The 57472-nt window shown below is 65.4% G+C and carries 51 protein-coding genes and 1 riboswitch (2 of these 52 only partly in view); of the genes, 27 read left to right on the forward strand and 24 right to left on the reverse strand.

Annotation, left to right across the window (positions count from 1 at the left end; all coding sequences use genetic code 11):
* Positions 1 to 592, reverse strand: the 5' portion of a protein-coding gene (locus tag ACTXG5_RS04900; RefSeq protein ID WP_445162616.1) for a ferredoxin reductase. The gene continues 503 nt to the left of window position 1, outside the view; only the first 592 of its 1095 coding nucleotides appear in the window; its start codon is at positions 590 to 592; its stop codon lies beyond the left edge, outside the window.
* Between the two features lie 69 nt (positions 593 to 661).
* On the opposite strand from ACTXG5_RS04900, the gene ACTXG5_RS04905 reads away from it, so the two are divergent.
* A complete protein-coding gene (locus ACTXG5_RS04905) occupies positions 662 to 1336 on the forward strand; it encodes a TetR family transcriptional regulator (protein ID WP_445162617.1) in 675 nt (224 codons plus the stop codon).
* A gap of 137 nt (positions 1337 to 1473) precedes the next feature.
* On the forward strand, positions 1474 to 2301 hold the full coding sequence (locus tag ACTXG5_RS04910; protein ID WP_445162618.1) for an enoyl-CoA hydratase/isomerase family protein: 828 nt from the start codon (positions 1474 to 1476) through the stop codon (positions 2299 to 2301).
* A gap of 16 nt (positions 2302 to 2317) precedes the next feature.
* On the opposite strand, the gene ACTXG5_RS04915 is transcribed toward ACTXG5_RS04910, so the two are convergent.
* Positions 2318 to 2926 carry a GNAT family N-acetyltransferase gene (locus ACTXG5_RS04915; protein WP_445162619.1) on the reverse strand — a complete coding sequence of 203 codons (609 nt, stop codon included), beginning with the start codon at positions 2924 to 2926 and terminating at the stop codon, positions 2318 to 2320.
* Positions 2927 to 3008: 82 nt separating this feature from the next.
* Here ACTXG5_RS04915 and ACTXG5_RS04920 point away from each other — a divergent pair, with 82 nt between their 5' ends.
* Both ACTXG5_RS04920 and ACTXG5_RS04925 read left to right on the forward strand, forming a co-directional pair.
* Positions 3009 to 4100, forward strand: coding sequence for a F420-dependent hydroxymycolic acid dehydrogenase (locus tag ACTXG5_RS04920; RefSeq protein ID WP_445162620.1), 1092 nt, complete (start codon positions 3009 to 3011; stop codon positions 4098 to 4100).
* Positions 4101 to 4161: 61 nt separating this feature from the next.
* A complete protein-coding gene (locus ACTXG5_RS04925) occupies positions 4162 to 5496 on the forward strand; it encodes an acyl-CoA dehydrogenase family protein (protein ID WP_445162621.1) in 1335 nt (444 codons plus the stop codon).
* Between the two features lie 15 nt (positions 5497 to 5511).
* Here ACTXG5_RS04925 and ACTXG5_RS04930 read toward each other — a convergent pair whose 3' ends face one another.
* Entirely contained in the window at positions 5512 to 5967 is a 456-nt protein-coding gene (locus ACTXG5_RS04930; RefSeq protein WP_445162622.1) for a MaoC family dehydratase, read from the reverse strand.
* Positions 5968 to 6002: 35 nt separating this feature from the next.
* Between ACTXG5_RS04930 and ACTXG5_RS04935 the strand changes: the two genes are divergently transcribed.
* The 5 genes from ACTXG5_RS04935 (at position 6003) to ag85C (ending at position 9932) form a co-directional block, all read left to right on the forward strand.
* Positions 6003 to 6500 carry a metallophosphoesterase family protein gene (locus ACTXG5_RS04935; protein WP_445162623.1) on the forward strand — a complete coding sequence of 166 codons (498 nt, stop codon included), beginning with the start codon at positions 6003 to 6005 and terminating at the stop codon, positions 6498 to 6500.
* A 56-nt stretch (positions 6501 to 6556) separates the two neighbouring features.
* Complete coding sequence (locus ACTXG5_RS04940) at positions 6557 to 7012, forward strand: MarR family winged helix-turn-helix transcriptional regulator (protein ID WP_445162624.1); 456 nt, start codon at positions 6557 to 6559, stop codon at positions 7010 to 7012.
* 2 nt (positions 7013 to 7014) lie between these two features.
* Positions 7015 to 7845, forward strand: coding sequence for an ATP-binding cassette domain-containing protein (locus ACTXG5_RS04945; protein WP_445162625.1), 831 nt, complete (start codon positions 7015 to 7017; stop codon positions 7843 to 7845).
* Entirely contained in the window at positions 7835 to 8662 is an 828-nt protein-coding gene (locus ACTXG5_RS04950; RefSeq protein WP_445162626.1) for an ABC transporter permease, read from the forward strand. Before ACTXG5_RS04945 ends, ACTXG5_RS04950 begins: the two co-directional genes overlap by 11 nt.
* Positions 8663 to 8909: 247 nt before the next feature.
* Positions 8910 to 9932 (forward strand): diacylglycerol acyltransferase/mycolyltransferase Ag85C, encoded by a 1023-nt coding sequence (ag85C, locus tag ACTXG5_RS04955; protein ID WP_445162627.1) that lies wholly within the window; start codon positions 8910 to 8912, stop codon positions 9930 to 9932.
* Positions 9933 to 10007: 75 nt separating this feature from the next.
* Here ag85C and ACTXG5_RS04960 read toward each other — a convergent pair whose 3' ends face one another.
* From ACTXG5_RS04960 to ACTXG5_RS04975, 4 genes are all read right to left on the reverse strand, one after another.
* The gene (locus ACTXG5_RS04960; RefSeq protein ID WP_445162628.1) at positions 10008 to 10697 is read right to left on the reverse strand and encodes a YoaK family protein; all 690 of its coding nucleotides are present in this window, start codon (positions 10695 to 10697) and stop codon (positions 10008 to 10010) included.
* A gap of 31 nt (positions 10698 to 10728) precedes the next feature.
* On the reverse strand, positions 10729 to 12078 hold the full coding sequence (locus ACTXG5_RS04965; protein ID WP_445162629.1) for a maltokinase N-terminal cap-like domain-containing protein: 1350 nt from the start codon (positions 12076 to 12078) through the stop codon (positions 10729 to 10731).
* Positions 12075 to 13847: a maltose alpha-D-glucosyltransferase gene (treS, locus tag ACTXG5_RS04970; RefSeq protein WP_445162630.1), complete on the reverse strand. Its 1773-nt coding sequence runs from the start codon at positions 13845 to 13847 to the stop codon at positions 12075 to 12077. The genes ACTXG5_RS04965 and treS overlap by 4 nt, the downstream gene beginning before the upstream one ends.
* Positions 13848 to 13956: 109 nt before the next feature.
* Entirely contained in the window at positions 13957 to 15015 is a 1059-nt protein-coding gene (locus ACTXG5_RS04975; protein ID WP_445162631.1) for a S1C family serine protease, read from the reverse strand.
* Positions 15016 to 15162: 147 nt separating this feature from the next.
* On the opposite strand from ACTXG5_RS04975, the gene ACTXG5_RS04980 reads away from it, so the two are divergent.
* The 3 genes from ACTXG5_RS04980 (at position 15163) to ACTXG5_RS04990 (ending at position 18390) form a co-directional block, all read left to right on the forward strand.
* Positions 15163 to 15588, forward strand: coding sequence for a TIGR03668 family PPOX class F420-dependent oxidoreductase (locus tag ACTXG5_RS04980; protein ID WP_445162632.1), 426 nt, complete (start codon positions 15163 to 15165; stop codon positions 15586 to 15588).
* 132 nt (positions 15589 to 15720) lie between these two features.
* Positions 15721 to 17874, forward strand: coding sequence for an elongation factor G-like protein EF-G2 (locus ACTXG5_RS04985; protein WP_445162633.1), 2154 nt, complete (start codon positions 15721 to 15723; stop codon positions 17872 to 17874).
* 42 nt (positions 17875 to 17916) lie between these two features.
* The gene (locus tag ACTXG5_RS04990; protein ID WP_445162634.1) at positions 17917 to 18390 is read left to right on the forward strand and encodes a DUF2231 domain-containing protein; all 474 of its coding nucleotides are present in this window, start codon (positions 17917 to 17919) and stop codon (positions 18388 to 18390) included.
* A 19-nt stretch (positions 18391 to 18409) separates the two neighbouring features.
* Here ACTXG5_RS04990 and ACTXG5_RS04995 read toward each other — a convergent pair whose 3' ends face one another.
* Entirely contained in the window at positions 18410 to 19999 is a 1590-nt protein-coding gene (locus ACTXG5_RS04995) for a FadD7 family fatty acid--CoA ligase (RefSeq protein ID WP_445162635.1), read from the reverse strand.
* A gap of 247 nt (positions 20000 to 20246) precedes the next feature.
* Here ACTXG5_RS04995 and oxc point away from each other — a divergent pair, with 247 nt between their 5' ends.
* Positions 20247 to 22001, forward strand: a complete 1755-nt coding sequence (oxc, locus tag ACTXG5_RS05000) for an oxalyl-CoA decarboxylase (RefSeq protein ID WP_445162636.1) — start codon at positions 20247 to 20249, stop codon at positions 21999 to 22001.
* Here oxc and ACTXG5_RS05005 read toward each other — a convergent pair.
* Positions 21985 to 22917 (reverse strand): LysR family transcriptional regulator, encoded by a 933-nt coding sequence (locus ACTXG5_RS05005; RefSeq protein ID WP_445162637.1) that lies wholly within the window; start codon positions 22915 to 22917, stop codon positions 21985 to 21987. The two genes, oxc and ACTXG5_RS05005, sit on opposite strands and share 17 nt — an antisense overlap.
* Positions 22918 to 22956: 39 nt before the next feature.
* Positions 22957 to 23364: a cysteine hydrolase family protein gene (locus tag ACTXG5_RS05010; RefSeq protein ID WP_445162638.1), complete on the reverse strand. Its 408-nt coding sequence runs from the start codon at positions 23362 to 23364 to the stop codon at positions 22957 to 22959.
* A gap of 220 nt (positions 23365 to 23584) precedes the next feature.
* Here ACTXG5_RS05010 and ACTXG5_RS05015 point away from each other — a divergent pair, with 220 nt between their 5' ends.
* Positions 23585 to 24340, forward strand: coding sequence for a L,D-transpeptidase (locus tag ACTXG5_RS05015; RefSeq protein WP_445162639.1), 756 nt, complete (start codon positions 23585 to 23587; stop codon positions 24338 to 24340).
* 163 nt (positions 24341 to 24503) lie between these two features.
* The gene (gene car, locus ACTXG5_RS05020; RefSeq protein ID WP_445162640.1) at positions 24504 to 28100 is read left to right on the forward strand and encodes a carboxylic acid reductase; all 3597 of its coding nucleotides are present in this window, start codon (positions 24504 to 24506) and stop codon (positions 28098 to 28100) included.
* Here car and ACTXG5_RS05025 read toward each other — a convergent pair.
* Positions 28097 to 28690, reverse strand: a complete 594-nt coding sequence (locus ACTXG5_RS05025; RefSeq protein WP_445162641.1) for a hypothetical protein — start codon at positions 28688 to 28690, stop codon at positions 28097 to 28099. The two genes, car and ACTXG5_RS05025, sit on opposite strands and share 4 nt — an antisense overlap.
* Before the next feature lie 136 nt (positions 28691 to 28826).
* Between ACTXG5_RS05025 and ACTXG5_RS05030 the strand changes: the two genes are divergently transcribed.
* Complete coding sequence (locus ACTXG5_RS05030) at positions 28827 to 29771, forward strand: NADP-dependent oxidoreductase (RefSeq protein WP_445162642.1); 945 nt, start codon at positions 28827 to 28829, stop codon at positions 29769 to 29771.
* A 3-nt stretch (positions 29772 to 29774) separates the two neighbouring features.
* Here the strand turns inward: ACTXG5_RS05030 and ACTXG5_RS05035 are convergent, their stop codons facing one another.
* Both ACTXG5_RS05035 and ACTXG5_RS05040 read right to left on the reverse strand, forming a co-directional pair.
* The gene (locus ACTXG5_RS05035) at positions 29775 to 31445 is read right to left on the reverse strand and encodes an NRAMP family divalent metal transporter (RefSeq protein WP_445162643.1); all 1671 of its coding nucleotides are present in this window, start codon (positions 31443 to 31445) and stop codon (positions 29775 to 29777) included.
* 106 nt (positions 31446 to 31551) lie between these two features.
* On the reverse strand, positions 31552 to 31767 hold the full coding sequence (locus ACTXG5_RS05040; protein ID WP_445162644.1) for a hypothetical protein: 216 nt from the start codon (positions 31765 to 31767) through the stop codon (positions 31552 to 31554).
* 283 nt (positions 31768 to 32050) lie between these two features.
* A riboswitch (M-box (ykoK) riboswitch) is annotated at positions 32051 to 32224 on the reverse strand.
* Positions 32225 to 32360: 136 nt separating this feature from the next.
* On the opposite strand from ACTXG5_RS05040, the gene ACTXG5_RS05045 reads away from it, so the two are divergent.
* A complete protein-coding gene (locus ACTXG5_RS05045; RefSeq protein ID WP_445162645.1) occupies positions 32361 to 33020 on the forward strand; it encodes a class I SAM-dependent methyltransferase in 660 nt (219 codons plus the stop codon).
* 3 nt (positions 33021 to 33023) lie between these two features.
* Here the strand turns inward: ACTXG5_RS05045 and ACTXG5_RS05050 are convergent, their stop codons facing one another.
* The 8 genes from ACTXG5_RS05050 to ACTXG5_RS05085 all read right to left on the reverse strand — a co-directional run bounded on the left by ACTXG5_RS05050 (position 33024) and on the right by ACTXG5_RS05085 (position 44670).
* The gene (locus ACTXG5_RS05050; protein ID WP_445162646.1) at positions 33024 to 35069 is read right to left on the reverse strand and encodes a DUF459 domain-containing protein; all 2046 of its coding nucleotides are present in this window, start codon (positions 35067 to 35069) and stop codon (positions 33024 to 33026) included.
* 198 nt (positions 35070 to 35267) lie between these two features.
* Complete coding sequence (locus tag ACTXG5_RS05055; RefSeq protein ID WP_445162647.1) at positions 35268 to 36704, reverse strand: aldehyde dehydrogenase family protein; 1437 nt, start codon at positions 36702 to 36704, stop codon at positions 35268 to 35270.
* Between the two features lie 28 nt (positions 36705 to 36732).
* Complete coding sequence (locus ACTXG5_RS05060) at positions 36733 to 38445, reverse strand: thiamine pyrophosphate-binding protein (protein WP_445162648.1); 1713 nt, start codon at positions 38443 to 38445, stop codon at positions 36733 to 36735.
* 2 nt (positions 38446 to 38447) lie between these two features.
* On the reverse strand, positions 38448 to 39641 hold the full coding sequence (locus ACTXG5_RS05065) for a CaiB/BaiF CoA transferase family protein (RefSeq protein WP_445164269.1): 1194 nt from the start codon (positions 39639 to 39641) through the stop codon (positions 38448 to 38450).
* Between the two features lie 13 nt (positions 39642 to 39654).
* Positions 39655 to 40590, reverse strand: a complete 936-nt coding sequence (locus ACTXG5_RS05070) for an SDR family NAD(P)-dependent oxidoreductase (RefSeq protein ID WP_445162649.1) — start codon at positions 40588 to 40590, stop codon at positions 39655 to 39657.
* Positions 40587 to 42443, reverse strand: coding sequence for a flavin-containing monooxygenase (locus ACTXG5_RS05075; RefSeq protein WP_445162650.1), 1857 nt, complete (start codon positions 42441 to 42443; stop codon positions 40587 to 40589). The genes ACTXG5_RS05070 and ACTXG5_RS05075 overlap by 4 nt, the downstream gene beginning before the upstream one ends.
* A 5-nt stretch (positions 42444 to 42448) precedes the next feature.
* Entirely contained in the window at positions 42449 to 43825 is a 1377-nt protein-coding gene (locus tag ACTXG5_RS05080) for an aromatic ring-hydroxylating oxygenase subunit alpha (protein ID WP_445162651.1), read from the reverse strand.
* A complete protein-coding gene (locus ACTXG5_RS05085) occupies positions 43825 to 44670 on the reverse strand; it encodes an SDR family NAD(P)-dependent oxidoreductase (RefSeq protein WP_445162652.1) in 846 nt (281 codons plus the stop codon). The genes ACTXG5_RS05080 and ACTXG5_RS05085 overlap by 1 nt, the downstream gene beginning before the upstream one ends.
* 209 nt (positions 44671 to 44879) lie before the next feature.
* Between ACTXG5_RS05085 and ACTXG5_RS05090 the strand changes: the two genes are divergently transcribed.
* Genes ACTXG5_RS05090 through ACTXG5_RS05115 form a run of 6 tightly spaced genes read left to right on the forward strand, consistent with a single transcriptional unit; the run spans position 44880 to position 52325 of the window.
* Positions 44880 to 46523, forward strand: a complete 1644-nt coding sequence (locus tag ACTXG5_RS05090; RefSeq protein WP_445162653.1) for an SMP-30/gluconolactonase/LRE family protein — start codon at positions 44880 to 44882, stop codon at positions 46521 to 46523.
* The gene (locus tag ACTXG5_RS05095) at positions 46523 to 47272 is read left to right on the forward strand and encodes a GntR family transcriptional regulator (RefSeq protein ID WP_445162654.1); all 750 of its coding nucleotides are present in this window, start codon (positions 46523 to 46525) and stop codon (positions 47270 to 47272) included. Before ACTXG5_RS05090 ends, ACTXG5_RS05095 begins: the two co-directional genes overlap by 1 nt.
* Positions 47256 to 48887 carry an AMP-binding protein gene (locus ACTXG5_RS05100; protein ID WP_445162655.1) on the forward strand — a complete coding sequence of 544 codons (1632 nt, stop codon included), beginning with the start codon at positions 47256 to 47258 and terminating at the stop codon, positions 48885 to 48887. The genes ACTXG5_RS05095 and ACTXG5_RS05100 overlap by 17 nt, the downstream gene beginning before the upstream one ends.
* Complete coding sequence (locus ACTXG5_RS05105) at positions 48880 to 49662, forward strand: SDR family NAD(P)-dependent oxidoreductase (protein ID WP_445162656.1); 783 nt, start codon at positions 48880 to 48882, stop codon at positions 49660 to 49662. Before ACTXG5_RS05100 ends, ACTXG5_RS05105 begins: the two co-directional genes overlap by 8 nt.
* Positions 49659 to 51143 carry an AMP-binding protein gene (locus tag ACTXG5_RS05110; RefSeq protein WP_445162657.1) on the forward strand — a complete coding sequence of 495 codons (1485 nt, stop codon included), beginning with the start codon at positions 49659 to 49661 and terminating at the stop codon, positions 51141 to 51143. The genes ACTXG5_RS05105 and ACTXG5_RS05110 overlap by 4 nt, the downstream gene beginning before the upstream one ends.
* Positions 51144 to 51167: 24 nt before the next feature.
* The gene (locus tag ACTXG5_RS05115) at positions 51168 to 52325 is read left to right on the forward strand and encodes an NDMA-dependent alcohol dehydrogenase (RefSeq protein WP_445162658.1); all 1158 of its coding nucleotides are present in this window, start codon (positions 51168 to 51170) and stop codon (positions 52323 to 52325) included.
* Here the strand turns inward: ACTXG5_RS05115 and ACTXG5_RS05120 are convergent.
* Positions 52322 to 52783, reverse strand: coding sequence for an SRPBCC family protein (locus ACTXG5_RS05120; RefSeq protein WP_445162659.1), 462 nt, complete (start codon positions 52781 to 52783; stop codon positions 52322 to 52324). The two genes, ACTXG5_RS05115 and ACTXG5_RS05120, sit on opposite strands and share 4 nt — an antisense overlap.
* A gap of 71 nt (positions 52784 to 52854) precedes the next feature.
* Between ACTXG5_RS05120 and ACTXG5_RS05125 the strand changes: the two genes are divergently transcribed.
* On the forward strand, positions 52855 to 53238 hold the full coding sequence (locus ACTXG5_RS05125; RefSeq protein WP_445162660.1) for a nuclear transport factor 2 family protein: 384 nt from the start codon (positions 52855 to 52857) through the stop codon (positions 53236 to 53238).
* Positions 53239 to 53291: 53 nt separating this feature from the next.
* On the forward strand, positions 53292 to 53516 hold the full coding sequence (locus ACTXG5_RS05130) for a hypothetical protein (protein ID WP_445162661.1): 225 nt from the start codon (positions 53292 to 53294) through the stop codon (positions 53514 to 53516).
* A gap of 102 nt (positions 53517 to 53618) precedes the next feature.
* On the opposite strand, the gene ACTXG5_RS05135 is transcribed toward ACTXG5_RS05130, so the two are convergent.
* On the reverse strand, positions 53619 to 54356 hold the full coding sequence (locus ACTXG5_RS05135; RefSeq protein WP_445162662.1) for a DUF899 domain-containing protein: 738 nt from the start codon (positions 54354 to 54356) through the stop codon (positions 53619 to 53621).
* Between the two features lie 41 nt (positions 54357 to 54397).
* A complete protein-coding gene (locus tag ACTXG5_RS05140; protein ID WP_445162663.1) occupies positions 54398 to 55168 on the reverse strand; it encodes an SDR family oxidoreductase in 771 nt (256 codons plus the stop codon).
* 166 nt (positions 55169 to 55334) lie between these two features.
* Here ACTXG5_RS05140 and ACTXG5_RS05145 point away from each other — a divergent pair, with 166 nt between their 5' ends.
* Both ACTXG5_RS05145 and ACTXG5_RS05150 read left to right on the forward strand, forming a co-directional pair.
* Positions 55335 to 56294 (forward strand): sigma-70 family RNA polymerase sigma factor, encoded by a 960-nt coding sequence (locus ACTXG5_RS05145; RefSeq protein ID WP_445162664.1) that lies wholly within the window; start codon positions 55335 to 55337, stop codon positions 56292 to 56294.
* A gap of 161 nt (positions 56295 to 56455) precedes the next feature.
* Positions 56456 to 57472, forward strand: the beginning of a protein-coding gene (locus ACTXG5_RS05150; protein ID WP_445162665.1) for an HAD-IC family P-type ATPase. 3831 nt of this gene lie beyond the right edge of the window; only the first 1017 of its 4848 coding nucleotides appear in the window; it begins with the start codon at positions 56456 to 56458; its stop codon lies off the right edge, out of view.

The raw sequence follows: 57472 nt of genomic DNA on the forward strand, positions 1-57472 counted from the left end.
CGGCGTTCGGCGCGTAGTGGACAAAGGCCAGTTCGCCTTGGTGGCCCTCGGCGACCAGCGTGCGCAGCATCGCCATGACGGGTGTGATGCCGCTGCCGCCGGAGACGAACAGGATCCGCTGCGGCCGTTGCGCCGGCACGACGAAGTCACCTCCGACGCCCGCCAGGCCCACCACCATGCCGCGACGGGCGTGTTCGTATAGGTAGGTCGAGACCAGCCCGCCCTCGTGGTGACCGATCGTCAGCTCGAGGTGGTTGCCGCCTTCGCTGTTGGCGGGTGAATAGCAGCGGGCGTGGCGACGACCGTCGATGTCGACCGTGAGGTTGACGTACTGGCCGGCCTTGACGGCCTGGGCGGATGTGAAGCTCAGGTTAGGAGCAAGGGTGAGAGTGACGCTGCGCGGCGTGGTGCGGCGCACATCGACGACCTTGGCGCGGGCCTCGCCCAGCGTCCAGGTCGGCGCCACCAGCTCGGTGTAGCGATCAACACCGTGCGGACCGGTAAGCAGGTCTACCAGGTCAGAACCCAGGACTCGCTTCCGAAAAGCTTGGACGAAACTCCGACTGGAAGTTTGCGTTGTTTCAGTGAACATATGTACACCGTCCTCTGAGACTGTGCAGCTAGTCAAGGCTTTCTGCTGGTCTGTGGTAGGGTTCACACAGTGAACGGTCGTACTCCTAGCTCACGGCCGCACCGGTCTAGTCGCGAGCGTTCCCGGGAAAGCCCGTCGCGTGAAGAGCGCAAGGAAGCGACCCGGCGCGCCATCATCGCCGCGGCACTCAAGCTGCTGCAGGACCGCAGCTTTTCCAGCCTGAGCCTGCGTGAGGTGACGCGCGAGGTGGGAATCGTGCCCGCGGCGTTCTATCGGCATTTCGAGTCGATGGAGGCGCTCGGGCTCGTGCTCATCGACGAGTCGTTTCGCAGCTTGCGCGACACCCTGCGCGACGCGCGCGCGGGCAAGCTCGACCCGAACCGGGTGATCGAGTCGTCCGTCGAAATCCTGATCGCCAGCGTCGCCGATCGACGCGAGCACTGGCGTCTGATCGCCCGCGAGCGCAACAGCGGGCTGAGCGTCCTGCGCTACGCGATCCGCACCGAGATCCGGCTGATCACCTCCGAGCTGGCCACCGACCTGGCGCGCTTCCCCGGGCTGCACGAGTGGAGCACCGAGGACCTCAATGTGTTGGCGACTCTGTTCGTCAACTCGATGATCGTGATCGCCGAGGCGATCGAAGACGCCCAGAGCGCCGAGACGCTGGAAGACATCCGGCGTATCGCCGTCAAACAACTGCGAATGATCGCCATCGGTATCGCCGGCTGGCGAAGCAGCCCCTGATCCGTTACCGCAGCACGATTTCGCGGGGACCGCGAGACCGAAACGCTAGTAATACGGCACATTTTCAGGTTTGCTCGACTCGAGGCAGGCATCGCGTCGACGACACTCGTCGGGGCGTGCACCCCGAAGGAGAGCACATGACCGACAATTTGGGCGACCGTCTGCGGGTCAACGAGATCTCGCCCGCGTACTGGCAAGTGACGATCGATAACCCGCCGATCAATATGTACGACCCGCGCATGTTCGCTGCGTTCAATCAGCTGATGGACAGGATGGATGGGGCCGAAGAGCTCCGTATCGTCGTGTTCGACAGTGCAAATGCGGACTATTTCATCGCTCACTACGACCTCGAGGACGAGTCGGTGCCCGACGTGCCGGGGGCGGCTGAGTTCACCCGCTGGCCGGAGTTCGTCACCCGACTGGCGCAGTCCCGGATAATTTCCGTCGCCAAGCTGCGTGGTCGCGCCCGCGGCCACGGCAGCGAGTTCGCGCTTGCCTGCGATATGCGCTTCGCCAGCAAGGAAAAAGCGATTCTCGCCCAAGTGGAAGTCGGTTGCTCGGTCGTCCCAGGGGGCGGTGCGACGGAATGGCTGAGCGCCTTGGCTGGTCGCTCCCGGACGCTGGAGATCATCGCCGGCGCGGATGACTTTGACGCCGAAACGGCCGAAAAGTACGGATGGGTGAACCGAGCCATTCCCGATGCGGAACTCGATGCTTTCGTCGATAACTTTGCCCGCCGAGTCGCCAGCTTCGACAAGAAGCCGCTGCAACTGGCCAAACAGCTGGTGAACGCCCGGGCGGGTGTCCCGCTGGAAGGTGACCGGTGGCTCTCTAACCACGCGTTCATCGGCACGACGACGTGGCCGGCCACCCAAGAGCGCATCGGAAAGCTGATGGAGGCCGGCCTACAGCAGGACGGCGACTTTGAGCGAGCGCTGGGCCACAACGTCGGCAAACGCTATTGACGCCGGCAGGCCGCCGCTAGCGCGGATCCCGCCACATCGCCCACAGTGGTGGGCCGCCGTTGGGCAGCGCGATCTCTTGGGTGACCTCAAAGCCGAAACGCAGGTAATAGGGCACGTTCTCGGGCTTGCTCGACTCGAGATACGCCGGAGCATGCTCGGCGTCGCAGCGGTCGAGCCGCGACCGCATCAACACCTGCCCATAGCCCTGGCCGCGCACCGCCGGGTCGCTGCCAATCGCGGCCAGATACCAGTGCGGCTCTTCGGGATGTTCGCGCTTCATCATTTCCTGGATGCCCCGCGCCATCCCCGTCTGCAGGCCGAACACCCGCAGGAAGGCCGGCGTCATCGCGAACTGGGCCCAGCGGGATTCCTGCCATTGATTCGGCGGATCCCACAGGGCGGCCGCACCGATGCCGGGTCCGTCGTGGGCCACCTCGACGCCGCCGCGCGGCAGATGGTGGTGTCGGGTCATCGCCGAGAACATCCGGGTCAGATGCGTGGTCCGCGTCATGCTGTTGGGAAATATCCAGGCCATTACCGGGTCGTCGAAAAAGGCCCGGCTCAGAGTGGCCGACAGCTCGTGCAAGTCGGCTTTGCGCGCCGGACGTGCCTGGGGAGGAGCCATGACGCCAGGCTAGTGGGTGACCCGCGGAATGAACACGGAATTCCTCGGGCGTGACGGTGCAGGCGATGGGTACCCTGGCTCGATGACCGGACTTTCGCGACGGACATTCGGGCGCATCGCGACAGGGGCGGGCGTGCTCGGCGCCGGCGGATTGGCCGGCGCGTGCGCCACCAATCATCGCGGCACGCCCGAAGGCCTGCCACCGCCGGCCGCCAAGGGCGTGGGAATCACGTTGTCGCACGAGCAATTTCGAACGGATCAGCTGGTGGCGCAGGCACAGGCGGCCGAACGGGCCGGCTTTCAGTATGTCTGGGCCAGCGACCACATCCAGCCTTGGCAGGACAACGAGGGCCACTCGATGTTCCCGTGGCTGACCCTGGCACTGGTAGGCAACACCACCAGTCGCATCTCCTTTGGTACCGGGGTCACCTGTCCGACCTACCGCTATCATCCGGCGACGGTGGCGCAGGCGTTCGCCTCGCTGGCGATCCTGAATCCAGGTCGGGTCTTCTTGGGGCTCGGCACCGGTGAGCGGCTCAACGAACAGGCCGCCACCAACACGTTCGGCAAATACCAGGAGCGTCACGACCGGCTGGTCGAGGCGATCGAGCTGATCCGTCAGCTGTGGAGTGGTCAGCGAATCTCTTTTGCGGGCCGCTATTTTCAGACCAACTCGCTCAAGCTCTACGACGTGCCGCCAGCGCTACCGCCGATCTTCGTCGCCGCCAGCGGACCCAAAAGCGCAAGGCTGGCAGGGCAATACGCGGATGGCTGGATCACCCAGGCCCACAATCTCACGAACTTAAAACTACGGGCCGCGCTCGATGCCGGCGCGAAGGCCGCCGGGCGCGATCCCGCGGGTCTGGGCAAGCGCGCCGAACTGTTCGCCTTCGTCGGCGAAAGCGACGAGGCTGCCCGCGCGGCGGCGTTGTGGCGCTTTACCGCCGGGGCCGTCGACCAACCCAATCCGGTCGAAATTCAGCGTGCGGCGGAGTCGAACCCGATCGAGAAGGTGCTCGCCAACTGGACGGTCGGCACCGATGCCGCCACGCACATCACTGCGGTGCAATGGGTTCTCGACGGCGGCGCCGTGCCGTTTGTGCACTTCCCGCAGGGCGACCCCATCGCCGCCATCAACTTCTATCGCGATTACGTCCTGCCCAAGCTGCATTAAGGAGTCGCCGCTCTGCTGCCCCTTGGCGACCGCATTTACGATGGGGTGGCTCCACTCAACGATGCCGGTGCGACGGTGCACCGGGGAACGGTTGGCCACGGTGTGGGACTTCGAAACGGACCCGGAATACCAGGCGAAGCTGGACTGGGTCGAAAAGTTCATGGTCGAGGAGCTGGAACCGCTCGATCTGGTAGCCCTTGATCCCTACGACAAACAGAACGCCGAGATGATGTCCATCCTGCGGCCGTTGCAGCAGCAGGTGAAGGACCAAGGTCTATGGGCCGCGCATCTGGGGCCAGAACTCGGCGGCCAGGGCTACGGCCAGGTCAAGCTCGCGCTGCTCAACGAGATCCTCGGCCGCTCGCGTTGGGCGCCGTCGGTGTTCGGCTGCCAGGCACCCGACTCCGGCAACGCCGAGATTCTCGCGTTGTTCGGCACCGACGAGCAAAAGGCGCGCTACCTGCAGCCGTTGCTCGACGGCGACATCACGTCGTGCTACTCGATGACCGAGCCGCAGGGTGGCTCCGACCCCGGCATGTTCGTGACAGAGGCAACCCGCGACGGTGACGACTGGGTCATCAACGGGGAGAAGTGGTTTTCCAGCAACGCCAAGCACGCGTCGTTCTTCATCGTGATGGCCGTCACCAACGCCGAAGCCCGTACCTACGAAAAGATGTCGCTGTTCATCGTTCCGGGCGAGACTCCGGGCATCGAGATCATCCGCAACGTCGCGGTCGGAGGCGAGTCGGGCAAGCACGGTTCGCACGGTTACGTGCGCTATAAGGACGTCCGCGTCCCCGCCGATCACGTGCTGGGCGGTGAAGGCTCGGCGTTCATGATCGCGCAGACCCGCCTCGGCGGCGGGCGCATCCATCACGCGATGCGCACAATCGCGCTGGCGCGCAAGGCTTTCGACATGATGTGCGAACGCGCGGTGTCACGCAAGACCCGACAGGGGCGACTGTCCGACTTCCAGATGACCCAGGAGAAGATCGCCGACAGCTGGATCCAGATCGAGCAGTTCCGGCTGCTGGTTCTACGCACCGCGTGGTTGATCGACAAGCACCACGACTACCAGAAGGTGCGCCGCGACATCGCGGCGGTGAAAGTCGCGATGCCCCAGGTGCTCCACGACGTCGCGCAGCGGGCCCTGCACCTGCACGGCGCGCTCGGCGTCTCCGATGAGATGCCGTTCGTCAAGATGATGGTGGCCGCCGAGTCACTGGGCATCGCCGACGGTGCTACCGAGCTGCACAAGATGACGGTGGCCAGCCGCACGCTGCGTGAATACCAGCCTGTGACAACGCCTTTCCCATCGGCACACATACCGACCCGGCGCGCCGAAGCCCAAGCCCACCTGGCGCAACGACTGGAGCACTCGATCGCCGAGTTTTAACGGCCGAGCCCGCTTTCAGGAGATGTAGCGAACGATGCTTTCGGCCACACAGGCCGGCTTCGGCGACCCGTCGATCTCGACGGTGGTCGATACCGTCGCCTGCACGGCCCCGTTGCCGACGTCTTCGACGTTGACCAGTGAACTCTGCGCACGCACCCTGGAGCCGACCGGAACCGGCGCCGGGAAGCGAACCTTGTTCAGCCCGTAGTTGATTGCGAGTTTGATGCCTTTGACGGTGTACATCTCATGTTGCAGCCGGGGCAGCAGCGCCAGGGTCATGAAGCCGTGGGCGATCGTCTTACCGAATGGGCCGGCGGCCGCCCGTTCCGGGTCGACGTGGATCCATTGATGATCGCCGGTCGCGTCGGCGAAGAGGTTGACGTCTTCCTGAGTGATGGTCACCCAATCGCTTTGCCCAATGGTCTCGCCTGTGGCGGTGGCAAGGTCGGCGACTGACTCGAAGGTGCGCATGCTTTCTCCTCTGCTCGCGGGTAAGCATAGAACTCGTGAGGCTGCTGTTGATTGCCGATACCCACGTCCCGGTACGCGCCCGCGATCTGCCCGCCCCGGTGTGGGAGGAAGTCGCGAAGGCGGACGTCGTCATCCATGCCGGCGACTGGATAACGCTCGAGTTGCTCGACGAACTGGAATCCCGAGCCGCCCGGCTGGTCGCATGCTGGGGAAACAATGACGGGCCGGCGTTGCGGGCACGAATGCCGGAGCGAGCGGACGTGACATTGGCGGGTGTGCGCTTCACCGTCGTGCACGAGACCGGCGCCGCCACCGGCCGCGAAGCCCGGATGTCACGGCTGTATCCAGACAGCGAGGTGCTGGTCTTCGGCCACAGTCACATCCCGTGGGATACGACGACCAAGACCGGGCTGCGCCTGCTCAATCCGGGATCGCCGACGGATCGCCGTCGGCAACCGTTCTGCACCTACATGACCGCCGGCGTCGACAACGGCACCGTGATGGACGTCACGCTGCACCGCCTCGACAAGTAGCCCAGATATAAGCCCTGCATAGCTTCCACACATAGATAGCTCGTAAACAGAGCTATATGCACGCAGTGAAATCACGTACCGACCCGGTCGCCGAGGTGTTCGGCGTCGTCGGCCGATTCCGCCGCCAGTTGCGCAGGTCTGTCGGCCGGGGACTCGACCCCGCGCGAGTCACCGAGTCACAGGCGGAGCTGCTATGGCTGGTCGGCCGGCGACCGGGGATCTCGGTTCGCGCCGCGGCAGCCGAACTCGGGCTGGTTCCCAATACCGCCTCGACCATGGTTTCCAAGCTGGTCGCCAACGGCTTGCTGATCCGGACCGTCGACGAGACCGACCGTCGCGCCTGCCAGCTGCGGCTCGCCGAGCCCACCCAGCAGATCGTCGACGCATCCCGGGCCGCCCGGCGCGCGCTGCTGGCCGAGGTGCTGGGCGAATTAGACGACGACCAAATCGAGTCTCTGACAAAGGGGTTGGAGGTCCTTGACACGGTGGCCCGCAGATTACAGGAGAGATGACTATGACGAAATTACTACCGATGGCAATCGACTGCCGGCACCTAACCTTCCGTTACGGCCAGTTCACCGCCGTCGATGACCTGACGTTGCAGGTGCGGCCCGGCGAAACGCTGGGACTGCTCGGACCCAACGGCGCCGGAAAGACCACCCTGGTGCGGATGCTGACGACGCTTACCCCGGTGCAGCACGGTGAGCTGCACATCTTCGGGCTGGACTCCCGGCGTCAGACCGTCGACATCCGCAGCAATATCGGATATGTGCCACAACAACTTTCGATCGAGCCAGGGTTGACCGGCCGGCAGAACGTGGAATGGTTCGCCCGGCTGTACGGCGTACCGCGGGCCGAGCGCGCCGACCGCGTCGAGCAGGCATTATTTGCCATGGAGCTACTCGAGGTGGCCGACCGGCTGGCGGGGACCTACTCCGGCGGCATGGTGCGCCGCCTGGAGGTGGCCCAGGCACTGGTCAACCGCCCGTCGCTGCTGGTGCTCGACGAGCCGACCGTCGGGCTGGACCCGATCGCCCGCGACGGCGTGTGGACACAGGTGCGCAGCATGCAGGCCCAGTTCGGCATGACCGTGCTGCTGACCACTCACTACATGGAGGAAGCCGACGCGTTGTGCGATCGAGTCGCGTTGATGCACCGTGGCGTGCTGCGGGCGGTGGGCACTCCCACCGAGTTGAAGTCGACAGTGTCGTCCGGCGCCACACTCGAGGACGTCTTCCGCCACTACTCGTCCTCGGACCTCAGCGGTGACGCGTCGTCCGAATCGGGAACATCCGAATTCCGCGAAATCCGTTCCAGCAGAAAGGTTGCCAGCCGTGCCAGTTGATCACACCTGCGAAGCCCCGGCAGCCACCCTGGTGCGCGCACCACGCGGATGGCAGCGGGTCGGTGCAACGTTCGGGCGCGTCGGCGCGTTCGCGATCGTCGAACTGCAGAAGCTGCGGCACGACCGCACCGAACTTGTCACCCGGATGGTGCAGCCGGCGCTGTGGCTGCTGATCTTCGGAACGACATTCAGCAAATTGCACGTCATCAACACCGGATCGGTGTCCTATCTGGCCTTCCTGGCGCCGGGCATCATCGCTCAGTCGGCGTTGTTCATCTCGATCTTCTATGGCATCCAGATCATTTGGGATCGAGACGCCGGTGTGCTGGCCAAACTCATGGTGACACCGGCACCCGCGTCGGCGTTGATCACCGGCAAGGCCTTCGCGGCCGGGGTGCGGTCGGTCGCCCAGGTCGTCGGCGTGCTGGCACTGGCTTATCTGATGGGCGTCGGCCTGACCATCAATCCGCTGCGAATCCTGGCGGCGATGGGCGTCGTGATGCTCGGTGCCGCGTTCTTCGCCTGCCTGTCGATGACGCTGGCCGGGCTGGTCCGCAGTCGCGATCGCCTGATGGGTATCGGGCAAGCCATCACGATGCCGTTGTTCTTCGCGTCGAACGCGCTGTACCCGGTCGACGTGATGCCCTCGTGGCTGCATGTGCTGAGCACCGTCAACCCGCTGAGTTACGAGGTCGACGCCTTGCGGGCGCTGCTGATCGGCACTCCACTGAATCCGCTGGACATCATCGTGTTGACGGTGGCGGCGCTGATTGGAATCGCAACCGCCTCAACGCTTTTGCGTCGGCTAGTTGCCTAAGCCGTCGAATGCGATGCGCTGCCAATGCAATAGCGCATGCGCTATCACATTGCAAGATGGCCGCATGATTCCGAGAGCCGATCGTGACCTGTTTGCAATGATTCCTGGCCGACGCTCAATCGTTAGCTAACCGCGATCCGCCACCCCGGCCACGACGAACGAATAACGCCCCACGTCTGTGTTTGACTCCCGGAGAACAGATTCCACCGCGTCATGCGGCAGATGAAAGTTGGGATGGGGTAGAGCTATGAGGTTCGTTCAAAGGTTCCGCGGCGCTGCGACGACCATGCCGCGCCGGCTGGCTATCGCCGGTATCGGTGCTGCCCTGTTGTCCGGCCTCGTCGGCGTAGTCGGCGGCGCGCCGACCGTGGGGGCATTCTCCAAGCCGGGTCTTCCAGTGGAAACCCTGCAGATTCCGTCACCGTCGATGGGCCGCAACATCAAGGTCCAGTTCCAGGGCGGCGGACCGCACGCGGTCTACCTGCTCGACGGTCTCCGGGCACAGGAGGACTACAACGGTTGGGACATCAACACCCCGGCCTTCGAGGAGTTCTACCAGTCCGGGCTGTCGGTGATCATGCCCGTCGGCGGCCAGTCCAGCTTCTACAGCAACTGGTACCAGCCGTCGACAAGCAATGGCCAGAACTACACCTACAAGTGGGAGACCTTCCTGACCCAGGAGATGCCCACCTGGCTGGAGGCCAACAAGCAGGTTTCGCCGTTCGGCAACGCCGCGGTGGGACTGTCGATGTCGGGTGGCTCCGCAATGATCCTGGCCGCGTACTACCCGCAGCAGTTCCCCTACGCCGCTTCGCTGTCAGGCTTCCTGAACCCGTCCGACGGCTGGTGGCCGACGCTGATCGGCTTGGCGATGAGCGACGCGGGCGGCTACAGCGCGAGCAGCATGTGGGGTCAGTCCACCGACCCGGCGTGGAAGCGCAACGACCCGATGCTCCAGATTCCGCGGCTGGTCGCCAACAACACCCGGGTCTGGGTCTACTGCGGTAACGGCACACCGAGCGACCTCGGCGGCGACAACATGCCGGCGAAGTTCCTCGAGGGCCTCACGCTGCGGACTAACGAGCAGTTCCAGAACACCTACGCGGCTTCCGGTGGACGCAACGGGGTGTTCAACTTCCCCGCCGCCGGGACGCACTCGTGGCCGTACTGGAACGCCCAGTTGGTGGCGATGAAGCCCGACATCATCCAGGTGCTCAACGCACCGCCCGCCCCGCCCGCCGCGCCTCCCGCCGCCCCTCCCGCCGGCTAGGGACGCCTGAGTCAACGAGCATCGGCAGCAGCGCACCGCTCGGCGCTGCTGCCGATGCTTTTTGTTGGACCGGGACTAACCGAGGACGCCGCGCCGGTCCATATGGAAATAGGTGATGCCGGTGGTCAACGCGCACACACCGGAGGCGACCACCAGCATCCAGGTGCCATTGACGAGCAAGCTGATGCAGCCGCCGGCCACCGCACCCAGCACGAAACTGGTGAACAACAAAAAGTAGCCGAGCCAGTCCGCCGCCGTTCCGCCGGCGATGTGTCGTTCGATGCCCTGGCCCATTTTGACCAGGGTGCCGGTCACATAGCTCAACGGCACCGACACCTCCCCGTCCTTGACGAACGACGTGTTCAACGCGCCGACACCGAAGACCACCAGCATGATCGGTGCGAAATCAAGCATGTTCTCCTCCCACCCCTCGTCGAGCACGTCGAACGCGGTGGCGGCGATCAGGCTGACGGTGGTCAGCACGGTCGGCCCATGCGGATGCGCCGACCAGAAGCGGCGACGGCACGCCGACGCGACCACCACGCCGGCGACGAAGCACAGCAGCAGCACCCCGGCGGTTATCGACAACAGCACGTCGTGCCGGAAGTACCCCAACACCGCGCGCTGGGCATTCCCGGTCATGAAGGTGACGAAGTACCCCTCGGAGTGCGTGAATGCGGTCGCTCCCAGGACACCGGCCAGCCCGGCCAGCACCCACGACAATCGGGCCTCACTGTCGAAAATCTCACGTGTCACACGGGACATGATTTCAGACGCCTGCCGGGCGGGCGGAGGCTCACTCGACCGCGGTGAGCCGCGCGATGGACCGCAGCGGGATCGGCAGCCAACCCGGCCGGTGCCGCGCCTCATAGCCGGCCTCGTAGACGGCCTTGTCGAGTTCGTAGGCGGCCAGCAGCTGCGCCGAGTCTCGTGGATCGGTTTGCGACGCGGCCGCGTAGCCGTCGCAGAAGGCGGTGCGATTGCGCTCGACCCACTCCCGGGCGCGCGCGGCCAGCTGCTTGTCGCCCTCGTGGTCCACCAGCGGCCCGTAGGCGGCGTACTCGAACGAACGCAACACGCCGGCCACGTCGCGCAACGGCGAATCCGGGGCCCGTCGCTCGTCCAGCGGCTGGCCCGGCTCGCCCTCGAAGTCGATCAGCAACCAGGTCTCCGGGGTGCGCAGCACCTGTCCCAGGTGCAGATCACCGTGCACCCGCTGAACGGTGATCGCCTCGCCGGCAAGCTTGCCGAAGCGCCGTTCGATCGTTGCCGCGTACTCCTCCAGTTCAGGGACCAGCGCCGCGGTCGCCGCCAGCCGCGCCAGCACGTTGTCCACCGGGAAGGTGGCGTGTGCCGTTCCGAGGTTTTCGGCCAGGGCGGCGTGCACGGACGCGACGGCCTCCCCGAGCCGGTAGGACTCACCGGCGAAGTCGCCCCCGACTTCGTGGGCGTACAAGTCGCCCTCCGCGAACAGGTCGCGAACGCTGGCCGTGGCCATCGCCCAGCCTTCCGCAGCGTTGGCCTCGAACTCGGTGACCATGCCCAAGGGCCAGGCCTGCGCGCCGTCGGCCGCGGCGATTTCGTAGGTGCCCAGCAATCGGGCCACGTGCGGGTTGCGGGCGCGGCCGAGCACCCGGTTCAGCTCGATGTCGGGGTTGATCCCGCTGCTGACCCGCCGGAAGACCTTGAAGATGGTCGAGCGATCGAAGATGACGCTGGTGTTGGACTGCTCGGCATCGGACACCCGCGGCATTGCCTCCAGCGGGAGCACGACGTCCGGCTCCTTGCTGAATGCGATTTCGGTGCCGGAGGAATCCCGCACGGCGGAGGCGTCGATCAGCGACAGCAGAAACTGGGGTGCCTCGGACTCGTACAGCGCGTCGTAGCCGGTCCGGTCGTCGGCCGAGCCGATCGTGGCGATGGTGTTGAACTCGGTGAACGGCTCGACGTCCCAGCCGACCAGCACCTGATAGCGCTCCGAGGGACCGCTGGTGTAGTTGGCGTCGACGAGCACCAAGTCGAGGCCGTCACGCAGTGAAACGATCACCGCGGGTGCGGCACTGGACAGCTCGCGATTGCGCCCGGCATACCAACGTTGCTGTGGCAGCCATTCAGTCCAAGGCAGCTTGGCTGACTGGGTCGTCATGCAGTCTCCTCCGATGCGCACAGCTGGAACCAGTAGAACCCATGTCCCGGCAGTGTCAGCAAATAGGGCAGGTGGCCGATACGGGGGAACTCCACCTGCCCGGTGAGCTCGATGGGCGTGTGGCCGCTCCAATGTTGCAGGTTCAACTCGATCGGCTGAGGGAACCGCGACAGGTTGTTGACGCACAGCACGATGTCGCCGTCGTCGGGTGCTTGGCGCAGAAACGCCAGCACCGACGGGTTCGATCCGCCGAGTTCCTCGAATGTGCCCACGGCGAAGGCGTCGTGCCGGCGACGCACCGCCAGCATCACGCGAGTGAAGTTGAGCAGCGACGTCGAGGTGTCCCGCTGGGCTTCCACGTTGACGGCCTGATAGCCGTAGACCGAGTCCTGGCTGGGCGGCAGGTAGAGCCGGCCGGGATTGGCCTTGGAAAAGCCGGCGTTGCGGTCCGGGGTCCACTGCATCGGGGTACGTACCCCGTCGCGGTCACCCAGCCAGATCACATCGCCCATGCCGATCTCGTCGCCGTAGTACAGCACCGGCGAGCCAGGCAGCGACATCAGCAACGCTGTGAACAGCTCGATCTGATTGCGGTCGTTGTCCAGCAGCGGAGCGAGGCGGCGACGGATCCCGACATTGGCCTTCATCCGCGGGTCCTTGGCGTACTCGGAGTACATGTAATCGCGCTCTTCGTCACTGACCATCTCCAGCGTCAGCTCGTCGTGGTTGCGCAGAAAGATCCCCCACTGGGCCATGTCCGGGATCTCGGGGGTCTGCGCGAGGATCTCCGAGATCGGGAACCGCGACTCGCGCCGCACCGCCATGAAGATGCGTGGCATCAACGGGAAGTGGAACGCCATGTGGCACTCGTCGCCGCCGGTGGTGGCATCGCCGAAGTATTCGACGACATCCGCAGGCCACTGATTGGCCTCGGCCAGCAGCACCCGGCCGGGGAACTCGTCATCGACGACCTTGCGGACGCGCTTGAGGAACGCGTGGGTCTCCGGCAGGTTCTCGCAGTTGGTGCCCTCGCGCTCGAACAGATAGGGCACCGCGTCCAGCCGAAACCCGTCGATCCCGAGATCGAGCCAGAAGCGCAGCACGTCGATCATCGCCTCTTGCACCACCGGGTTGTCGTAGTTCAGATCCGGCTGATGCGAGAAGAACCGGTGCCAGTAGAACTGCTTGCGCACCGGGTCGAAGGTCCAGTTCGACTCCTCGGTGTCGATGAAGATGATCCGGGCATCGGTGTATTTCTCGCTGGTGTCGCTCCACACGTAGAAGTCGCCGTACGGGCCGTCGGGGTCGTGCCGTGACTCCTGAAACCAGGGATGCGATTCAGATGTGTGGTTCATCACGAGGTCGGTGATGACGCGAATACCCCGCTCGTGCGCCGCATTGAGCAACGCCACGAAATCTTCGACCGTGCCGAATTCGGGGAGCACTTTGTAGAAGTCGCGGATGTCGTAGCCACCGTCTCGCAGCGGCGAGTCGTAAAAGGGCGGTAGCCAGATGCAGTCGATCCCCAGCCACTGCAGGTAGTCGAGTCGTTGTAGGAGGCCGCGCAAGTCACCGCACCCGTCCGCATTGCCATCCAGGAACGCCCGGACCAGCACCTCGTAGAAAACCGCGTGCTTGAACCAAGTCGGGTCGGCGGGTAGCGCGGCGGCGTTGTCGAAATCCTCGGCAGTGGGATGCTCGACGACACCCCCTTCGACGTGACTACCTCCCGCGGGATCGTGCTCAACGGCGTTGGTTGCGTCGTTCATCAATTCCACGATGCCACGTGTACCCGAGCGGGGCCGATCGGAATCACGCAGCTAATCTGCCGTGGCGCCAACCGAATTGGCTGCCGGCCAGGCAGTATCCGCATCGAGGTCAGGCCGGAGGCCCATCTCCCAGCACCACGTTCGCGGTCTGGTCGCCGGCCCCGGACCGCCAGTGCAGCGCGATGGTGTCACCGGGGTGATGCGGGACGAGCACGTCCGTCATCGCGGTGGGCCCGTTGATCGGCACGTTGTCGACCCCGGTGATGACGTCGCCGGCCGCGATCCCGCTCCCTGCGGCGGGACCGCCGCCGACCAGGCGTTGGACCCGCGCGCCGTTGCCGCCGTTCTCCGCAACGCCCAGGCCGAGGAAGGCTGTCGGGCCGATGTGCACGGTGTTCGAACCGGCGCCGGACCGGATCTGACCGGCGACGCCCATCGCGTTACCGATCGGAATGGCGAAGCCCTGGCCGCCGGACATCTTGTAGCTGTCGGTGGCGGCCGTGTTCACCCCGACCACCTGCCCGGCATTGTTGACCAGGGGCCCGCCCGAGTCGCCGGGCTTGATCGCGGTGTCGGCCTGGATCAGCCCGCCCAGCGTCTCATTGGCACCGGTCAGGGTGTCGCTGGCCGAGACGGTCTGGTTGAGCGCGACGACCCGTCCGGGGACCACGCCCGGCGCTCCGCCCTGGCCATGGGTGTTGCCCAGCGCGACGACCGGCTCGCCGATCGCGACGCCTCCACCGATTGCGGCAGCGGGCAGGCCGCCCGCCCCGCGAAGCTGCAGTACCGCGATATCCGCGGTACGGGAGTAGCCGATCACGTCGACGGCGTACGTCTGGCCGTTGCCGACATCGAACGCGCTGATATCGGTCGCAGCCGAGATCACGTGGTTGTTGGTCAGCACCACACCGCCCGGGTCAATGACGATGCCGGTTCCGGCACCCACTGCGGAGTTGTAGCCGAATTTGGTGCTGATGTTGACGACCTGCGGCGCGACCATCGCCGCGGGATCCAGCGGAACCATGGGCGCGTCGCTGAACCGGTCGCGTGCCAACGTTGACGGCGATGCAGCTGCCGGCACCGTGGTCAGGCCCAGTCCCAGTCCGACCACGGCCAGCACACTGACCAACCATGACCAACAGACTGAGCGATGGTGCCATTTGCTCATCCCGTACCTCCCTGCATCGGGGTGCGAACCACAAGCGGCCCAGCCTGTACGTCTGGACTGCATATTTTGTGTACCTCACCGTAATGCAGGTAGCTAGTTCAGGCGTCACCAAGCGCTGGTGAGCTATTGCGCCCCTAAGCTGGCGGGGTGGGCGAATTCGACCCGAAGGTCAGGTTCACACAGTCCCCGGTCGCGCGGCTGGCGACCAGCTCCCCCGACGGAAAACCACACCTGGTGCCGGTGGTCTTCGCGGTCAGCGGGGACTCCCCCGACCACCACGACGTGGTGTACACCGCCATCGATGCGAAACCGAAAACCACGCAGCGGCTGCGCCGGCTGGCGAACATCGCGGGCAATCAGCAGGTCAGCTTGCTGGTCGACCATTACGCCGATGATTGGACGCAGTTGTGGTGGGTCCGGGTCGACGGTGACGCGGCCATTCACACCGCCGGCGAGGCCATGGACATCGGATACCGGCTGCTGCGCGCCAAATACCCTCAGTATCAATCGGTTTCGCTCAACGGCCCAGTGATCGCGATCACGGTGCGCCGCTGGTCGAGCTGGCACGGCTGACCAGACGGGCTGCAGCACCGCGATGGTGGCTGGCCCGTGGCCTTGTGTTGGGCGGCAGTTGGGAGAAAGGTTGCTTACTACGCTCTGTGAGCTAGGACACACCGTGGCGGCCTAGTCAATTGGAGGAAGGTCATGGCGGACAAAGCGAACTCGGGCACCGGAGCCGCTCCCACCGCGAACTGTCCTGGCGATGTTCGCAACATCGTCCTGGTAGGCCCTTCCGGGGGCGGCAAGACGACCCTGGTCGAGGCTCTGCTCGTCGCGGGTGGCGTGCTGACCAGACCGGGCTCGGTCACCGAGGGCAGCACCATCTGCGACTACGACGACGCCGAGATCCGCCAACAGCGGTCGGTGGGTGTCGCGGTGGCCTCGCTGTTGCACGCTGGCATCAAGGTCAACCTGGTCGATACGCCCGGATACGCCGACTTCGTCGGCGAGCTGCGCGCCGGATTGCGCGCCGCCGATTGCGCGCTGTTCGTGATCGCGGCCAACGAGGGCGTCGACGAACCGACCAAATCGCTCTGGCAGGAATGCAGCCAGGTCGGCATGCCCCGCGCCGTGGTGATCACCAAACTCGACCACGCCCGCGCGAACTATATGGAAGCACTGCAGGCCGCGCAAAACGCGTTCGGCGACAAGGTTTTACCGCTCTACCTGCCGACCTCCCCAATGAACTGCGTCGGCCTGATCGGCCTGCTGTCGCAGACGCGCTACCAGTACGCCGGCGGTAAGCGCACCATGGCACCGCCGGATCCCTCGGATGCCGACCGGATCGAGGAAGCGCGCGGCACGCTGATCGAAGGAATCATCGAGGAATCCGAGGACGAGTCCCTGATGGACCGTTATCTCGGCGGTGAGGCGATCGACGAGGCCGTGCTCATCGAAGACCTGGAGCGGGCCGTCGCCCGGGGGGCGTTCTTCCCGGTGATCCCGGTGTGTAGCGGAACCGGCGTCGGCACCCTGGAATTGCTCGAGGTCGCCACCCGCGGTTTCCCGTCTCCGATGGAACATCCGCTACCGGAGGTGTTTACGCCGCACGGCGCTCCGCATGCGGAACTCGCCTGTGACGCCGAAGCCCCGTTGTTGGCAGAGGTGGTGAAGACGACGTCAGACCCCTACGTCGGCAGGGTCAGCCTGGTCCGGGTGTTCTCCGGGACCATCAGGCCCGACACGACGGTGCATGTGTCGGGCCATTTTTCGTCCTTCTTCGGGGAGCCCGACGGGAACGGGCATTCTCACCCCGACCATGACGAAGACGAGCGCATCGGGGTGCTGTCCTTCCCGCTCGGCAAGCAGCAACGGCCCGCACCCGAGGTGGTCGCCGGCGACATCTGCGCGATCGGCAAGCTGAGCCGCGCCGAAACCGGCGACACGCTCTCCGACAAGTCCGAGCCGCTGGTGCTGAGGCCGTGGGCCATGCCGGAGCCACTGCTGCCGATCGCCATTGCGGCCCATGCCAAGACCGACGAGGACAAACTCTCGGTCGGGCTGGGCCGGTTGGCGGCCGAGGACCCGACCCTGCGGATCGAGCAGAACCAGGAAACGCACCAGATCGTGCTGTGGTGCATGGGTGAGGCCCATGCGGGCGTCGTCCTCGACGCGCTGGCCAACCGTTACGGGGTCACCGTGGACACCGTGGAACTGCGCGTCCCGCTGCGGGAAACCTTCGGCGGCAAGGCGAAAGGCCACGGCCGCCACGTCAAGCAGTCTGGCGGGCACGGCCAGTACGCGGTGTGCGACGTCGAGGTCGAGCCGTTGCCGGAGGGCTCCGGGTTCGAGTTCGTCGACAAGGTGGTCGGCGGAGCGGTACCGCGCCAATTCATCCCAAGCGTGGAGAAGGGCGTGCGCGCGCAGATGGAAAAGGGCGTGCACGCCGGTTACCCGGTGGTCGACATCCGGGTCACCCTGCTCGACGGCAAAGCCCACAGCGTGGATTCGTCGGACTTCGCCTTCCAGATGGCGGGGTCGCTGGCATTGCGGGAGGCCGCCGCGGCGACGAAGGTGTCGTTGCTCGAGCCCATCGACGAGATTGCGGTGCTGGTGCCCGACGATTTCGTGGGCGCGGTGATGGGCGACTTGTCGGGTCGTCGCGGTCGTGTACTCGGCACCGATACCGCGGGCCAGGACCGCACGGTGGTCCGGGCCGAGGTGGCTGCGGTCGAGCTGACCCGGTACGCGATCGACCTGCGCTCACTGGCGCATGGCGCCGCGTCGTTCACCCGTTCGTTTGCCCGCTACGAACCTATGCCGGAGTCCGCCGTGACCCGGCTGAAGGCTAGTGTTTGAAAGCACCTGTGAACCAGCCAGATTGGGATCCCGGACTCGATTATGTCGACATTCAATGGACTACCTGCCCATATCCTGCTCAATCATTTCGTCGTCGTCTTAGGTCCGCTGGCAGCAATCCTGGCGATCCTGTGTGTGGTGTGGCCCGCAGCACGACGCCGGCTGATCTGGTTGGTTCTGCTGCTGGCCGTGGGCACGCTCATCTTGACCCCGTTGACGACCAGCGCGGGCGTCTGGTTGTCCGCTCGCGTCGGTACGCCGTCGCCGGTCCTGACGAACCACGAGCAACTCGGGTCAACCCTGATCTACATCGTGGCGGCGCTGGCGGCGACGATCGCGGCATTGGCCGTCCTGCACGTTCGGGAGGCGCGCGGTGTGGACATGAAACTCACACTGCATGCCGTGGTCGGGGTGCTGGTGATCATCGCAGCCGTGGCCACGCTGGTACAGACCTACCGCGTCGGCGATTCGGGCGCACGCGCCGCCTGGGGCAACGTGACATCGTCAGCCCAGTAAGGTTGCCGCACAGCCCTTCTCACGCGCCGCGACCGAACTGTTGGTCCACAGCGCGGCGGTCCAGCGAGCCCTTGGCGGTGTGCGGCAGCTCGCTGGTCTGGAGGAAGGTTGCAGGCACCTCGTAAGGCGCCAGGCGCTCGCGGCAGAACTCGGTAAGCTCCTCGGGGCTCGGCGGAGTCGATCCCCGGGCGACGATCACCGCGGCCACCGTCTCGCCGTACATTTTGTCCGGCAGCCCGAACACGGCCACCTCCAGGATGTCGGGATGACCGGTCAGCACCCCCTCGACGCGTTCCGGCGAAATCTTCTCGCCGCCGCGGTTGATGAGTTCCTTGATCCGGCCGCGGAGGCTCAGGTCACCCGTTGTCGACAGTGAGCCCAGATCGCCGGTGCGCAACCAGCCGTCGGCGAAGTTGGCGGCGGTGATGGCCGGATCGCCGAGGTAGCCACGCACCACGGTCGGGCCATACAGCCAGACCTCCCCGACGGCTTCGGCAGGAAGGGATTGTCCGTCGGACCCGACGATCCGGATTTGTGGGCTGGTCGAGTGACCCACCAAACCGGTTGTCTCAGCTGGGTTTTCGCTTTGATCGGTCCCTGTGGTGGTGACCTGATGAGTGCCCTCGGTCATCCCGAAAGCGCACACCACCGTGGCGCCGAACGTGTCTTGTAGCGCCTTGGCCGTTTCCGTGGTGAGCGGAGCACTGCAGCTGCGGATGAAGCGCAATGCGGCCCGTCCGCTGTCCGGCCGCTCAGTCTCGGTGCGCTCCAACAGGATCTGGTGAATCGTCGGAACCGCGGTGTACCAGGTGGCCCCGATGGCGTCGATGTCGTCCCAGAAGGTGTGCGCCGAGAACTTCCCGCGCGCGGGCAACAGCACCGACCCTCCGGATGCCAGCGTCGACAACAGCGCGGCGACCAGACCGTGGCCGTGGTAAAGCGGCATCACCGCAACCGTCGCGTCCTGCGGGCCCAGCTGGTAGGCGGCGATGATGGCCCGCACCGAACTGGCGATGTTCGCGTGCGTCCACGGGACCATCTTCGGCATGCCCGTGGTGCCGCCGGTGAACATGATCATCGCGTCGTCATCCCGGAGCCCGTCCGGTGTCGACACGTCTCGATTCGGCGCTGCCGCGGCGTCCAGGTGGACCGACGAAGGGTTACCGTCGCGCCCGACGGTCACCGCGATCGGCCACCAGACCAATCCCGCTTCCTGCAAGGCGGCGGGTCCCGCACTGTCGACGAGCACCGCACCCGCGCCCGCGACCTCGCTTCGAACGCGCTGATCGCCGACGGGCAACGCCGGATCCAGCGGAACCGCGATCAACTCCGCGCGCGACGCCGCTAACAAGGCGACGACGAATTCGGCGTTGCTGCCGAACCGCAGCGCGACCCGGTCCCCCGGGCGCAAGCCACCGTCCTTCAGCTGCCCGGCCAGGTCGTCCACCAGCCGCACCAGCTCGCCGTAGCTGACCGCCATGCGATCGGAGGTGACGACGAGCGCCGGCGCCTCCGGCCTACGGGTTGCCGCCGCCGCGACCAAATCGGCGATGCTCGGGAATTCGTCGGTCAACTCCGCCTCCGGAACGTAGGTGATCAAGTCAGTCATCGCGGTGGTCCTCCGTATTAGTCGATATCTAGCAGCACCTGATTGCACGATGCAGAGAAACCTGCATCTTCGTCCAATACTGTTCAGCTCACGATTGATAATCGGGAGCTATCGAGGCGTGCCTCGCGCCGTTGACCAGCGGTCGATAACCAGCGTTAATCGCTGCATAGCGGCTTGGTCTTGGACACCGGCGGGACGCCCGACCACAGTGATGAACAACACGCATAGACACACGAGGAGTCGGGACATGACCACACTTTCGGCAACATCCTCCGGAGCGCCGGCGGGGTCGGAGAACGCTGCCCTGACCGACGGCTTCCATCTGGTCGTCGATGCGCTGGCAGCCAACGACATCGACACCATCTACGGGATCGTCGGCATCCCGATCACCGACCTCGCCCGAGTCGCGCAGGACTCCGGAATGCGTTACATCGGTTTCCGGCAGGAGACCTCCGCCGGCAATGCCGCCGCGGCCGCGGGCTTTCTGACCCGCCGCCCCGGGGTGTGCCTGACGACATCTGGGCCCGGATTTCTCAACGGCCTGCCCGCACTGGCCAACGCCACCACGAACTGCTTCCCGATGATCCAGATTTCCGGATCGAGCAATCGAGCGCTGGTCGATTTGCAACGCGGTGACTACCAAGACCTGGATCAGCTCAATGCCGCACGGCCCTTCGTGAAGGCGGCATACCGAGTCGATCGGGTGGAGGACATCGGTCGCGCCGTGGCACGCGCCATCCGCACCGCCGTCTCCGGCCGACCGGGCGGTGTCTACCTCGACATCCCCGGCGCGGTGCTGGGCCAGGCCATGGAGGCCGCGGCGGGAGCCGAGAGCGTGTGGCGGGTCGTCGACCCCGCGCCCCGCCAGCTGCCGGCACCGGAGGCCGTAGATCGCGCACTGGACGTCCTGGCGCAGGCGCGCCGGCCGCTGATCGTGCTCGGCAAGGGTGCCGCGTACGCGCAGGCCGATGCCGTGATCCGGGAATTCGTCGAGTCCACCGGAATTCCGTTCCTGCCGATGTCGATGGCCAAGGGACTGCTGCCCGACTCGCACCGGCAGTCCGCGGCGGCTGCGCGCTCACTGGCCATCGCCCGCGCGGACGCGGTGTTACTCGTCGGCGCACGACTGAATTGGCTGCTCGGCCATGGCGAGTCGCCGCAATGGTGTGCCGACGCCAAGTTCATCCAAGTCGACATCGCGGCCTCGGAGTTCGACAGCAATCAGCCGATCGCGGCGCCACTGGCCGGCGACATCGGGTCGGTGATCTCCGCGTTGCGCGACGGTCTGACCGCCCATCCGGTCAATGTGCCGGCGGACTGGACCGACGAGCTGGCCGAGCGCCGAGCACGCAACGACGCCAAGATGCGTGAGCGCCTCGCCGAGAATCCGCACCCGATGCGCTTTTACAACGCACTCGGCGCGATTCGCTCAGTGCTGCAAGCGAATCCGGATGTCTACGTGGTCAACGAGGGCGCCAATGCGCTGGACCTGGCCCGCAACGTCATCGACATGGAACTGCCGCGACACCGCCTCGACACCGGAACCTGGGGCGTGATGGGCATCGGCATGGGCTACGCCATCGCCGCCGCCGTCGAGACCGGTAAGCCCGTTGTGGCTATCGAAGGTGACAGCGCATTTGGGTTCAGCGGCATGGAGATCGAGACCATCTGCCGCTACCGGCTACCGGTGACGGTCGTCATCCTCAACAACGGTGGTGTCTACCGCGGCGACGAAAAGCCGGCCGGAGACAGTCCGGCCCCCACCGTGCTCAACGCCGGTGCACGTCACGAGCTGCTCGCGGAAGCGTTCGGCGGCAAGGGATATCACGTCACCACCCCGGCCGAGCTGCAGTCGGCGCTGACCGACGCGCTCGCGTCGAACGGGCCGTCGATCATCGACTGCGAACTCGACCCGTCGGCCGGGGTGGAAAGCGGACATCTGGCGAATCTGAACCCGACCAGCGCGGCCACTCGGCCGGCTGCGGTCAGCGCCGGTGGGTGACCCCCAGCAGCTGGGCGTTGAAGAAGTCGTCCAGCGAAAGCTCTTGCGCGGATGCGATCAGCGCGCGGGCAACTGGTGATCCGGGCCCCCCGGCATTGGTGGCGAGGGCGATCTCGGCTTTCACCACCGGATCGACCATTTCGACGGCACGGATCTCTCCGATTAGCGGCGAGGTCCACAGCCAGGTGTGCGGAATGATGCAGGCCCAGTTGCCTGAGGCGACCTGCGCGAGTAGCGAAGCCACCGAGTCGGTTTCGACCTGCGGGGTGACGGTGATGCCGTGGCCGGCGAAGGCGTCGTCGATGATTTGGCGGTCCCGCATGTCCGCGGTGAGCAATGCCAACGGCAACTGGGCGGCATCCGGCCATCGCAGCGTCGACGCTGCCGACGGCAACATGTCCGCCGGTGCCAGCAGCACGTAGCGCTCCGCGTAAAGCGGCACCAGGTCGACCTCCTGGGCATCGTCGTGAGACGCATGCACGATGGCGGCGTCGAGCTCGAATTCGCGCAAGCGCCGGTACAGTTCCGTGGCGGCCAATCGGGAATGGATCTGTACCTTGGCCAACGGATGTGCCGAACAAAAAGCCGAGAGCACCAGGGATGCCGTTGTCGATGCGGTGGGGACGGTACCCAGCCGAAGCGTTCCGGTGATCCCCGACCGCACGGCGTGCACCTCGGCCTTGAACGCATCCTGCTCAGCCAGAATCCGCTTGGCCCACACCACCAGTCGCTCACCCTCGGGGGTTAGGCCTTCGAAGCTGTGCCCGCGGTTGATCAGCGTGACGTTCAGCTCCCGTTCGAGTTTGGCGATCGCGGCGGACAGCGCGGGTTGCGACACATAGCACTTCTCGGCGGCCCGGGCGAAGTGGCGCTCCTGGGCGACCGCGACGAAGTACTCAAGTTGACGGAAGAGCACCCGCACCTCCTCGGTCTCCGGGCACCGATGCCGCTGAGGTTAACGCCTCGCTAGTCCCCCAGCCAATCCAGCGTCTCGGACACGTCGAGGACCCGACATCGCGTCAGACACCTGCACGATGCGGAAGTCGCAGAACGCACCCCACCTCGGCTTGTGCATCACGTCCAGCTCAACGACTTTGGGCACCAAGTCTGCGGCAATCTGCGAACCGGGACTGCCCGACACGGCAATTCGCGCTCCCTGCTCAATCGCGCACCGGCGAACCAGATCGACGTTCGACCCGTCCGGCCGGTAAAGCCGGACGGCGTGCACGATCGGGAGTCCGCGCCGGCGGAAGGTTCTCGCCAACTTAGCAATTGCCGCGATCACCGCGCCGGTACCCGCAACCGGCATCGGAGCATCACCGCCCGGGGCATCGAGGAAGTCGCGCTGCAAGTCGACCAGCACCAATGCCGCCGAACGCGCGTGCGGACGGATGTAGCCATCCGCTGGCGTCGTGCCCGCCTCCTCGCCGGCTGCCGCCCCGTGACGGGATCGAACTGAACCGGTGATCGGATCGTTATCGTAGTGACCGGGCGGGAGTGAAATTGTTTGCTAAAACCCGTATCAGCCAGACAGCCAGTAGGATATCGGTGTGTTGATCGCACCGTCTCGGAGGGTGGACGCCATGCGTCGTGGGGCTCGTTATCTATTTGTTATGGTCGCGATCACGGGCTTGGGCGTGGTGGGGTCCGGAGCGCGCGCGCTCGCCGCGGTCCCGGTACCCGAACCAGTCCCGTCGGTTGCCTCGATTTTGCCGGCCGACGGCGCGGTGGTGGGCGTTGCGCACCCGGTGGTGGTGAAATTCGCCGCGCCGGTGACCGATCGCGCCGCCGCCGAGCGGTCCATCCACGTCGCCTCGCCGAGCAACATGTCCGGACACTTCGAGTGGCCCGAGAACAATGTCGTGCAATGGGTTCCCAACCAGTATTGGCCCACCCACAGCCACGTGTCGGTGGGCGTGCAAGAGCTGACAACGGGCTTCGACACCGGCGACGCATTCCTTGGTATTGCCAGCATCTCCGGCCACACCTTCACCGTCAGCAGAGACGGGGAGATACTGCGCACGATGCCGGCCTCGATGGGTAAGCCCACCCGCCCGACACCGGTAGGCAACTTCACCGCGCTCGAGAAGCAACGCAGCGTGGTCATGGACTCGCGGACCATCGGTATCCCGCTGAGTTCGCCGGAGGGATACAAGATCACCGCTCAGTACGCGGTGCGGGTCACCTGGAGCGGTGTTTACGTGCACTCGGCTCCATGGTCGGTTGACTCGCAGGGCCACTCCAACGTCAGCCACGGATGCATCAACCTGAGCCCGGACAACGCCGCGTGGTACTTCAACAACGTGAATGTCGGCGACCCGATCCAGGTCGTCGCGTAGCGGTCCCGGGTACGTCGGGCACCAGCAAATCTGTGACGCGGGAATCATGCCGCCCTCGCTGAGGCGCTCAGCAAGGGTGTGGCGACCGTCACACTGATCGGGTGGAAGACTCGTAGCGGCCGGGGGGTTTCGGCTAGGGAGTCGTCCGAACGAGAGGCTGGACATGACTACAGCTGCGAAGCACCAGAATGGCACTGTTGCGGGTCCGGGAGCCACGGCGCGAGAACGAGTAGCTGAGCGCATCCTCCGGCTGGAGGGGACCGACGAGCAATTCCGCAATGCCAAGCCGGATCTCGCACTGGAAGCTGCGGCGCGCCAGCCTGGTCTTCGACTCCCGCAGATCCTGCAGATGTTCGCGGAAGGATATGGCGACCGCCCCGCAGTGGGGTGGCGGGCCCGCCAGCTGACGACCGATCCGGCCACCGGCCGCACGACTACCCAGCTACTGCCCCGATTCGACACCATCAGCTACCGCGATTTGTGGGCCAACGTGGGTGCCGTCGCCGCGGCGTGGCGGCACAACGAGGCCCATCCGGTGACAGCGGGCGACATTGTCGCCACTGTCGGTTTCGCGAGCGCGGAGTATCTGACGCTCGATCTGGTATGCGGCTACCTCGGCCTGGTGGCGGTGCCCCTGCAACACAACGCAACGGCCTCGCGGTTGCAGCCGATCATCGCCGAAACCGAACCGCAGGTGCTCGCGACCGGGGCCGGGTATCTCGACCTTGCCGTCGAGGCGGTCCTGGGCAGCACGTCGTTGCGGCGCCTCGTTGTTTTCGATTACCGGCCCGAGATTGACGACCAGCGGGAGAACCTGAAACGTGCGCGGGCGACGCTGGCAGACGCCGGCATGGCGGTGACCATCGAGACCTTCGACGAATTGCTCGAGCGTGGCCGCGCGTTGCCGCCGGAGCCGATGTACACCGGCGAAACCGACGAGCGGCTGGCCATGATCATGTACACGTCGGGCAGCACCGGACTGCCCAAAGGTGCGATGTACACCGAGCGCATGGTTCTGAAGCTGTGGACCAACGAGCTCTATCCCGAATTCGCCGACATCCCGGTGTTCAACGTCAACTTCATGCCACTCAATCACGTGGGAGGGCGGATACCGTTGGCGTCGTCGTTCCAGTCGGGCGGCACCAGCTACTTCGTGCCGGAGAGCGACCTGTCCACACTGTTCGACGACTGGAATCTGGTACGCCCCACCGAATTGGGCATGGTGCCCCGCGTCGTCGAAATGCTGTACCAGCGCTACCAAAGTGCGGTGGAGCGGCTCGTCGGTCAGGGCACCGAACCCGAGTCCGCGGATGTAGAGGCGAAAGCCGAGCTGCGCGAACGGGTGCTTGGTGGGCGAATCATCACCAGCTTCTCCACCACGGCGCCACTGGCCGCCGAGATGAAGACCTTCATCGAGTCCTGTTTGGATGTGCACGTGCTCGACGGCTACGGCCTCACCGAGGTGGGGATGGTCTTCAAAGACGGTGTGGTCAGCCGGCCCCCGGTGCTCGACTACAAACTCATTGACGTGCCCGAGTTGGGTTATTTCCACACCGACAAGCCTCATCCGCGCGGCGAGTTGCTGCTGAAGTCGGAGACGGCTTTCCACGGCTATTTCAAACGCCCCGATGTGACCGCGAATGCGTTTGACCCGGACGGCTACTACCGCACCGGCGACGTCATGGCCGAGCTCGGCCCGGATCGTCTCGTTTACGTCGACCGGCGCAACAACGTGCTGAAGTTGGCGCAGGGCGAATTCGTCGCCGTGGCACGGCTGGAAGCGGTGTTCAGCAGCGCGGCCCTGGTCCGCCAGATCTTCGTGTACGGCAACAGTGAACGCGCTTATCTGTTGGCCGTCGCGGTCCCGACCGTCGAAGCCAACGAACGGTTCGCCGGCGATCCCGACGCTCTCAAGACCGCGTTGAGCGAATCGTTGCGCCGCACCGCCAAACTCGCCGAGCTGCAATCCTACGAAATACCCGCGGACTTTCTCGTCGAGTCCGAACCGTTCAGCGAAGACAACGGCCTGCTGTCGGGCGTCGGCAAGCTACTGCGGCCAAAACTCAAGGAACACTACGGCGAACGGCTGGAAGAGCTTTATGCCGAACTCTCCGCCACCCGGACGGCAGAGTTGCGCGCGCTGCGCGAGGGGGCAGCGGATCGGCCCGTGATAGACACCCTGACGCGTGCAGCCGAGGCGTTGCTGGGCCTGGCCGGCGGCCCGCCGGAACCAGACACCCAATTCCTCGACCTGGGCGGCGACTCGCTGTCCGCACTGACCTTCTCCAATCTGCTGCACGACATCTTCGACGTGGAAGTGCCGGTGGGCCAGATCATCAGTCCGGCGTCCGACCTACGCCAACTCGCGGAATATGTTGAATCCGAACGTGAATCCGGCTCCAAGAGGCCCACATTCTCGACCGTGCACGGCCGCGGCGCTACCGAGGCCCGCGCGTCCGAGCTCACCCTCGACAAGTTCATCGACGCCGAGACCTTGGCCGAAGCCCCGGCCTTGCCGCGCGCGACCGGCACACCGCATACGGTTCTGCTCACCGGCGCCAATGGCTACCTCGGCCGCTTCCTCACCCTGGAATGGCTCGAGCGGCTTGCCGAAACCGGCGGAAAACTCATCACCGTCATCCGCGGCACGGACACCGCAGCTGCCACCAAGCGGCTGGAGGCTGTCTTCGATAGCGGTGACCCGCAATTGCTGAAGCGGTTCCGCACCTTGGCAGCCGATCACCTAGAGGTCATCGTCGGCGATATCGGTGAGCCGAATCTTGGTGTGGACCAGTCGACTTGGAAGCGCCTCACGCAGAGCGTGGATTTGATCGTCCACCCGGCCGCGCTGGTCAACCATGTCCTGCCTTACGACCAGTTGTTCGGCCCCAATGTGGTGGGTACCGCCGAGTTGATTCGCCTGGCGATTACGGCGCGGATCAAGCCGATCACCTATCTCTCGACCGTTTCGGTCGCCGTGTCGGTCGATCCCGCCAAATTTCTCGAAGACGGCGATATCCGCACCGTTAGCCCGGTGCGCCCCATCGACGACAGCTACGCGAATGGATACGGGAACAGCAAGTGGGGCGGCGAGGTTCTGCTTCGTGAGGCACACGACCTGTGCGGATTGCCGGTCGCGGTCTTCCGATCCGACCTGATCCTCGCGCACAGCCACTATGCCGGGCAGCTGAATGTGCCAGATATGTTCACCCGGTTGATATTCAGCTTACTGGTGACCGGTATCGCGCCGTTCTCCTTCTACCAGACCGATGCCCAGGGAAACCGGGCCGTCGCACACTTCGACGGCCTGCCCGCCGATTTCGTGGCCGAGTCGATCACCACGCTCGGTCAGCAGACGGCAACGGCCGCTGAGGATTCCGGCAGCTATCGATCTTTCGACGTGATGAACCCACACGACGATGGCATCTCGCTGGACGTATTCGTGGACTGGTTGATCGCCGCCGGTCACGATATCCGTCGCATCGACGACTACGACGAATGGCTCGGGCGATTCGAAACCGCTATTCGGGCCCTACCCGATAAGCAGCGTCAGCAGTCGGTGCTGCCTCTGCTGGAGGCTTACCGTAAACCCGAGACACCGTTGCGCGGGGCGCCGGCTCCGACGGATGTGTTCCGTGGTGCCGTGCAGGCCGCCAAAATCGGGGCGGACAAAGACATTCCGCACCTGTCGGCGGCGCTGATCGATAAGTACGTCTCGGATCTGCAGCTGCTCGGTCTCTGGTCTGGCCCGAAAGCCTAACTGTGCAAGCCGTTCTTGACCGCGGCGTCTTGTTTGCGGCCGATGTCGGTTGCCAGCCCGGGATCGATGGGGTCGCCCGGCGCGCCGTCGAATTCGAGGTTGACCAGCGCGCGGCCCTCGGTGAACAACAACACCGTGATCGACTGCGAATTGTCCGGCGACGTGCCCGAGATCATCGCACCGTTGGAGCCGACGTCGACGGGTTGCCACGTGCCGGCGACCTTCTTCGCGTAGTTCGTTTTGGTGTTCTCCAGGCCGGCCGCTGCTACCGCGGGATTGTCGACGATCAAGATGGTGTCCCCGATTCGACGGTTGTTGTCGGCGTTGACGAACAGTTGCGCCACACCGGTCGTGTTATTGAAATTCAGCACCGGAGGATCGGGGGCAGTGAAGTCTCCGCCGAGGTCATTGGGCTGGATCAGGAGCGCGCTGTAATCCGGGGGAGGCCCGGCCGAGGTGCTCACCGCCGTCGTTGCGGCGCTCTTGGCGGGAGACGACGTTTTACTGTTGTTGCCGCACCCGCTGATCGCTATGCCGACCACCACGGTGGCGACCGCCCAACCGGTGACACTCATCCGAGCACGTTCCATGGGCACTCCTTCCAGCGGCAACAAGGTCAGCGCATATGAACATACGCGCACGCACCAACGGACGGGCACTCCTTCGCACCTATGCTGGCGAGGGGCTGGGGCTGACAGGTTAGATTCGCGCGGTAAGGAGATCGAGATGACGACTGCAGTGGCGCGCGCCGTACGGTTCGACCGTTACGGGGGCCGTGACGTGCTGTACGTGGGAGATATCGACATGCCGACGCCCGGCCAGGGCGAGGTCGTGGTCGAGGTTCGTGCCGCCGGAATCAACCCCGGCGAGGCCGGGATCCGGTCGGGGGCGATGCATGAGATGTTCCCCGCCACCTTTCCCTCCGGTGAGGGCAGCGACCTCGCCGGTGTCGTGACGGCGACCGGGCCCGGGGTCACCGAATTCGCGGTCGGCGACGAGGTTCTGGGCTTCAGCTTCGCGCGATCCAGCCATGCCACCCACACTGCCGTCCCGGTGGACCAATTGATCCGTAAACCTCCGCAATTGAGCTGGGAGGCAGCAGGTTCGCTGTACGTCGTCGGCGCGACGGCTTACGCAGCTGTCCGCGCGGTCGCGCCGCAACCGGGCGAGACGATCGCCGTTTCGGCGGCTGCCGGCGGTGTCGGCAGTCTTGTCGTCCAGCTGTTGGTCCTCCGCAAGGCAAAGGTGCTTGGCATCGCCGGAGCGGGCAATGCCGATTGGCTGCGCACACACGGCGTCGTCCCGATCGCCTACGGCGAGGGGTTGGCCGAGCGTCTGCGCGAGGCGGCACCGGACGGAATCGACGCGTTCATCGACCTATTCGGCCCGGACTACGTCCAGCTCGCCGTGGACCTCGGGGTGGCACCGGAGCGCATCGACACCATCATTTCCTTCCAGAAGGCCGGCGAAGTCGGCGCCAAGACCGAAGGCAGCACCGACGCATCCACACCGGAAGTGCTCGCCGAGATCGCCGACCTGATCGCCACCGGCGCCGTCGATTTCGACATCGCCGCCACTTATCCGCTGGAGCGGGTGGCCGACGCCTTCGAGGAACTCGAACGCCGGCACACGCACGGCAAAATTGTTCTGCTGCCCAATGATTCGCCGTAACCGTCAGGCCATGCCGGCCTGAACGATCTTGATCACCACAAATACGACGGCCATGACGAGGTAGCCGCGCAGGATCAAGAGCCCGACCCGACGAATCGGCGACATGGACGGGCGGGCAAGGAAAGCCAGGTCTGGCGTCTGCCAGTTCAGCCGGTCCTGCTGGCCGCGGGCCCGGCGTTGCGCGTGAGTGAGCGACGGGACCAGCTCCGCCTCGCGGCGCCCGACGTGCCGCCGACCGACGATGATCGCCAGCACGCCGCCCATGCCACCGACCAATGCGCCGGCCGCGAGCCCACCCTCGAGGGTGGCCGTGGACACGGCCGGGAAGAGCGTCGTCGCCGTCAGCGCCAGCGACAGCAACACCAGCGACCACACGATGGCCCACGCAACGATGTTCTGCCGCACGGTGTTTACCCATGGCCCCAGCACCGCCCTGTCATTGCAGAGCAGCACCAGAAACACGGTCGCCGAGGGCAACAGGATGCCGGCAAGCGCCTGCACGCCCTGGGTAACCAGGCCGAGGACGTGATCGGGGCTGAACGCAACCGCGGCCGATACCCCGAGCAGTAACGCGTAGCCGCCGTAAAACCATGGCGCATCGCTGATTTTCCAGTGCAGTGAGTGCCGCTTGCCCATCGCATCACCGATGGCATAGGTGGTGGCCAACCCAATGGCGTTGGCCCCGATCAGCGATCCGTCCAGCAAGATGATCGCGAAAAGCACCGCCACCGTGTTGCCGAGGTGGCGCCCCAGGCCGGAAGCAACCGCCCCCGCGTCGGTGAAGTTGCCGATGTCCGTGGTTCCGGCCAGACCGAACGCGGTCACCGCCATCAGCGCCGTCGCCCCGGCAATGACCACGACGATTCCGACAATCAAATCGGCTCGTGCATAAGGGATCCAGCGTGCTGTGATGCGCTTATCCACCACGTTGGACTGTTGGAAGAACAACTGCCAGGGCGCCACCGTGGTACCCACGATTGCGATGATCAGCAGTAGGACGGTGGCGTCCAGCCCACCCGGGAACTGTGGGATCAGGCCGCTGGCGGCCACTTTCAGACTTGGATGCACCAGCAACACCATCGGGATCATCACGACGTTCACCGCGATCAGCAGGAACATCAGCCCCTCCCAGCGCCGAAACGAGCCACCGGCCACCACGGCGAACAGCAATACGGTGGCGGCGGGGATGGCAACCGCCTTCGGGCAGCCCAAGAATCCCAATGCCAGTGCCACGCCGATGAATTCGGTGACTATCGTGAGGGCGTTCAGGATCAGCAGATCACCGACGCTGAATGCGCCCCAGAACTTTCCGAAGCGCTCGAAAATCAGGCGTGCGTGTCCAACCCGGGTGACCGCGCCCAAGCGCAGCACCATCTCCTGGTTCACGTACAACACCGGGATCAGCAAAGCCAGCGTCCACAACAGGTTCATCCCGTAGTTCTGGCCGGCCTGCGCATAGGTCGCGACGCCGCCGGCGTCGTTGTCACCGACCATCACGATCAACCCGGGACCGGTGATGACCATCAGGGTCCGCAATCGCCGCCACCGGCCGCTGAATGCGCCGGCGTCGTCACGGGCGATGCGGCCGAAGGCTCCGACAATGTCGCCGATGTGCGCAGAATCCAGCGCGGCCGGCCCGGACGCGCCACGCTGTCCGGCGGAAATCGAGGTCATCGGGTTCTCGCTATCTGAAGTTGGGCCATGACGATCGAGTGCTCAACGCCCCCAACGGCGGGCTGCTAACCCGCACCCGCCGCTGGAGACCGGTTGGCGGAACAAATCACCGGTGCTTGCCCACGCTGCCCGGTGACTCGGTCCGCGGCGCGGCCGAGAGCACGGCGATCGGCATCCGCGACACATACACGTTCGCCCGCTCTTGGGCAGTCGGGATGCGCATGGCGCACAGCCTGTTTGTCAGCAGCCGACCTGCACGCAGCATCGACCGTCCGCGCAGCTTTCCAGCGCCGCGAATACGTTGTGCAACAGCAAAAGTCATGATCTTCCCCCTGCAGGAAGTCCGATCGGCCCGTCAGGATGCCGATCGCACCCAGGCATCCACTGCCCTCACCAAACCGCCAATACGGCCGTGGGACAGCGAAATCCAGAAAGATGCGTCAGCAGAAAGAAATGCCGGAACCGGATCGGAACAAGATGGATTTCGGATGGGAACTATCGCCGGGACTCATCTCGCCCTCACCTCCTCACGGCCAGGACACACGCGGGTGTCATCACATCCACCTACGCGGGAGAGGTACGAATGCCGGGCCAACGGCCCGCCTACCGCACCCCTCTCGTTGGAGCTTCGGCACTGCACGGCGTATCTGGAACATCTCCACAAGCCACTTGGGCTCAACCCTTGGGTCCGGGAAGAGCTGTCCTGACCCGGGGCGTCTCTCGACGTTCGGGGTCAGTGGCCTGTATCCGTGCAGACGCCTCACCTACCGAGGTGCTTGCCAATCCATGCTGGCACCGCGACCCGCCCCTCGTCAAACGCCGAGGCAACAATTCCGCACAGCGTGTTCTGACTCACATCGGTGGCTGTGTGGCTGCTGGCACGGCCGCGCGACTCCGAGGCCTACCCTCAGGGGCATGGCCACAACGTTGCAAGACCCTCGCGTCGAGACGCTGCTCGACCGGATGTACGCCGAAACGAAGAACCAGATGTCACAGCTGCGTGAGCGGCATGGTCAGCTCGCTCAACCGATGACCACGGCGGAACGCTCCGAGGCGATGAGCGAGTTCTACATCCCGGTGACTCCGGACGCCGGCCGGTTGCTGTACGCGCTGGTGCGGGCGACCCGTCCGACCACGGTCGTCGAATTCGGAATGTCTTTCGGTATCTCCGCCATTCATCTCGCGGCGGCGGTCCGTGACAACGGCGTCGGGCGTGTGGTGACCACCGAACTCAGCGCGACCAAGATAGCCGCCGCGAAGAAGACGTTCGCCGAGACCGGTTTGGACGACGTGATCACCATCCTCGAAGGAGATGCACTGACCACACTGGAGGGCCTGGACGGGCCGGTCGAATTCGCGCTGCTCGACGGCTGGAAGGACCTCTATCTTCCGGTGATCAAGCTGCTCGAACCCAGCCTTGCCACAGGTGCTTTGGTGGTCGCCGATAACGCCAGTGCGGCCGACATGGCGCCCTATCTCGATCGCGTGCGCAATCCCGCCAACGGATACACCAGCTTCAACTTCCTCGTCCGGGAGAGCGACAGTATGGAAATCAGCTGCCGCACCGACGATTAACGGCTAGCGCAGGGACTCTTCGAGCCACGGCGTCAGCCACTTGACCCCTTCCGGGGTGAGGTGGACGCCGTCACTGCGTACCTTGATGCCATCGACCTTGGCGGTGTAAACGCCGTCCGGACAAAGCTTTTTGTTCAGATCCAGGATCGCGACATTTGGGTGCTGCGCAACCGTCTTGCGCAGCATGGCGTTCCATTGATTGACGCGATCCGGCTGATCCTCCGGATACAAGCGGCCATCCGGCTTCTCACCGCCCCTGCTGTACGGCACGGTGGCAACCACCACTCGAACGCCGCTGGCGCTCGCGATATTCAGCGCCCGTTCCAGTTCGGCATTGAGGTACGCGTCGAAGGTCGGATCACCGATGTGGGTCCACTGACCTTCGTTGACACGATCCACCGTCTCCCAGCGGCCGATGACCAGCAGCGCCACGTCCGGCTGATCCTGACTGATCTGCGTTGACCACCTGCCCGGCCAGGTGTCGCATTCCGATCGCTGATCCAGGGTTTTGCCGATGTACCGATACGGCGTGCCGCGGACCAGGCTGCATCCGATGACGGTGTGGTCGAGGAACGCGTATCCGGGCGTCGGCGGAAGAAAGTGCATCCAGGTCCACCCGATCGAATCACCGAATACCGAAACGGTGAACGGCCGGTTGGGGTTTCGCGGCCCGACCGGGCGACTCCCGCCCGGCGTCGCCGGGGATACCGCAGCGACGGCCGACACACCGGGCGGCAGGCCGGCCTCACGTAAACCGGTCCCGGTCCCGACCGGAATCACCAGCAACGTCACCGCGGCGGCGCTGGCCACGGTCGCGGCGGCCAGCGGCAGCAACGCCACCCGGGCCGGTCGCCAACCTCGGACGGGTTGTTCGATCAGCCACCACGATGCGGCGGCCACGGCCAACGTGAGCCCGCACCGTGCGGCGAACAGCGGGAATCCAGCCCACCCGGTGCGTTCGCCATTGAGCGCCAAAAAGATCGGCCAATGCCACAGGTAGACGCCGTAGGAAATGGTGCCCAGCCACACCAGTGGGGGCGCGGCCAGGATGCGGGCGATCAACCCGCGCTGCTCCAGTGCCACCGGGGCGACCACGAAGACGGCCGCGATGGCCGCCCCGATCAGCAAGCCGCGGTGAAAATCGCCGACACTGCCCGTTGCGTAGTGAGCCGCCGCGGCCAGCCCAGCCACACCGACAACCGGCAGCACGCGGGCGACCCGGCGCCCCCATCGACTCCGGATCATGCACCAGCCGCGGTTCAGCGACTGCCAATCCCGAACCAGCAGAGCCGCTGCCGCCGAGCCGACCAGCAAGGCCTGCGCACGGGTATCGGTCCCGAAGTAGATTCGGTCCCGCGTGGTGTCGGAGACCAAGACGATGGCGGCCGCCGCGGAGGCCAGTGCCCCCAGCGTGGCGATCACGAAGATGGCGAACCGAACCTCGCCGACGGTGGTTCGCATGAAGTAGCGCTTGGCCCGCGCCGCCAGCAGCAGGGTCACCACGATGAGCAGGACCGGCCAGACGAAGTAGTACTGCTCCTCCACGCCGAGCGACCAGGCATGCTGCAGCGGCGACGGCGGCGCGCCCTGCGTGAAATAGTCGGTCTTCTGTGCGACGAAGCGCCAGTTCGCCACCCACAGGAACGCCGCGATCGCGTCGTCGCGTAACCCGGTAAGGGCCTGGGCGGGAAGAAGTTCGCGCGCCGCGCCCACGGCAAGCACCATCAACACCAGAGCCGGCAGCAGTCGGCGGGCCCGGCGAATCCAGAAACCGGTCAGGTCGATGCGTCCGGTGCGCCCGAGCTCGTCCAGCAATAGCGAGGTGATCAGGAATCCGCTGAGCACAAAGAAGACGTCGACGCCGAGGAACCCGCCACTCATGCCGGGGATGCCACCGTGGTCGGCGAGTACCAGGGCCACAGCGACCGCGCGAAGTCCGTCCAGCGCGGGAATGCCGCTGTGTCGCTCCGGTTTATCCCATATCGCCAGCCGGCCGACACGGCGCACCGGGGCAACCCAGCGAGCCCGCCGAGCAGAAGGTGCCGGCACGGGGTCCGTCCCGTCCGGCTCAGTGCTCGCTTTTAGCGCGCCCTGACCACTCTGTTGCCCGGCGCTGTAGTTGCTGCCGATATGTCGTCGCCCCTCCTCTTGATCTCAGCAAGCTTAGAGGCGGGGCCGTGCGATACCGGCGAAGACACGCGACGGTTTTCGCTGTCGGGGATTCCTTTTTCTGCCCGTTGGCTGAAGCTATTTCGCCGCCTTTTCGGGCGCGTAGCCCAACGTGCTCTTGACCTCCAGATACTCGTGGAAGCCGAACTCGCTCCACTCTCGTCCGTTGCCGCTGCGCTTGTAGCCGCCGAACGGCGCGTTCATGTCGAAGGCATGGTTGATCGTCACCCAGCCGGCCCGGATCCTGCGGGCAACCTCGCGAGCCTGGTCGAGGTCGGCTCCCGAAACGAACCCGGCCAGGCCGTATTCGGTGTCATTGGCGATCTCGACGGCATGGTCGATGTCGTCATAGCCGAGGATGCACAGCACCGGCCCGAAGATCTCCTCACGGGCGATCGTCATCTCATTGGTGACATGCGCGAAGACGGTGGGCTTGACGTAGTAACCCGTGTCCAGGCCCGCCGGCCGGCCCGGGCCGCCGGTAACCACGGTCGCGCCCTCGTCGACGCCCTGCTGGATCAGCCGCTGCACCTTGTCGAACTGCGTCTTCGACGCCACCGGCCCGATGGTCGTCCCTGCGTCAGGATGACCCACCGTGACCTTCTCGGCGGCCTCCCGCGCGATGGAGATTGCCTCGGCCATACGGGAATGTGGGACCAGCATGCGCGTCGGCGCGTTACAGCTCTGCCCTGAGTTCGGCATCATGTTGGCCACGCCGGCGCTGACGCCCCGGGCAAAGCCGCTGTCGTCGAGGACGATGTTGGGGCTCTTGCCACCCAGCTCTTGGGTCACTCGCTTCACGGTCGGGGCAGCAAGCTTGGCGACCTCGATCCCGGCGCGGGTGGATCCGGTGAACGACACCATGTCGATGTCGGGGTGGCTGGCCAGGGCCACGCCCACGCCCGCCCCGTCGCCGTTGACCAGGTTGAACACCCCGGCCGGCACGCCTGCCGCATCCAGGATCTCGGCGAAGATGTACGGCGAATACGGTGCCACCTCAGAGGGTTTCAGGATGACGGTGCAGCCGGTCGCCAGCGCCGGGTAGACCTTGACCGCGACCTGGTTGATCGGCCAGTTCCAGGGCGTGATCAAGCCGCAGACACCGATGGGCTCCTTGGCGATCAAGCTCGCCCCTTTTTGTTCCTCAAACGGAAAATTCTTCAGCGCGTCGATCGCCGTGGTCAGGTGGCCGATCCCGAGGAAGACCTGCGGCCCCGCGGCCAGCGCGGTCGGCGCGCCGATTTCCTCCGTGACCGCCTCGGCGAGGTCGTCAGCGCGCTTCTGGTATTCGGCGAGGATGGCCTGCAACAGGTCCAGGCGCTGTTCGCGGGTGGTTTGCGACCAGCCGGCGAAGGCCCGCCGGGCAGCCTTGACCGCCACGTCGACATCGGCCGCGGATCCCAGCGAGATCTTCCCGGAAACCTGCTCGGTTGCCGGGTTCTCCACGTCAAAGGCGTTCGGCCGCAACGGGTCGACCCACTGTCCGTCGATGTAGAACTTCAGGTATTCGCGCATCGGATCGATCCCTTCCTACGGGGGTGCCTCATTGGGTGCCTTCGGCGTACCAGGTACGGAATCGGTCGTACTTGGGCATCTCCTCGGAGTTGGCCTTCGGGTCGATGCACACGTGAACTACACCGACTTTGCCACTGGCGTAGGCGCGAGCGATCGCCGGGCCGATCTCCTCTTCCTTCTCGACGTACTCGCCGTGGCAGCCGAAGCCCTCGGCAACCTTGTCCATCCGGACGTCCTTGCTCCAGTGCACGCCCGGCTGCGGCGACGGCTGTTCGAACGTGCGCTTGTACACGCCGACTTCCAAGCCCCACTGGTGGTCGACGCCCACCACGCACACCAGCGGCAGGTTCTGCCGCGCAGCGGTTTCCAACTCGGCGATGTGGAAGAGGAATGCCGAGTCACTGGTCAGGAGCATGACCGGACGTTTGCCGCCCTCGGCGACCGAGGCGCCGACGGCGTACGGCAGACCCGTGCCCAAGTGACCGAAGTTCTGGTTCCAGATGACGTCGCGCGGCTTGGCCTGCGAGTAGGTCCACTGGAAGATCACGGTCGCGCCGCCGTCGCGCACCATGATGCCGTCCTCGAGTTCGTTGAATGCCTTGGTGGCCTCGACGACGTAGCGCGCCGGGTGGATCGGCGAGCGTCCAGACGGTGCCGATTCCGCCACGTCCGCAAGCTCTTTCGCATCCTTGTCGATCAGGATCTGCAGCGCGGGTGCGGGTTTGCGCGGAGAATCCCTAAGCGCCTCGACCAGCTGCGGCACGACACCGCGCAGATCGCCGACCAGCGCCACGTCGACCGGGCGGTTGACGCCGATTGCGGTCGGGTCCTGCTCCACGTACACCCATTTGCGGTTCGCATCATTGCCGGCCCAATGCTGGGTTCGGCCGTAGTGCATCGGCTCGCCGAGCTCGGTACCCAGCGCGACGCACAGGTCGGATTCCTCGACTGCCTCGTTGGCGGCCGGGGAGAACAAGTAGGGGAACGTCCGCTCCTGCAGTCCCGGGATGAACGAGGTGCCCCCGGAGGTCTGGATCACCGGGCAGGCCATCAGCTCGGCCAGCTCTTTGACCTCTTGCTGGGTACGGGAGGTGTGCACGCCGTGGCCGACCAGCAGGACCGGGCTCTTGGCCTCGCGGATCAGCTTCGCGGCAGCGGCCACCTCACGTCCGCCCGCGCCCTGGTTGACCAGCCGGTACCGGTGGGACGGCAACGGATCTGGCACGTCAAGCTCCTCGAGGATCACGTGCGACGGGAACTCGACGTAAGACGGGCCGGGCGTGCCCGACATCGCGCGGCGGATCGCCTCGTGAATGATCTCGTCGGTCTGGTCGGCGTACTCGATCGAGCTGCTGTACTTGACAGACGCCGCGAAAAGTGGCTCCTGCTGGACAAATTGGATGCGTCCGCGGCGGACCCTGCGCTCGGTGATGCGGGCCCGCTGGCCGCCGAGGAAGATCACCGGCGAGTTCTCCACGAGTGCGCACTGGATCGCTCCGGCAATGTTGGCCATGCCGGGGCCGAGTGTGCCGATGCACAGGCCGGGCTTACCCGTCATCCGCGACGCCGCCTCGGCCATGAATCCGGCACTCAGTTCGTGATGCGGTGCGACCACGGACCATCCGCGCGCGTCGGCCTCGGCGAACATGTGCACGAAGTTCGGGTCCGGGATACCGAACAGGGTGTTCACGCCCTCGGCCTCGAACAGGTCGAGAATGCGTTTGTATACAGGCACACCCATTGTCAAAACTCCTTAATCTCGTGAGCAGACGCAAAATCACCGTCTGGCAGGCTATTTCGGATGCTTGTGCGACTGCTCGTGCCAATTTCGGCGAGCACTTCTGCGGTGTCGGCGCCGAGCTCTGGCGCCGGCCCCGCGACGCGACCCGGTGTGCGAGAGAACCAGGTGGGCACGCCCGGGAAGCGGACCGGCCCGTGCGGGGTGTCCACGGTCTCGAACATGCCGACGGCGTTGAGGTGCGGGTCGTCGAAAAGCGCACCGGGAGTGTTCAGTGGAGCCGCCGGAATCTCGAGTTCGCGCAACAACTCCAGCCACTCTTGGGTCGAACGCTGTTTCATCGTCTCGGCCACCAGCCCGTAGATGGTGTCGATCTGGCCGGCCCGCTGTTCCAGAGTCGAATACAGCTCACTGGCCCACGGCGGGCGCACGGCGTTCATGAACGCGTTCCAGTGCTTGTCGTTGTAGATCAGCGCGGCGATGTGTCCGTCGCTGGTGCGGTACGGCCGACGGTTGGGCGCCACGGTTCGCGGATACACCGCCGGCCCCAGGGGCGGGTCGAACAGGGCGCCGTTGGCATGTTCGACGAGCATGAACGAGGCCATGGTTTCGAACATGGCCACCTCGACTTCCTGCCCCTCCCCGGTGCGCGCCCGGTGAAACAGTGCCATGGTCGTGGCGTACAGCGCGGTGAGCCCGGCGACCTTGTCGGCCATGATGGTTCCGACGTAGTCGGCCTCGCCGGTCAGTTGCTGTTGTACAGCCGGCAGGCCGCATTCCGCCTGGATGGTGTCGTCGTAGGCGGGCCGGTCCCGATCGGGTCCGCGGCGACCGTATCCGTAGCAATTGGTGTAGACGATCGCGGGGTTGATCGCGGCGACCTCGTCGTAGCTGAAACCGAGCTTGTCGATCGCTTTGGCGCGCATCGAATGGATGAAGACGTCTGCGGTCTCCACCAGCCCGCGCAGCGCGCGTGTTCCGGCCTCGGTTTGCAGGTCGAGCACGACGCTGCGCTTGCCCCGGTTGACGTTGACGAACACACCACTCATTCCCGGCGCCGGTCCCACCGAGATATAGCGGGTGTTATCACCTTGTGGCGGTTCTACTTTGATCACATCGGCACCCATGTCGGCCATGATCTGCGTGCAATACGGCCCCATCACCATCGCGGTGAGGTCGATTACCCGCACACCGACCATAGGACCGGTGTGGTTAACCATGGTGTGCACCCCGATCTATTGAGCGCTGCGCCAGTTCGAAGCTGTAGCGGATGTGCTGGCCATGTCCGTCGGGCAGGACCGGAAAGATCAACGGTGCCTCGATGTTTCGGATCGCATCGAGATGCTGGCCGACGTCCTCGATCGTCCACGACGGCCGGCACACTCCGGGGCTTTCGGCGATGACGGCCCGCGCCACCCGGCCCGCCAGCGCGATGAACACCTCCCCGCTTACCGAACAGGATTCGTGCGCCAGCCAGCCTACGACGGGCGCAACGAGTTCCGCGCCCATCGGCGGATAGGCCGAGGTGTCGATGCTGGCCGCCATCCTGGTCACCGCGGCCGGCACGATCACGTTGCAGGTCACTCCGTCCGCCGCGCCTTCGAGCGCCGCGACATGGGACAGCCCGATCACGCCGGCCTTGGCGGCCGCGTAATTGGCCACACTGTGGTTGCCGTACAAGCCGCCGATCGACGACGTGAGCACGATGCGCCCGTAACCCGCATCGCACATGACCGGAAATGCCTGCCGCACAACGTTGAACGCGCCGCGTAAGTGCACGTCGAGCACGGCGTCGAAGTCCTCGTAACTCATCTCCTTCAGCGAGGCGCTACGCACGTTGCCGGCGTTGTGGATCAGAATGTCGACGCCGCCATAGTGGTCGAGCGCGGTCGCGATGATCGCGTCGGCACCGTCGCGGGTCGCGACGGACGCGGTGGATGCGACGGCTTCTCCCCCAGCCGCTCTGATCGCATCGGCCACCTGCTCGGCCGGACCGGCATCGGCCCCGTCGCCGGTCAGGCTGCCGCCGTGGTCGTTGACGACGACCTTCGCTCCGCGCTCGGCGAGCAGCCGCGCGTACGCACAACCCAGCCCGCGCCCGGCGCCCGTGACGACCGCGACCCGGCCGTCGAACCGCAACTCGCTCACGAAAGCTCGAGGCCTTCCAGGTCACCCCTGGCGCGCCACTCGGCGATCAGGTCGCCGAAGGCGTAGAAGCCCGGCGAGTAGAAGTCGCCGAGGAACGCGCCATTGTCTTTGGCTCCGCCCTGACCATCGTTGTTGTAATAGCCAGGGGTGCAGGACATCTCGAAGGCCGAGTTGTCGATCGCGAGTTCGGCGACCGTTCTGACCCAGCCGTCCTGGCCCTCCTGACTGGGTTCGACGGCGGTCGCGCCGCGTTTCTGCGCCTCGGCGATGATGTAGGCGATGTGCTCGGCCTGTTGCTCGAACATCGCGGTGGTGTTGGCCGAGACGCCGCCCTGGATGAAGCCGGTGAAGAACTGGTTGGGGAATCCGCGGGTGGTCACGCCGTGCAGCGTCTGGTACCTGTCGTGCCAGTAGTCGAACAGCGACAACCCGTCGCGTCCCTCGATGACGTCGACCGCGAAGCGCCGACTGATCTCCGTCGAGATCTCGAACCCACTGGCGAATACGACGCAATCGACCTCGTACTCAACGCCGTTGGCGACAATTCCCTTATCCGTCAGGCGTTCCACACCCTTGGATTCCGACACGTCCACCAACGTCACGTTGGGCAGATTGAACGCCGGCAGGTACGTCTCGCTCGAACACGGCCGCTTGCACATGAAGCGGTAGTACGGCTTCAGTGCCTCGGCAGTGTCGGGTTCGTCGACCTGGGCGGCCACGCGGCTCCGCAGCCGCTCCATGATCTTGTAGTCCTCTTCCTCCCGGATCACCATGATCTCCTCGATCCCCAGCGAGGCGGGATCTGGGCTGGCGGCAATCCGGGCGGTCATGTTGCGGCCCAACTCGGTCCAGAAGTCGCACACCAGATCCGGTTCGCCGAAGACCACCCCTACGAACGGTGACCAATTGTGGAAGTTGCGCTTGCGCTCCTCCTGCCACCCGGGCTGCAGGGCCGCCGCCCAGGCCGGGTCGGTGGGCGTGTTGGCGCGCATGTCCACCGACGACGGGGTGCGCTGGAACACAAAGAGCTGCTCGGCATCCCGGCCTAGATGCGGCACCAGCTGGACGCCGGTGGCCCCCGTGCCGACGAGTGCGACCCGCTTGTCGGCCAGCCTATGCAGGCCGCCGTTGGCGTCGCCGCCGGTGTAGTCGTAGTCCCAGCGCGCGGAATGGAACGCGTGGCCGCCGCCGTCCAGGTACTCCTTGATACCGGGGATACCGGGCAGCTTCGGCTTGTTGTACGAGCCCTGCGCCATCACCACGAACCGCGCGCGGATGTCGTCGCCGCGATTGGTGATCAGCCGCCAGCGGTTGCTCTTCTCGTCCCAGCGCATGGTCTCGACCTGCGTCGAGAAGATCGCGCCGTCGTAGAGGTCGAAGTGCTTGCCCATGGCCTGGCAGTGCGCGAAGATCTCGGCGCCGTCGGCGAACTTCTTGCTCGGCAGGAAGTCGAGTTCCTCGAGCATCGGGATGTAGCAGTAGGCATCGTTGTCGCACTGGATGCCCGGGAAGCGGTTCCAGTACCACACGCCGCCGAAGTCCCCGGCCATGTCGATGACCCGAACATCTTGCACGCCGGCCTTTTTCAGGTAGGCGCCCGACAACAATCCGGCGAACCCGCCGCCGAGGACAGCCACTTCGATGTCCTCGTCGATCGGGGCGCGGTCGGCCACCGGGGTGTACGGGTCTACCTCGTAGAGGTCGGCCAGGTCACCGTCGAGTTCGAGGTACTGCGCGGCGCCTTCCTTGCGTAGGCGCTTCTCGCGCTCCTGGGCGTACTTGGCGCGCATCGCGTCTATGTCGACGTGCTGCGCTACGTCGGTGGGCCCGCAGGGCGTTTCAGCGGTGGTCATCTATCTCAAAGCTCCTGGGGCTCGCCGGTGCCCATGTACTTCGACAATTGGTAGTGCAGGTTGACGGTGCTGCGTTCGCGGTATGGGTTGGGCTTGGTGCCTGGGAAGCCCAGGGACTTCATGCCCTGCTGGACAGCGGCCATGTTCGAGAAATCCTGTGGTAAAACCGATCGCCAGCGGGGGTCACCAACCGGTGTGTATTCCCACTCTGTCTGGGGCTCTTCGCCTTTCGGGCACAGTTCGAACACCGATACTTCGAAGATGCACCTGTCCGGGTGGTAGCTGGGATCCGGCCGCGCGCCGTAACACAGCGCGCTCGTCAGCCCCTGCCCGATCTGGAAGTTCGGAAAGACCTGCCACGCGGTGCCGGCCTGCCCGAGGATGTCACCCGGGATCGTTGGCCAGACCACACCGCGGGCTTCGTCATCGCGGCGCGCGGACGCTAGCCAATGCTCGAGAACCTTGTCGGACGGTGTGCCCTCGGGTAATTCGTCCACCAGCCGCTTGGCGGCGTTCACCAAGGTCTGCGTGGTGGTGGCGTTGGTTTCCTCCATCGTGTACACCTGCATCTGCGCGGTGGACACCCTCGGATCGTCGCCGGTACCGAGGCGAATCTTGGACTTGGTGGCTTCCAGGTCTTTTGGAGCGTCGTAGCCGATGTTGCTGTGCTTGCCCTGTGCCTTGGCCCAGCCCTTGAATTCGCCGAACTGGTTGAACTCCGGGTGCGTGGTGTAGACGTGGTAGGTCTCGTTGAAGGCCTCGATCGCCACCTTCCAGTTGCAATCGAAGTTCAGCCACTTGCGCCACTTGAAGCGCATGTTCTCCAGGCCGAACGGATCCAGAATCTTGGCGGCGGGGAACAGGTAATCGGCCAGCGGCTCGCAGTCGGGGTCCATGTTGATCCACAACCAGCCGCCCCAGGTGTCGACGTTGACCGGCCGAAGGTGGGTGCTCTCGGGGGTCAGCGCTTCCTGCCAGTCCTGTTGTTCACGAATATGGGTGCACGCACCATCCAGGCCGTAGGTCCAGCCGTGGAATCCGCAGACGAACGACTTGCGGGCGCGGCCGCAAGCGTTCTTCGCGCCTTCGGGTCTGTCAATCAGCCGGCGGCCGCGGTGCATGCACACGTTGTGGTGGGCGTGGAACTCGTTTGCGCCGTTGCGCACCACGATGATCGAGTCGTCGAGGATGTCGTAGGTCAGGTAGCTGCCCACCTCGGGCAGCTCCTCGACGCGGCCCACCTGCTGCCAGACTTTCCGCCATAGCTTGTCACGCTCGGCGCGGGCATATTCCTCGCTGATATACGCCTCGACGCCGATTGTCATCGGTTTCGATAACTCGTCGGGCACTGCGGAATTCACGTCTTTGGCCACGTCGGTCATCACATCCTCCTAATGGCTGCGCGGAAGGAGTCGTCCTTGAGGAACAAAGAGGTGTTGTCTGCGTCGAGATGGCTCCATTTGAGGTCGAGTCCGCCATCGACGAGCAGCGTCTGGCCGGTGATGTAGTTCGACAATTCCGAGAGCAGGAACAGAATCGCGCCGGCCTGCTCCTCGGGCCGCCCGCGCCGCCCCATCGCAATCGCCCGCCGATCCCGGTCCGGGTCCTCGTCGACGTAGGTGCGCGAGGCCGCGGTCTCGGTGACGCCCGGCGCCACCGCGTTCACCCGGATTCCGGCCAGCGCCAGCTCGAGCGCCATGGTGCGGGTCATCGCCGTGATGGCGGCCTTGGCAGTCCCGTAGGCGATGTGAAACGGCGCGGTGTTCATGCCACTGATCGAGGAGATCGACACGATCGACCCGGGCCGCTGTTGGGCGACCAGTTCGGCGGCGACGGCCCGGCTCATGAAAAAGGCCGTCTCCAGATTGTCGGTGAAGACGGTGCGCCAGTCGCTGCGTGTCACCCTGGTCGAGGGCATCCAGGTCGATGGCGCGGCGCCGCCGGCGACGTTGACCAGACCGTAGAGCTCCCCGTCCGCCGTACGCGCTTGCTCGAGTACCGCGGCAATGCCCTCGTCCGTCGACGCGTCGGCCGCGACGGGGATCACCGCCAATCCCTGTTGAGCGAGCGGAGCAACGTGCTCGTCGAGGTTGTCCTTCGAGCGGCTCACCGCGATCACGGTGGCCCCCGCCCGCGCGGTCATCGCCGTCACGGTGGTGCCGATACCGCCGCCTCCGGCGCCGGAAACCACCACGACGCGACCGTCGAGTTTGAGGAAGTCCTCCATGGCCTGCTTCCGCCCACAACGGGATGTATGCATTATTTGTCCGGACAAAACATTGCATTCTGTCCGTTGGAGAACACTATTCCCATCGTGGAACTCCGCTGTCAAGGTAGGAGACGATGCGCAGACGGCTATTGTCTGGACTAGCTTGACTTTGATAACGTCCGGCCAAACGGGCACTTCCGTCTAGCAGGGAAGGATCTCGGCGACACATGTCCCTTTCACAAGCCATCAGCGCACAGCCCTCGCGATATGCCTCGCCGATTTCCGGGTCACACCAGGTCGAAGTTGCCGAGTCCTGGCGGCTCGAGCGGGTCACCGCGCCCAGCCGGCTGTTCGGCGCGAACGGTCTGCGCACCGGCCCCGACGGTCGCGTTTACATAGCGCAAGTGACCGGCAGCCAAATCAGCGCGCTCGATCACCGCACCGGGCAGGTGGGAACGGTCAGCGCCAAGGGTGGCGAGATCATCGCACCCGACGACGTCGCGTTCGACGCGAGCGGCAACCTGTACGCGACCGAGGTCATGAACGGTCGGGTCAGCATGCTCGACACGGCCGGTCGAACCCGGGTGCTGCGCGACGATGTTCCGTCGGCCAACGGCATCACCGTTCACCAGGGCCGGTTGTTCATCGGTGAGTGCCGCGAGGGCGGTCGGCTGCTGGAATTCGACCTGACCGGCGGGCCGCCGAGGATACTGCTGGAAAACGTGCCCTCGCCGAATGCGATTGAAGTCGGCCCGGACGGCCTACTGTACTTCCCGGTGATGGGCGCCAACGAGATCTGGCGCATCGACCCCGACGGTGGCGAACCACAATGTGTCGCACGCGATCTCGGTGTCCCCGACTCCGTCAAGTTCGACTCGCAGGGCTATATCGTGTCGACCCAGGTGGCCAGCGGACAGGTGCTGCGCATCGACCCGCGCAATGGCGAACAACGGCTGCTCGCCCAGCTCAATCCGGGACTGGACAACTGCACCTTCGTCGGCGACCGGCTGCTGGTCTCCAACTTCACCGGGGAGATCACCGAGATATCGCCGGACGGCGCAACGCGAACAGTGTTGCCCGGCGGGCTCAATTGGCCGCTGGACCTGACCGTGGGCCACGACGGGCAGCTTTACGTCGCCGACGGCACGTATTTCTATCTCGTGTTACCCGACGGATCGCTAGAGACAGTCGGAATGCTCTTCAGCCCCGGCTATCCGGGATTCGTGCGCGGCGTGGTGACCAGCGGACCCGGCGAGTTCGTCGTGACGACTTCGGGTGGCCAGGTCGCCCGCTACCGGCCGGGCGCCAGCGAAAGCGAGGTGCTGGCCGACGGTTTCGACCAGCTCTACGGTGTCGCCATTGGGCCGGATGGGCCCAATAATGTGGTCTTCGCCGAATTGGGCACCGGACGACTGCTATCGGTGCGGTCGGGCGAGATCCACGTGCTGGCCACCGATCTGCTGGATCCGATCGGCGTCGCGGTCGACGCGGACGGGACGTGCCTGGTGGCGCAGTCCGGCGCGGGAACGGTGGTCCGGGTGGACGGGTCGGGGATCGATACCGTCGTCGCGGATCTGCAACGCCCGCACGGCATCCTGGTGCGCGACGGGGTGCTCTACATCGTCGATGCCGGCGCCAAGAAAGTGATCGCGTTCGACTTGACCAGCAAGACCCAGCAGACCATCGCGTCCGGGTTGCCGGTCGGTCCCCCGCCGGGGGTCACACCCAAACCACTCAAGGGAATGCCGCCGTTTTCCGGGCCGCAGGGCCCTTTCGCCGGAATCACCGCAGGGCCCGACGGCACGCTCTACATCTCGGCCGATGGTGACGGCAGCGTCCTGGCATTGCACCGGACCCAGGACGGCCGCTGATGCCCCCGGCGATAGCGACCAATCACCGTTACCTACAGATCGCGCGCACACTGCGTAAAGAGATCGTCGACGGGGTTTATCCGGTGGGCTCGCAACTGCCGACCGAACACCAGCTGTGTGAACGATTCGCGGTCAGCCGCTACACTATCCGCGAGGCGCTGCGCCGGCTGCGGGAGGACAACCTCGTCACGTCGCGGCCACGAGCGGGCACCCGGGTGGTTCCCCGGCAGAGCACGAGTTCCTATGCACAGGACGCGATGTCGATCGACGATCTACTCGCCTTCGCGGCCGGCGCGCAGCTGACCATCGAGTCCAACGAGATGGTGACCATCGACGAGGACATCGCCCTACGGACCGGATTGCAGGCCGGCACCCAGTGGCTATCGGTGCGCGGCTACCGACAAGCCGACGGGGCGTCGGCGCCCATGTGCCGCACTGAGTACTACATCAGCCGCACGTTCGCCGCGGTGGGCAGACTGTTGCACCGCCACACCGGTCCGATCTTCCCGTTGATCGAGGACCTCTTCGGTGTGAGCATCGCCGAGTTGCACCAGGAGATCGCCGCCGTCGTGCTCTCGCCCGAGCTGGCCGACGGGCTCGGAGTGGAGGCGGGGACGGCCGCGCTGCAAATGCAGCGCACCTACAAGACCTCCGAAGGTGAGGTAGCCCAAGTGACCGTCAACACCCATCTGTCGTCGAGTTTTCGGTACGCGTTGACCATGCGCCGCGTGAATGGTCAGGCCGACTGAGGTGATTGCCGGGGCCCGACACGACGCGGCACATGCGGCAGCGGCCTACCAGCGCGGACTGTGGACGCACGGCACGCTGGCCAATTCGCTGCGCGCTGCCGCCGAGGTTACGCCAGAGCGAACAGTCTTGGTGGATGGGGATATTCGTCTGAACTGCGCCACGCTGTACGCCCAGGCCGCCGGTCTGGCGAGCACCTTACTGGCCCGCATGCCGACCGGCAGTGTGGTGTCGTTCATGCTGCCGAACTGGCACGAGGCTGCGGTCATCTACCTGGCGGCGACGTTGGCCGGGATGGTGGTGAACCCGATCCTGCCATCGCTGCGCGACAGCGAGGTGCGCTTCATTCTCGAAGACGCGCAGGCCACAATGATTTTCGTCCCGGGTCGATTCGGGGGTCATGACTACGCGGCGATGCTCGAACGGGTGACCGGCGCGATGAAGCCGGCTCCCGAAGTCGTGGTGCTGCGCGGCGAGGCCGGGTTACACACGCCGTACCACGCGCTGCAGGGACAGCCACCGGAAGCCGCACAGCTGCCTGCGCTCGATCCCGATTCGGTGCGGATGGTCCTCTACACATCCGGGACCACGGGCCGCCCGAAAGGTGTTTTGCACAGCCATAATTCGATCCATGCACTGATCTGCCAGATTCGTGAGGACTGGACCGTCAATCCGGGCGACACGTTCCTGGTCCCGTCACCGATCGCCCACATCGGCGGCTCGATATACGCGTTCGAATGCCCGCTGCTACTGGGCACCACCGCGGTGCTCATGGACCGCTGGGATCCGGCGGCAGCGGTGGCGCTGATGGATAGCGAACGGTGCACCCACATGGCCGGGGCGACGCCATTTCTGCAGCAGCTGGTGTCGGCCGCGGAGCACGCCGGCACCCGGCTGCCCGACTTGAAGCTGTTCATCTGCGGTGGCGCCGCGGTGTCACCGTCGCTGATCCGCCGCGCCACTGACTATTTCGCACAGGCGGTGGTCACCCGCGTGTACGGCTGCACGGAAGTGCCGGTCGCGACCATCGGAGCGCCTCGGCATGACGAAACCGGCTACGCCGCAGACACTGATGGGCGGGCCGGCATCGCCGAGATCAAGCTCGTCGCACACGAAGCCGCACCAGCCGGCGACGGAGAGATCTGTGTGCGCGGGCCGCAGATGCTACTGGGCTACCGCCATCCCGAGGACTACACCGAGTCCTTTGATGCCGCAGGCTTTTTCCACACCGGCGATCTCGGACGCTGGGTCTCAGGCAGTTCCGATGACCAGTACTTGATGGTGACCGGCCGCGCCAAGGATGTCATCATCCGCAACGGCGAGAACATTTCTGCCAAGGAAGTCGAGGACCTGCTCGCCGATCATCCCGGCATCGCCGAAATCGCGGTTGTCGGGCTGCCGGACGCGCGCACCGGGGAGCGGGCGTGCGCGGTCATCGTGCCCAAGGGCGGGTCGGCGCCGGACGTCGCCAGCCTGCTCGCGCTCCTACAGAGCAAGGGCGTCGCCAAATTCAAAGCGCCAGAACAGGTGGCCGTCTGGGATGAGCTGCCCAAGAACGACGCGGGCAAGATACTCAAGCATCGGATCCGAGCAGTGCTGACAAAGATGGATGGGTGAGATGCAGGTCGCAGTCGTCACGGGTGCAAGCAGCGGCATCGGCTTGGGATGCGCAACGAAACTCGCCGAGATGGGCATGGCGATCGTCGGCGCGGGCCGCGATGAGAAGCGACTGACCGAACTGGAAAAGGCCGTCGGCGATCCCGCGCGGGTCGCGACCATCGCCGTCGACCTGACCCAGGACGACGCGCCGCAACGCATCGTGAACCTCGCGGTCGACCGCTGGGGTCACATCGACTTCCTGATCAACAACGCCGGAGTCGGCAGCCCAAAGCCGCTGCACGAAACCGACGACGAAACGCTGGACTACTTCCTGGGTTTGATGTTGCGGGCGCCGTTTCGGCTCGCACGCGACGTGCTGCCCCACATGGGCCCCGGATCGGCGATCATCAACGTCACGTCGACCTTCGCCGTCGTCGGCGGGCTGCGCGGCGGTGCCTACTCCGCCGCCAAGGGCGGGCTGACGGCGTTGACCACTCACATCGCCTGCCAGTACGGGGCATCCGGCATCCGCTGCAACGCCGTCGCCCCCGGGGTGACGGTAACGCCGATGGTGGAGAAGCGCCTGCAGGACGAGCGATTTCGCAAGATCAACACCGAGATGACACCGCACCAGCGGCTGGGCACCATCGACGACATTGCCAGCACCGTCGCGTTCTTGTGCTCGCCAGGCGGAAGTTTCATCAATGGGCAGACGATCGTCGTCGATGGCGGATGGAGTTCGACGAGATACCTGTCGGAATTCGCGTTGACATCGCAGTGGATCGAGCGATGAATCTGTTTGCGATGCTCGATCAGGCCGTAAGCCGGTTCCCCGATCGCGGCGCCGTGTATCGCGGGAATCGCCGCGTGTGGACGTGGCTTGAGTTGCGCGACCGGGCATTGCGTCTGGCCGCGTCGATCCGGCAGCAGCATGGTGCGGGCGCTCGTATCGCGATCGCCACCCAGAACCGCCCCGAGATCATCGAATTGATGTTCGCGACCTGGGCCGCCGAATGCGCCGTCGTCCCGATCAACTACAAGCTGCATCCGCGCGAGATGGCGCAGATCCTCGACGATGCGGGCGCGGCAGAGGTGTTCGCCTCATCGACGATTGGCGCCGAGCTCGCGACGATTTCCAGGACACCGACGGAAATCATTGACTCCGAGGACTATTCACGACGACTCGCCGTCGCCCCGTCGGCGCCGCCGCAGACCGACCCGGCGGCGCTGGCCTGGCTGTTCTACACCAGCGGAACCACCGGACGATCCAAGGGCGCGATGCTGTCGCACCGCAACCTCGCGTCGATGACGGTCGCGCATCTTGCCGACATCGACGCTGCGGACGAGGACTGCAGCCTCATACATGCGGCACCGATGTCGCACGGCTCCGGCCTCTACGTGCTGCCGTACGTGCTGCGCGCTGCCCGCCAGGTGGTGCCCGAGTCGGGTGCATTCGATCCCGACGAGTTCCTCGATCTCTGCGAGCACCACCCGACAAGCAGCGCATTTCTGGCCCCGACGATGGTGCAACGGCTGGTCGACACGGGCCGCACCCGCCCGGCCAATCTCAAGACGATCGTCTACGGCGGCGGGCCCATGTATGTCGAAAGCCTGCGGAAAGCGATCACGGCATTCGGGCCGATCTTCGCGCAAATCTACGGGCAGGGCGAGTCACCGATGACCATCACCGGGTTGCGCGGCGTCGATCACGACTCGGACGACGACGCGATTCTGGGTTCCGTCGGCTATGCGCGGTCGGGAATGGAGGTCGCGGTGCTGCGCGCCGACGGCCGCCTGGCGCCCGTTGGCGAGATCGGCGAGATCGTTTGCCGCGGAGACGCGGTCATGAGTGGGTACTGGCAAAATCCCGACGCGACCCGCGCCACGCTCAAAGAAGGCTGGCTCTACACCGGCGACATGGGTTCGTTCGACGCGCGCGGTTTTCTCACGCTGCGCGATCGGTCGAAGGACGTCGTCATCAGCGGCGGGAGCAACATCTACCCCCGGGAGGTCGAGGAGGTCCTGCTCGAGCACCCCGGAGTCTGCGAGGCGTGCGTGGTTGGCACACCCGACGCCGAGTGGGGTGAGGTGGTGGTCGCGTTCATCGTCGGCGCGGTCGACCCCGCGGCGTTGGACGCGCATCTGTTGCGGCGTATCGCCCGCTTCAAACGGCCCAAGCGCTACGAATTCGTCGACGAGCTACCGAAAAACAGCTACGGCAAGGTGCTCAAGCGGGAACTGCGAGCCAGCTTGGCGCCCGGCCACGTCGGTTAAAGCGAGACATCAAAGGAGGCCGCAATGAAGTGTCGTGCCGCTGTGATCCGCGGGGTCGGCCAGGACTGGGAGATCCGCGAGATCGAGCTTGATCCGCCCCATGCCGGTGAGGTCCTGGTGCGGATGGCCGTCGCCGGAGTGTGCCACTCCGATGACCATTTGTTCACCGGCGACGTGGTGCCCACCCCCGAGGCGGTGGCCGCGAGCGGACAGCCCGCGCCGGACTGGTTCCCACTGCTCGGGGGTCACGAGGGTGCCGGCGTCGTCGAAGAAGTCGGGCCGGGTGTGACGACGGTGCGGCCGGGCGACCACGTAGCGCTCTCGTTCATTCCCGCGTGCGGCAGTTGCCGGTTTTGCGTGAACGGTCAGAGCTACATCTGCGACATCGGCGCGAGCCTGTTCGTCCGGGAGATGCCCACCGACGGAACCTGCCGCCGGCATCTCGGCGACGAAAACCTGTTGGCCTATGGCCAACTCGGCACCTTCGCCGAATATGCGGTGCTGTCGGAAAGGTCCGTCATCAAGATCGACGACGCGATCCCCTTCCACGCCGCGTCACTGGTGTCGTGCGGGGTCAGCACCGGCTGGGGCTCCGCGACGATATCGGCGGGCACCGAACCCGGTGACACCGTCGTCGTCATCGGAGCCGGCGGTGTCGGGATGAACGCCTTGCAAGGAGCGCGCGCCGTCGGCGCAAAATATGTCGTCGCGGTGGATCCCGTTGAATCCAAGCGGGATTCGGCCAAGATCTTCGGTGCCACCCACACCGCCGCCTCCGCTCAGGATGCGATACCGCTGGTCAAAGAGATCACCGCCGGCGTCATGGCGGACCGCGTCGTCGTCTGTCCCGGTGTTGTGCATGTCGACTTGATCCCGTTGGCGATGACGCTGCTTCGCAAAGGCGGGGTCTGCGTGCTCACCGGCATCACCCCGTTCACCGAGCCCCCGGTTGGGCTAGTCCTGCAGGAGATGACGGTGTCGGCCAAACAACTCAGGGGAGCGCTGTACGGCGGGATGAATCCGCGCACCAGCGTGCCCATGCTGTTGTCGTTGTATCAGGCAGGCGCAGTGAAACTCGACGAGTTGGTCACCCGCCACTACCAGCTCGACGAGATCAACGAGGCGATGACGGACCTCCGCGAGGGCCGCAACATTCGCGGCATCATCGATTTCGCCACCTAACCGGACTCGAAGTGACTCCGAATTCCGGCCAGCATCTTGATGTGCGCCTTGACCCCCTCACGGATGGTCACCCCGGCCAATAGCCGCGGGGCGGTTATCCCTATCCGCTCGGTGACCCGGGTGCCGCCGTCCACCGGCTCGAAACTCACCGTGCCACGTAACCGCACCCCGGGTGACTGATCGGCCTCGGTCAGTACATCGCCGCTGACGGGCACTCGCAGCCGGGCCTGATAGGTGGTCCGTATAGTTAACGGCCCCAAAGGGATTCGATCGACGACCCGGTAGGCCTGCTGGTAGCCATCCTGGGTTTCGCTGCGGGACACCGTTTCCACAGACACGATCAGCGGGTGCACCAGCTTGATGTTGTTCAGGTCCACGTAGAAGTCGCGCACGGCGTCGGGCGGCGCGGGCACCTGCTCGCTCAGCGTCCGGTCGGCGTGGACGGTCCACCAGCTCATAGCTAGAACCTAGCCTTGCGACCACGCCGCGCTTACCGTGGACTGGTCAGCGTCGAGCGAGCGGAGACGACATGGGCAGCGTGACTGAAGTCGGCACCGGCATCGTGGAGCGGTACCTGAAATGCCTGACCGACCACGATTGGGACGGCCTGGCCACCACCATCGCCGATCAGGGCCTGACCCGGGAGGGCCCGTTCTGCGATCTCATCGAAGGCAAGGCGCACTACCTCGCCTACCTGCGCAAGGTTCTCACCACTCTGCAGGGGCACCGGCTTGAGGTCCGGCGAGTCTCGCACGTGAACGACCGGGTGTCATACGTCGAGTTGACCGAGTCTTTCGAGATGGACGGCATGGCGGTCTCGTGGCCGGAATGCCTCCTGTTCGAGAGTGACGACGACGGGCTGATCTCTCACGTCAGCGTGTTTTTCAAGCAGCGCGGAGCCGACAAGGCCTAGCGGTGATCAAAGGACTATTCCCTCACCCGCGGAATTGACCTAACGTGTCAGAGGTGGAGTCACACGGAACCCCGGAATTGGTGCCCGTCGAAACATTGCATTCGGGCGATCCGATCACCGATTGCGGCCAGCGGTACATAGTTCTCGAATCGAAATCCTTCGGCGATAGCTGCGTGGTGCTCGAACTCGAGTCCAGAGTGGACCATCAGCTGCAGGTCATCGAGAAATCGTTCCCGACCGGATATCACGTCGGCAGGGCGAACCACCGCATTTTGTAAACGAATTCACGCGTCGGAAAATAATGCGCGAGTAGCCGTTAGACGGCTACCGCGCATTTGTGTTATCCGGGCGCATAACACCATTTGAAATCCGCCGGGCGGCTAGCTTTTGCGCGGCGGCCGTTGGTCATTGGGATCGTTCGGGTCGGGTTCGCCGAACCATCGCGAGGGCTCGTGCTGGCCGTAGGCGTCATGCCAGTCCCACCACTCATAGGGTGCGGTCTGCGGGTAGCCCTGCGGCGAATCCTCCCAGGTTTCCTGCCGGCCCAGCGGCGTCATGTCCAGAAAGCTCCAGGTGTTGCCCAGCACCTCGTCCCCCCGGTTGTTGATGAAGTAGGTGCGGAAAACCCGGTCGCCGTCGTGGATGAACACGTTCGTGCCGTGCCACTCGTCCACGCCGAAGTCGACATCGAAGCTGTCGGTGAGGGTGTACCACGGCATCTGCCAGCCCATCCGCGCCTTCAGCCGCTCGACGCCGTCCTGCGGCGCCCGCGAGGCGAACACCAGCGTGGCATCGCGGGCGTTGAGGTGGGCCAGGTTCCCAATATGGTCGGCGATCATCGAGCAGCCGCGGCAGCCATGATCGGGCCAGCCGTCGATGTCGGGCCCGACGAAGGCGCGGTAGACGAGTAGCTGACGCCGGCCCTGAAAGAGGCCCAGCAGGTTGACTTTTCCCTCGGGCCCCTCGAACTCGTAGTCCTTGTCGACAGCGAGCCACGGCATCCGCCGTCGCCGCGCGGCGAGCGCGTCATGCGCGCGCATCACTTCCTTCTCCTGCACCAGCAGCCGCTGATGTTCGGCCGCCCACTCCTGGGCCGACACGATCGGGGGTGTGTCCATGGTGTTGTCCGCCTTTCTTTTTCTCCTGGTTCAGGTCAGCTTCAGTTCAGCCAAGACAGACCCGACGCGGTGAGCAGGTAGGCACCGTGCTGCCCGGGATCGCCACCGGCGATCGCCAACACCGACGTGCCGACCTGCTCGGCAGTAAGTGCGGGTCCCGCCGCCTCGACGAAGGTGTCGACGTCGACGCCTTGCCGCTCGGCGTAGGCCGCGGCTGCTGCCGCCCCCAGGTCGGTCACCGCCGTCAGCCGCGGCAGCACGGACACGAAAGTGATCCCGAGGCCGCCCCGGTCCGACTCCCCGGCGCCGTAGCTGCCGATGAACCTGACGGTCGCCTTGGCGCCCGCATAACCACCGGACAGCGGCGACCCGTTGACCGCCGCGCCACTGGACATCAGGATTACCGAGCTGCCCGGCGCCAGCGGGCGCTGCAGCGCGTGGCGGGTCCAGTGAAACGCTTGCGCGACATCCACATTCCAGTTGGCGCTGAAGGTTTCCCAGCTCTGGTCCTGCAACGGGCTCATCTGGGGGGCCGACCCGGCGCACAGCACCAGCGTGCGCGGGGCGTACTTATCGATGAGCTGGCTCGCCGTGTCCGGGTCGGCGGCGTCGGCGACCACGGGGAGGAAGGCGTCGCCCAGCGCACCGCGCACCTCATCGAGTTGGGCAGCGGTACGCGCGACACCGACGACCTCAGCGCCGGCTGCTGCCAGAGCGGTCGCGATAGCGCGACCGAATCCGCGGCTCGCCCCGGTCACGATCGCTGTGCTGCCGGCAATGTTGTCGGTGTGGGTCTGCGTGGGCCGGTTCATATCCGTACTCACTTTCCTCTGGATGGCTAAAACCTTCTACAAGTTCAGATACGGCGCATCGACCGAATTCATCGCCGCAGACCGATGAATTTTGCGGCCCCGATGTCTCTGTACTGGAGTAGCGTCTCGGGCCATCCGGGACCGACTCCCCGATAGGAGACCGACCGTGCCGGCTCAGCAGGATTTCATCGAGCAGGCGGCGCCGTTTCGTGCTGAGTTGATCGCGCACTGCTACCGCATGCTCGGCTCGGTGCACGACGCCGAAGACCTGGTCCAGGAGACCTACCTGCGCGGCTGGCGCGGCTACCAGGCATTCGAGGAGCGTGCGGCGCTGCGGACCTGGCTGTACCGGATCGCCACCACGGCGTGCCTGCGTGCGCTGGAAAACCGCGCCCGGCGCGTGCTGCCGGCCGGCCTGGGTGACAGCTCGGTTGACCCGGACACCGATCTCGGCGCCGACGCCGGCGCCGGCGCCCATCAGTGGTTGGAGCCGATCCCCGACACGCACGTGTTCGCGACCCCGGAAGACACCGTCACGGCGCGGCACAGTGTGCGACTTGCCGTGATGACGGCCCTGCAGGAGCTTCCCGCGCGTCAGCGCGCCGTATTGATTCTGCGCGACGTCGTACAGTTCAGCGCCGCAGAGGTTGCCGAACTCCTCGAAACCACACCCGCCTCGGTCAACAGCGCCCTACAGCGGGCGCGGGCCCGGCTCGCCGAGGTGTCTCCCACCGAAGACGACGCGGCCGAGCCCGACGACGCCAAGCGCCGCGAATTGCTCGACCGCTACTGCGCGGCATTCGAAAACGCCGACATGGCCGCACTCACGGAGCTGCTGCAGACCGACGTCAAACTCGAAATGCCGCCGCTGCCGGTCTGGTTCACCGGCCGAGACACCGTGCTGAAATTCCTTGCCGCACGCGCGCTTACAAAAGCCGGCGACATTGTCATGGTCCCCACTGCCGCGAATGCCCAACCCGCCGTGGCCGAGTACCGGCGCACCGCCGGCGTCATGCGGGCCCACTCGATACACGTCCTCACCCCAGGTGCCGCCGGTGTCGCCGCCATCACGGTCTTCCTCGACCCGGCGTTGTTCGCAGCGTTTGATTTGCCGTCAAGCCGGTAACCTTGCCAACGGGACGCAATTACACCCGCTGGTAGCACGGCAAAATCCCACCCACCAGAGCCGTTGGTGTCATCGCACGGCCTGCCTTCGGGCGCACATGTAGACAGGTCCCCGACACCCCAGGATTATTAGCGCGACAGACGCATTTGAAGGATGGCCGAATGAAGATCCCGGGTGTAACCAGCGTTGTCGCTGGTGTCACCGGCGGAGCGGCCCAGATAATGAAAGCCGGCGTGTCCACTGCGGCGGGCGCTGCGGGCGCGGTGCAACTACTGGCAAGCCCGGTAGTTGAACTGGCCGGCCCCGTGGTGCAGTCGATGGCCAACTCCACCGGCCGGGCACTCGGGATCAACATCTCCCCCAACGGGTCCCCTGATCTCATCGCGCCTCCGGTGCGCTGGCAAAGCGGGCAGCGGGTACATCTGGACCTCGACCCGTTGCTGCCATTCTCGCGCTGGTACGAGTACTCGGCAGTCGTCGAAGAGCCGGTTCGCCGGATTCCCGGAGTGGCAAAGGCCCACGTCGAGAGCTCACTGGGCCGGTTGGTGGTCGAACTCTCCGACGACGCGGACAACGACGCCGTCGTGGCGGACGTACGGTCGACGGTCGCGACCATTGCCGCCGACTTGACGTCCTCGAAGTCCGAAACGGCGCCGCGTACCGCGCCCTTCGCTGACCCGGCTAACCCGCTGGCGATTCTGGTGCCGCTCACCGCGGCGGCCATGGATATGGTCGCGATCACTGCCGCGGTCACCGGCTGGGTGACCCGACTGCCCGCCGCACCGCAAACCACCCGGGCCGCCGCCGCCCTCCTCAATCATCAGCCCCGAATGGTGTCGATCCTGGAGTCGAGGCTGGGTCGCGTGGGCGCCGATATCACGCTCGCTGCCGCGACGGCCGCCGCCAACGGGCTGACCCAGGCGGTTGGCACACCGCTGCTCGACATGACGCAACGGACCCTGCAAATCACCGAGGCGGCCGCGCATCGGCGCGTGTGGCGCGACCGCGAGCCGCACCTGGCCTCCACCGACCGGCCGCAAGCTCCAGTGGTCCCGGTCATCTCATCAGCCGGGGCCAAGTCGCAGGTGCCGCGGCACAGCTGGGCGGCGGCAGCGGCGGGTGAGGCGTCGCATGTCGTGGTCGGCGGAGCCATCGACGCCGCGATGGACAAGGAGAAA

It is taken from the genome of Mycobacterium sp. Dal123C01 (assembly GCF_052566995.1).

Bases quoted from the DNA above. Each gene is read 5' to 3' on its own strand.
- ACTXG5_RS04965 (WP_445162629.1), bottom strand. From the start codon at position 12,078: ATGACGACCCAGTCAGCCAAGCTGCCTTGGACTGAATGGCTGCCACAG.
- ACTXG5_RS05055 (WP_445162647.1), bottom strand. From the start codon at position 36,704: ATGCGCGAATACCTGAAGTTCTACATCGACGGACAGTGGGTCGACCCG.
- ACTXG5_RS04995 (WP_445162635.1), bottom strand. From the start codon at position 19,999: ATGACTGACTTGATCACCTACGTTCCGGAGGCGGAGTTGACCGACGAA.
- ACTXG5_RS04940 (WP_445162624.1), top strand. From the start codon at position 6,557: ATGCACGCAGTGAAATCACGTACCGACCCGGTCGCCGAGGTGTTCGGC.
- treS (WP_445162630.1), bottom strand. From the start codon at position 13,847: ATGAACGACGCAACCAACGCCGTTGAGCACGATCCCGCGGGAGGTAGT.
- ACTXG5_RS05080 (WP_445162651.1), bottom strand. From the start codon at position 43,825: ATGACCGACGTGGCCAAAGACGTGAATTCCGCAGTGCCCGACGAGTTA.
- ACTXG5_RS04985 (WP_445162633.1), top strand. From the start codon at position 15,721: ATGGCGGACAAAGCGAACTCGGGCACCGGAGCCGCTCCCACCGCGAAC.
- ACTXG5_RS05100 (WP_445162655.1), top strand. From the start codon at position 47,256: ATGGTCAGGCCGACTGAGGTGATTGCCGGGGCCCGACACGACGCGGCA.
- ACTXG5_RS05095 (WP_445162654.1), top strand. From the start codon at position 46,523: ATGCCCCCGGCGATAGCGACCAATCACCGTTACCTACAGATCGCGCGC.
- ACTXG5_RS05120 (WP_445162659.1), bottom strand. From the start codon at position 52,783: ATGAGCTGGTGGACCGTCCACGCCGACCGGACGCTGAGCGAGCAGGTG.
- ACTXG5_RS05060 (WP_445162648.1), bottom strand. From the start codon at position 38,445: ATGGGTGTGCCTGTATACAAACGCATTCTCGACCTGTTCGAGGCCGAG.
- ACTXG5_RS04990 (WP_445162634.1), top strand. From the start codon at position 17,917: ATGTCGACATTCAATGGACTACCTGCCCATATCCTGCTCAATCATTTC.
- ACTXG5_RS05090 (WP_445162653.1), top strand. From the start codon at position 44,880: ATGTCCCTTTCACAAGCCATCAGCGCACAGCCCTCGCGATATGCCTCG.
- ACTXG5_RS05075 (WP_445162650.1), bottom strand. From the start codon at position 42,443: ATGACCACCGCTGAAACGCCCTGCGGGCCCACCGACGTAGCGCAGCAC.
- car (WP_445162640.1), top strand. From the start codon at position 24,504: ATGACTACAGCTGCGAAGCACCAGAATGGCACTGTTGCGGGTCCGGGA.
- ACTXG5_RS05125 (WP_445162660.1), top strand. From the start codon at position 52,855: ATGGGCAGCGTGACTGAAGTCGGCACCGGCATCGTGGAGCGGTACCTG.
- ACTXG5_RS05015 (WP_445162639.1), top strand. From the start codon at position 23,585: ATGCGTCGTGGGGCTCGTTATCTATTTGTTATGGTCGCGATCACGGGC.
- ag85C (WP_445162627.1), top strand. From the start codon at position 8,910: ATGAGGTTCGTTCAAAGGTTCCGCGGCGCTGCGACGACCATGCCGCGC.
- ACTXG5_RS04925 (WP_445162621.1), top strand. From the start codon at position 4,162: ATGCCGGTGCGACGGTGCACCGGGGAACGGTTGGCCACGGTGTGGGAC.
- ACTXG5_RS05085 (WP_445162652.1), bottom strand. From the start codon at position 44,670: ATGGAGGACTTCCTCAAACTCGACGGTCGCGTCGTGGTGGTTTCCGGC.
- ACTXG5_RS04910 (WP_445162618.1), top strand. From the start codon at position 1,474: ATGACCGACAATTTGGGCGACCGTCTGCGGGTCAACGAGATCTCGCCC.
- ACTXG5_RS04975 (WP_445162631.1), bottom strand. From the start codon at position 15,015: ATGAGCAAATGGCACCATCGCTCAGTCTGTTGGTCATGGTTGGTCAGT.
- ACTXG5_RS04960 (WP_445162628.1), bottom strand. From the start codon at position 10,697: ATGTCCCGTGTGACACGTGAGATTTTCGACAGTGAGGCCCGATTGTCG.
- ACTXG5_RS04930 (WP_445162622.1), bottom strand. From the start codon at position 5,967: ATGCGCACCTTCGAGTCAGTCGCCGACCTTGCCACCGCCACAGGCGAG.
- ACTXG5_RS04920 (WP_445162620.1), top strand. From the start codon at position 3,009: ATGACCGGACTTTCGCGACGGACATTCGGGCGCATCGCGACAGGGGCG.
- ACTXG5_RS05115 (WP_445162658.1), top strand. From the start codon at position 51,168: ATGAAGTGTCGTGCCGCTGTGATCCGCGGGGTCGGCCAGGACTGGGAG.
- ACTXG5_RS05105 (WP_445162656.1), top strand. From the start codon at position 48,880: ATGGGTGAGATGCAGGTCGCAGTCGTCACGGGTGCAAGCAGCGGCATC.
- ACTXG5_RS04915 (WP_445162619.1), bottom strand. From the start codon at position 2,926: ATGGCTCCTCCCCAGGCACGTCCGGCGCGCAAAGCCGACTTGCACGAG.
- ACTXG5_RS05110 (WP_445162657.1), top strand. From the start codon at position 49,659: ATGAATCTGTTTGCGATGCTCGATCAGGCCGTAAGCCGGTTCCCCGAT.
- ACTXG5_RS05040 (WP_445162644.1), bottom strand. From the start codon at position 31,767: ATGACTTTTGCTGTTGCACAACGTATTCGCGGCGCTGGAAAGCTGCGC.
- ACTXG5_RS05025 (WP_445162641.1), bottom strand. From the start codon at position 28,690: ATGGAACGTGCTCGGATGAGTGTCACCGGTTGGGCGGTCGCCACCGTG.
- ACTXG5_RS05045 (WP_445162645.1), top strand. From the start codon at position 32,361: ATGGCCACAACGTTGCAAGACCCTCGCGTCGAGACGCTGCTCGACCGG.
- ACTXG5_RS04945 (WP_445162625.1), top strand. From the start codon at position 7,015: ATGACGAAATTACTACCGATGGCAATCGACTGCCGGCACCTAACCTTC.
- oxc (WP_445162636.1), top strand. From the start codon at position 20,247: ATGACCACACTTTCGGCAACATCCTCCGGAGCGCCGGCGGGGTCGGAG.
- ACTXG5_RS05140 (WP_445162663.1), bottom strand. From the start codon at position 55,168: ATGAACCGGCCCACGCAGACCCACACCGACAACATTGCCGGCAGCACA.
- ACTXG5_RS05035 (WP_445162643.1), bottom strand. From the start codon at position 31,445: ATGACCTCGATTTCCGCCGGACAGCGTGGCGCGTCCGGGCCGGCCGCG.
- ACTXG5_RS05065 (WP_445164269.1), bottom strand. From the start codon at position 39,641: ATGGTCGGTGTGCGGGTAATCGACCTCACCGCGATGGTGATGGGGCCG.
- ACTXG5_RS05135 (WP_445162662.1), bottom strand. From the start codon at position 54,356: ATGGACACACCCCCGATCGTGTCGGCCCAGGAGTGGGCGGCCGAACAT.
- ACTXG5_RS05030 (WP_445162642.1), top strand. From the start codon at position 28,827: ATGACGACTGCAGTGGCGCGCGCCGTACGGTTCGACCGTTACGGGGGC.